The sequence below is a fragment of the Pseudomonas sp. NBRC 111138 genome (genome assembly GCF_001320835.1).
Classification (GTDB): Bacteria; Pseudomonadota; Gammaproteobacteria; order Pseudomonadales; family Pseudomonadaceae; genus Aquipseudomonas; species Aquipseudomonas paracarnis.
This window is the reverse complement of sequence record NZ_BCBO01000097.1, coordinates 56,608-113,654: the sequence shown is the minus strand read 5'-3', so window position 1 is coordinate 113,654 and position 57,047 is coordinate 56,608. Positions and strand designations below refer to the sequence as shown.

Sequence of the window (57,047 nt, the reverse complement as noted above, 5' to 3'; positions counted from 1 at the left end):
TCGGCAAGGTCGGCGGCAAGCTGATGCCGCCGGGTTTCTACTACAAAACCTTCATGTACCCGCAATCGTTCTGGATGACCTACGAGAAGTACATCCGCAAGGCGGCAGGCCTTGGCCGGTCGCCCACCGAGAACGACCCGGACACCTATGACAACTTCAACCGTCATTGCGACGTGCTGGTGGTGGGCGCAGGCCCTGCCGGCCTCGCCGCGGCATTGGCCGCTGCGCGCAGCGGTGCGCGGGTGATCATCGCCGACGAGCAGGAAGAGTTCGGTGGTTCGCTGCTCGATTCCCGCGAAAGCCTCGACGGCAAGCCGGCCACTGAATGGGTTGCCAGCGTCATTGCCGAATTGAAAGCGCTGCCGGACGTGGTGCTGCTGCCCCGCGCCACCGTCAACGGTTACCACGACCATAACTTTCTGACCATTCACGAGCGTATCACCGACCATCTCGGTGACCGTGCGCCGATTGGCGTGGTGCGTCAGCGTATCCACCGTGTGCGTGCCAAGCGTGTGGTGCTGGCCACCGGTGCGTGCGAGCGTCCGCTGGTGTATGGCAACAACGATGTGCCGGGCAATATGCTCGCGGGTGCGGTGTCTACCTACGTGCGTCGCTACGGCGTGGCACCGGGTAAAAAGCTGCTGCTGTCGACCAACAACGATCATGCCTACCGCGTTGCGCTGGATTGGTTCGATGCGGGCCTCACCGTTGTTGCGGTGGCCGATGCGCGCCACAACCCACGCGGGGCTCTGGTTGAAGAAGCTCGCGCCAAAGGCATTCGCATCCTCACCGGCAGCGCCGTGATCGAGGCCCGTGGCAGTAAGCACGTGACCGGTGCCCGTGTGGCAGCCATCGACGTCAAGGCGCACAAAGTCACCAGCCCCGGCGAGTGGCTGGACTGCGACCTGGTCGCCAGCTCCGGCGGTTACAGCCCGGTGGTGCACCTGGCCTCGCACCTGGGCGGCAAGCCGACCTGGCGTGAAGATATCCTCGGGTTTGTACCGGGCGAAGCACCGCAAAAACGCGTGTGCGTGGGTGGCATCAACGGTGTCTACGGCCTTGGCGATTCCCTCGCCGATGGCTTTGAAGGCGGCGTGCGTGCGGCCAGCGAAGCCGGTTTTGCCCCGGTTGAAGGCACGCTGCCAAAAGCCTTGAGCCGTCTTGAAGAACCCACCCTGGCGCTGTTCCAGGTGCCCCACGAAAAAGCTACCGCACGGGCGCCAAAGCAATTTGTCGACCTGCAAAACGACGTGACCGCCGCCGCCATCGAACTGGCCACCCGCGAAGGTTTCGAGTCGGTGGAGCACGTCAAACGCTACACCGCGCTGGGCTTCGGCACTGACCAAGGCAAGCTGGGTAACGTCAACGGCCTGGCCATCGCCGCCCGTTCGTTGAACGTGACCATCCCGCAGATGGGCACCACCATGTTCCGTCCCAACTACACGCCGGTGACGTTCGGCGCCGTAGCGGGCCGTCACTGTGGGCATATCTTCGAGCCGGTACGCTACACCGCGCTGCAGGCCTGGCACGTGAAGAACGGCGCCGAGTTTGAAGACGTCGGCCAGTGGAAACGCCCGTGGTATTTCCCGCGTAACGGTGAAGACCTGCACGCCGCAGTGAAGCGTGAATGCCTGGCGGTGCGTGACAGCGTCGGCCTGCTGGATGCCTCCACCCTCGGCAAGATCGACATTCAAGGTCCGGATGCCCGTGAGTTCCTCAACCGCATCTACACCAACGCCTGGACCAAGCTCGACGTGGGCAAGGCGCGCTACGGCCTGATGTGCAAGGAAGATGGCATGGTCTTCGACGACGGCGTGACGGCTTGTCTGGCCGATAACCACTTCCTGATGACCACCACCACCGGCGGCGCCGCCCGCGTGCTGCAGTGGCTGGAAATCTACCAGCAGACCGAATGGCCGGACCTCAAGGTGTACTTCACCTCGGTCACCGACCATTGGGCAACCATGACCCTGTCGGGCCCCAACAGCCGCAAGCTGCTCAGTGAAGTCACCGACATCGACCTGGACAAGGACGGCTTCCCGTTCATGACCTGGAAGGAAGGCCTGGTGGGCGGCGTGCCGGCGCGGGTGTTCCGTATCTCGTTTACCGGTGAGCTGTCGTACGAAGTCAACGTGCAGGCCGACTACGCCATGGGTGTGCTGGAAAAGATCGTCGAGGCCGGCAAAAAGTACAACCTGACCCCGTACGGCACCGAGACCATGCACGTACTGCGCGCTGAGAAGGGCTTCATCATCGTCGGGCAAGACACCGACGGCTCGATGACCCCGGACGACCTGAACATGGGCTGGTGCGTTGGCCGTACCAAGCCGTTCTCGTGGATCGGCTGGCGCGGGATGAACCGTGAAGACTGCGTGCGTGAAGAGCGTAAGCAGTTGGTGGGGCTCAAGCCGATCGACCCGAACGTGTGGCTGCCGGAAGGCGCGCAGTTGGTGTTCGATCCGAAGCAGACGATTCCGATGAAGATGGTGGGTCACGTTACCTCAAGTTATGCGCATAACTCCCTGGGCTATTCGTTTGCCATGGGTGTGGTGAAGGGCGGCTTGAAGCGCATCGGTGAGCGGGTGTTCTCGCCGCAAGCGGATGGCAGCGTGATCGAAGCCGAGATTGTGTCTTCGGTGTTCTTTGACCCCAAAGGTGATCGGCAGAACGTCTGACACCTGATCGTTCCCACGCTCTGCGTGGGAATGCATTCCGGGGCGCTCTGCGCCCCAAGGGCGGACGCAGAGCGTCCATGGCGGCATTCCCACGCGGAGCGTGGGAACGATCAACAGAATTCAGAACAGGTGCTTTATGACAGCAGCCAATGTTTACCAACAACGCCCCACCACCGGCGCCAAGGCCGAGTCGTCGCTGCACCATGCCGACCTTGCCAGCCTGGTCGGCAAGGGCCGCAAGAATGCCGGCGTGACCGTGCGTGAAAAGAAACTCCTCGGCCACCTGACTATCCGTGGCGATGGCCACGACGCCGCCTTCGCCGCCGGCGTACACAAGGCCGTCGGTATCGAACTGCCCGGCCCGCTGAGCGTGGTCTTCAAAGGTGAAACCAGCCTTCAGTGGCTCGGCCCGGATGAGTGGCTGTTGATTGTGCCGAGCGGTGAAGAGTTTGCCGCCGAGCAAAACCTGCGCGCCGCCCTGGGCGACCTGCATATCCAGATCGTCAACGTCAGCGGCGGCCAGCAGATTCTTGAACTGAGCGGCCCGAATGTGCGCGATGTGCTGATGAAGTCCACCAGCTACGACGTACACCCCAACAACTTCCCGGTCGGCAAAGCCGTGGGTACGGTGTTCGCCAAGTCGCAACTGGTGATCCGTCATACGGCTGAAGACACCTGGGAACTGCTGATCCGTCGCAGCTTCTCGGATTACTGGTGGTTGTGGTTGCAGGATGCCTCGGCTGAGTTCGGCCTGAGCGTTGTCGCATGATGATCATTCCCACGCTCCGCGTGGGAATGCATACCGGGACGCTCTGCGTCCCAAAAGCGGACGCAGAGCGTCCATGGCGGCATTCCCACGCAAAGCGTGGGAACGATCAGCCTGAGGAGTGACCCATGAGCCGCGCACCCGATACATGGATTTTGACCGCCGACTGCCCCAGCGTGCTCGGCACGGTGGACGCGGTCACCCGCTACCTGTTTGAGCAAGGCTGCTACGTCACCGAGCACCATTCGTTTGATGACCGCCTCTCGGGTCGGTTTTTCATTCGTGTTGAGTTCCGTCAGCCTGACGGCTTTGACGAACAGGCGTTCCGCGATGGCTTGGCCACCCGTGGTGAAGCCTTTGGCATGATCTTCGAACTGACGGCGCCGAACTACCGGCCCAAAGTGGTGATCATGGTCTCCAAGGCCGATCACTGCCTCAACGACCTGCTGTATCGCCAGCGCATCGGCCAGCTGTCGATGGACGTAGTCGCGGTGGTGTCCAACCATCCCGATCTGAAGCCCTTGGCTGATTGGCACCAGATTCCCTACTACCATTTCCCCCTCGACCCCAACGACAAACCGTCCCAGGAGCGCCAGGTGTGGCAAGTGGTGGAAGACACCGGCGCCGAACTGGTGATCCTTGCGCGCTACATGCAAGTGCTGTCACCAGAGCTGTGTCGCAAGCTGGACGGCAAGGCCATCAACATTCACCACTCGTTGCTGCCGGGCTTCAAGGGCGCCAAGCCTTATCACCAGGCGTACAACAAGGGTGTGAAACTGGTGGGCGCCACGGCGCATTACATCAACAACGATCTGGATGAAGGGCCGATCATCGCCCAAGGCGTGGAAGTGGTGGATCACAGCCACTATCCCGAGGATTTGATTGCCAAGGGGCGGGATATCGAAGGGCTCACATTGGCGCGGGCGGTGGGGTATCACATCGAGCGGCGGGTGTTCTTGAACGCCAATCGCACCGTCGTTCTTTAGATCACTATCGCAGGCAAGCCAGCTCCCACATTCCTGGAGGTGTGAACCCGATCCACTGTGGGAGCTGGCTTGCCTGCGATGAGGCCCTTACAAGCAACACAAGAAACAGCATCTGTACCCGAGCACTTAACGCGCTGCCCCAAGGGCAACGCAGTTCCATAAAAACAACAGCGAGGTGAAAGCATGTCTGGTAATCGTGGTGTCGTGTATCTCGGCAACGGTAAGGTCGAAGTACAGAAAATCGACTATCCCAAAATGCAGGACCCCCGTGGCAGGAAGATTGAGCACGGCGTCATCCTGCGCGTGGTCTCCACCAACATCTGCGGCTCCGACCAACACATGGTGCGTGGGCGCACCACGGCCCAGACCGGCCTGGTGCTCGGTCATGAAATCACCGGTGAAGTCATCGAGAAGGGCAGCGACGTCGAGAACCTGAAAATCGGCGACCTGGTGTCCGTGCCGTTCAACGTCGCGTGCGGCCGCTGCCGTTCGTGCAAGGAACAACACACCGGCGTCTGCCTGACCGTCAACCCGGCCCGTGCCGGTGGCGCCTACGGCTACGTGGACATGGGCGACTGGACCGGCGGCCAGGCCGAGTACGTGCTGGTGCCGTATGCCGACTTCAACCTGCTGAAACTGCCGGACCGTGACAAGGCCATGGAGAAAATCCGTGACCTGACCTGCCTCTCCGACATCCTGCCCACTGGCTACCACGGCGCTGTTACTGCCGGCGTCGGCCCAGGCAGCACTGTCTACATCGCGGGTGCCGGCCCGGTGGGTCTGGCGGCTGCCGCCTCCGCTCGCTTGCTGGGTGCAGCAGTGGTGATCATCGGCGACGTCAACTCGATCCGCCTGGCCCACGCCAAGGCCCAGGGTTTTGAAGTGGTCGACCTGTCCACCGACACCCCGCTGCACGAACAAATCGCCGCGTTATTGGGCGAGCCCGAAGTGGACTGCGCCGTTGACTGCGTGGGCTTCGAAGCACGCGGCCACGGCCACGACGGTGTCAAGGCCGAAGCCCCGGCCACCGTGCTCAACTCGCTGATGGGCGTGGTACGTGTGGCAGGCAAGATCGGTATCCCAGGCCTGTATGTGACCGAAGATCCAGGTGCTGTCGATGCCGCCGCAAAAATGGGCAGCCTGAGCATTCGCTTTGGTCTGGGCTGGGCCAAATCCCACAGCTTCCACACCGGGCAGACGCCAGTGATGAAGTACAACCGCCAACTGATGCAGGCGATCATGTGGGACCGTATCAACATCGCTGAGATCGTCGGCGTGCAGGTGATCAGCCTTGATGATGCGCCACGTGGCTATGGCGAGTTCGATGCGGGTGTACCGAAGAAGTTTGTGATTGATCCGCACAAGCTGTTCAGTGCGGCGTAAAGGCAAAGCAAACAAAGGGCGACCCGCGGGTCGCCCTTTGTTTAACAAAGACGCGCATCATTTTCGCGATGAGCTGCCAAGGCTCACCTGCCCGGGTGCAAGACCAAAAACTTCTACGCCCTCGGCGTTGGCATGGCCCACCTCTACGATCCGGCGTTCAATCGGCTGGCCCTCGCCTTTACGGTAAATCACGACCATTTCACTGCCTTCCTGGCTTATCGCTTCGGGCGCCACGATGATGGTCTGTTCATTGTGGTAGGCCGTGATGTTCAGGCGTGCGCTCATACCGGGACGGATACGCTTGGCCTGTCCTGGCGTCAATGCCGCCACGCTCAGTGTGACGGGAAACAGTGCACTGTCACCGGGGTCATCGCTGGGCAAGGCCAGGTTGCCGACCGCTTGCACATGGCCAAGCAGCGGCTCGCCGAGAAATCCATCACCCAGGATTTCAACGCGCTGTCCCGGTTGCAGCTGGTTGATATCCAGCTCGGATGCCGTAGTGACGATCTTCAGTGTTTCGGTATTGGCCAAACCCAGCAGAGCCTGATTCTGACTGACCCTTGAGCCGGTCTGTACGAGAGGCGTTACTCCGGCCCCTTGTGCGGCATTTACAGGAACAATAACGCCGGTGAACGGTGCTACCACGACTTGTTTGGCAATCAACCGTTGCAGCTGTTCGTACCTCACCGTGGCATTGGTCAGCTCCATTTCGGCAATCTGCCGAGCCTGCCCTTTCCCTTCGTCTAATAACGCGTTCAGCTCGTTTTGAGCGCTGCTGCGTTCAAGTCGTTGCAACTTCGTTTGCTGCTCCAGTTCGTCAAGTTCGTTGCGCGCAATAATGCCGCGTTCGAACAGATGGCGGTTTTCTCGTAGCCTGCCTTCCAGGTTGCTCAGTGAGATGTCGGCGGTGCGTAACGCACGACGCGCTCGTGTGACTTGAGTGCCGTTTTCCCAATTGTTCAACTCGTGCACGGTTCGTTGGGCTTTGAGTTGCCCGGACAGGGCTTCGCGTAACTGCAGCTCGATCAGCGTAGGGTCCATGCTCAGAAGCGCTTGGCCTTTCTGTACCCACTGGCCCTGTTCGGCTTCGAGGGACTGGATAACGCCTTCGAATGGTGCGTTGAGCACGATGGTTTGGATAGGCTCGAATTTTCCGACCAGGCCGATATGTAGCGTCATTGGCTTGGTTTGCACGCTCACCCATTGCGGTGCGGGGGGCGGCGCAATCGCAACTTTTTTCACGATCAATGCAGCGCCAATCAACGCTATCAGCATCATCGAACCTATGCGCCAATAGTGCGAGTGACAGGCCTTTTCAGTGTGGGCCTTCAAGTGCAATCTCCCATTTTTCCAAGGTCATGCCGAGGGTTTCGTCCAATTGCGTCTGGGCGTTCAGATACGCGATGAGTGCGTTGATACGTGCATTTTCCGCATCGCGCAGATCGTTTTCGAAACTGATGATTTGAAAATTGCTGGAGCGCCCGACGCTGAGTTTTTCGCGCTCGATGTCCAGCTTGCGCGTGGACAGTTCGTTGGCACGCAGGGCGATTTCATATTGACGCCAGCGGGTGCCAAGTTCGCGCACTACGTTGCTGACGTTGCGTTCCAATTCTTGACGGGCGTCGGCGATTAGCAACTGCTGTTGTTCTACATTGATACGCGCACGTGTCTGCGCTTGGCGGGTGCTGATGTCGCCAATGGGGATTTCCAACTGAAGGCCGGTATAGCTTTCCCAGCGCCGAGCAGAGCCGGTGCCTGGGTGCTCACGCACCTGACTGGCACCCGCCACCAGAGAGAGGTCCCAGCGAGCGGCATCCTTGGCGAGGATCATGTCCAACGCGGCCTGCTGGCCATTGAGCAATGTGGAGAGGTACTGAGGTTGCTGAGCTTGCGCCAGGTGTATGGCTTGTGGCAGATCGACCTCCAGTGGAGTTGCCTGTACGGCCTCGGTGGCCTGAATGTTCGTGGACAAATCCAGTGCCAGCAGGCGCAGCAGGGCGAGGCGTTGAATATCCAGCTGGTTTTGCGCTTCTTCGACACTCAGTTCCTGGACGGCGATGTCAGCTTCGGTCTGCACGATTTCAAATTGAGCCATGCGCCCGGCGTTGATCAGTGCTTTGTTCACCGTCAACAAGGCCCGCGCCCTTTGAAGCGACGCCTGGACGATGCCCAGTTGCTCCTGAGCCCTGATCAGCTCCCGATAGGTTGTGATGATGGTGGAGACCGTTTGAGAAATATTCGCCTTGAGGTTCAGGCGGTTGGCTTGCTCTGACAGTCTTGCGAGCCGCAGGGGGGCGGTGGTGACATCCGGGCCGGATCCGCGCAATAACGGTTGGATTATTTCCAGGTTTATCCCGTCGCTGCGCAGGTGGCCCACCTGCTCGGAATGGTTGAGCTGCTGGGTCCATCCCACGTTCAAGCGCGTGCCGTACTGTCCGAGCAACGTAGCCGTGGGGGTAAGTGCGAGTTGACGAGCTTGGTCTTCGCTGCTTCTGATGTTTGTGTATTCACTCTTGAGCAAGAGTTTTGGCTTGAACGCGTCTTCAGCCACGCGCAGGTCGAATTTTTGGCCCTCCCTTTGCAAGTAAGCGCTGCGTATTTCACGGTTGTTGCGCAGGCCAAGGTAAAGGGCATCCGCCAGACTCATGCCGATAGTCTGCTCGCTTAACAGCGAGGAGGCTTTGGCATTCTGGACACACAAGAAAAACGCTGCGGTCAGCACCAGGTATCTACTCGTCTTCACGCAGCGCTTCCACAGGTTGTAGCCGCGAGGCGGAAAGGGCGGGGTAAAGCCCAAAAAACATACCGACTACTATCGCGCTGCCAATGCCCAACGGCACCGACATTGGCGACAGCGCGAAGCTCCATCCCGATACACGGGCATAAATGAGGGCCAAGCCGACGCCCAGGATGGCTCCGGTAAGTGCTCCCAAGGTGGTCAAGGTCAGTGCTTCGATCATGAACAGGTTGCGGATATCGCGGGGACGAGCGCCCATGGCCATGCGCAAACCGATTTCTCGGCGCCGTTGCGCGATGCTCATCAGCATGACGTTCATCACCCCGACACCACTGGTGATAAGCGAAATGCCAGCGAGGGCGGCTAGCAGATAGGTGAAGGTTCGATTCTGTTGGGACAGGCCGTCGATGATCTGCTGGGGGACCAGAACGTCGATGTCCTGGCCGGGAAATAGCTGTCTTAATCCGTGTTTGAAGTCGGACGCCACGCTACCAATAGGACGCGCGCCCGGAGCACGTGCGAAAACGTGGGTGACTGGCGCCCAAGCTTGTAGTCGGCTGACACCTTGCAGTGGAATAAACATGGAGGTGTTGGGGTCGAACGGAGCAATCGCCGACGCAAACCGTGGATGCAGAACGCCTATGACTTGGAACAGTGCATGTTGCACTCGTAGTGTGTCGCCTATGCGCACCGGCGTGCCAGCGCTGGAGAGTTCATCGGCGAGCTGGCGGCCTATCACTGCATGAGTGGCTTGGTCATCGAATTCGCTCAGAAAACGCCCTTCATGCACTTCCAAGCCCAACGCCTGTTTCAGTGGGGGCGTTGAGCCGATCAGTTGGATAGAAATGTCGCGCCCCTTGAACGTCACTGAGTTGCCCATCAGGGCAACGGGTGCAATGTTCACTAAATCAGGGACTTTATTGCGCAGTTGAGTAATGCCTGCGGGCAGCGGCGAGGTTTGCCTCGTATCTGCGGCATTTGAAACCTGTGCAACTAGTGTATCGACACCCATTCCCTGGAAGATTGCAGCGGCTTCTTCGGCGGCGTTGTGACCGATATTGATGAGGGCGACCACCGAGCAGCTCCCCATGACGACGCCGAGAAGGGTGAGCACTGCGCGTTTGCCCAAGGTCCGCAGGTTTGTTCTGACGTCATGTATCAGGTCGCGAAAAGTTTGGCTCCCGCCGCTCATCAGTTCTGACACGGTTCGTGCTCACGCAGGGTTCGGTCCTGAACGAAGATTTGTCTGTCCAGGCGCGCGGCGATGTCTAAATCATGGGTGACGACAATCAGCGTGACGCGGTGCTCACGATTGATTGCCAGCAACAATTCCAGAATGTCGTTTGCCGTGCGGCTGTCCAGATTGCCAGTGGGCTCGTCCGCGAGAATCAGGGAAGGCTCCCCCACGAGAGCTCGCGCAATTGCGACTCGCTGTCGTTGGCCGCCAGACAGATCGGCGGGGAGGTGATGTGCCCGGTGGCTGAGGCCGACCTGGTCGAGTCTGTGCATGGCACGCTGCAGGGCTACTCGCCGGCCAAGGCCACGGTAGGAGAGAGGCAAGGCGACGTTGTCCAGTGCGCTGAGGCGTGGCATCAGGTTGAAGTTCTGGTAGATGAAACCTAGGTGTCGGTTGCGTAACACGGCCAGTTGATCCGGTGTCGCCTTGGATGTGTCGTGTCCGTAAAACTCATACCGCCCTTCATCAGCCCGGTCCAAGAGGCCGAGTATGTTAAGTAATGTGCTCTTACCTGAGCCCGAAGTGCCGAGCACGGCACAGTGGTCACCTGCGTTTATCTGCAAGTTTATGTTCTCAAGAATTGAGATGGGCTGTTTGGCAAGTTGATAATACTTGCATACGCCCTGCAGCGAGAGGGCGAGCGGGGGGGCAGGGATCACGAGCATTTGAAGTTCAGGATGTTCGATAAAAGAGGCGGGATGGCGACAATGTATTTGACTGTTCGCATGCAAACAAAAAACCGTGTGCGAGTTGTCTTTTCATTGGGCTAGGTGCCTGACGCCGGTGCTTTTGTAAATGCAAGAGCACCAGCGGCGAACAATCAGCGGCTTAGATCGAGATAAAGCATCTAGGGTCGGACCCGGACTTATCAAATATCATCTCAATTTCCGCACTTCGCAAACCGGGGTTATAGTTGGCCATTTTCAAATCATGCCATTGCCTGTCCTGCTTCATGGCATCTGCTGACTTTGTCACGCGGGTTCCATTTCGGCTGACGGTCTTGATATTGACATTGGCTTTGCTTCTGTCGGTGTGCCCGTCGGTTTTCACAATTCGGTACCTGTCTACGCGCACGTAATGTATGGTACTTCCGCTACCGGCAATAACGCCTTGAACGTAGCCGACAAACTTCCCAGTGCTGCATGAATGAGAAAATGCTGATTCAGTGACAGCTTGATTTGAGAAAGAGTTTCCAATCGGAACAGTGATGGTGCCGATAGCGCTCGCTAACCCGCTCGCACTTGCAACGGCCGGAAGGCCGAACAGCGCAATTGCAAGTAGTCCGGGTTTTAAGAAGGATTTAAACATGTCGTTCTCCGAAAAATTCATTGCTGTTTTCGGCACTTCGTGAGGGGCCTGGCCCGTGGCTTGGTTGTTGTTAGAACGGGTTGGCTGCAGTCTGATAGTTTTCTATTGTTAGTTAAGTAGGACTTGTCTGAGGTTTGCTATTTCCAGCAAACCCGCTTCTACAGGTTCTTTGGAAACTGCCAGTTGATGCGCAAGCAAACAAAGGGCGACCTGCGAGTCGCCCTGTGCATCACTTAAGCGCCGTCAACCGCAAATAGGGATCGGCCACCTCACCGTTTTTTATCAAACGTTTTCCACCGTAATCACAGTGCACCTTACCGTCGCGCACGTTGATGGCTTCTGCCTGCAATGCGTATTCCGGGTCCAGAAAATCATCGTTGGTCCCGGCGGTTTGCCCCGTCCATGTTTTGCCTTGGGTTTGGGCTGAATACTGATAGCCCTCGCCATAAGGCGGCGGCAGGTCGGGGTCTGTGTAGGGTTTTGAATGGATGTCGCTGACGGCAGGGCATTGGCCCGTGTCGACGGCTGCGTTGCTGGCTGGCAGGTTGTAGGCGGTGACTAGGGAAAAGAGATTAGGTACCCATCCGATCATCGTTATAACTCCTTGTCCACGAGGTAGTCCTCCCTGCTCTGCGTTGGGAGGCCGATCTGGGTGGGGCGTTACACGGGTTAGGTTCCTTGGAAGCTGCTACAGCAGGTTACGGGGCATGCAACGGGTCGGCCGGTGAGTCTGCAAATGAGACCATCTCTGGGAGCAGGCTCGCCCGCGAAGGCGATGTGTCAGTCACTGCATTATCGCTTTCGCAGGCAAGCCAGTTCCCACATTTGATCTTTGTTGCTTTGAACATTGCGTTCGCTTAACGGATCGGCATCAGGGCAAGCCCACTCCTACATTTAAACCGAGTGTCAGCCGGTGATTAGCGCGTGGCCAGGGCGCCTTGGTAGACGGTCGGCCCTGTCGGTTGCTTGCTCACCGAGCCACCCTTGGTTTCCGAACTCACCATCAGCTCCACCGGCTTGCTGATGCTTTCTTGCTGGCGCGGATTCAGGCCGATGATGCCTTTGCCATCCTCCGGCAGCAGGCCAAGGGATACCGGTGTGCCGTCTTTGGGAATCGCCCAGAGTTCAAGGCTTTGGTCCGGTGCTGGCGCCGTGGAGGCAATCGGCTGCACTTCCAGGTAATCCTTGTGGGCCATGATTTGTGCGGCTGGCTGCTGGGTCGTGGTCACCAATGTCGCCGCGGATTTGACGCTGTCCTGGGTGTAGAGCGCGCCGCCGATACCGGCAACCACCACCACGCAGGCGCCGATGAACAGGCGAGGGCGGCTCCAGAACGCAGGCTTGTGCTCAATCACTGGGGGTTGGATCGCAGTCATAAGTCTCTTCTCGACAAATTTTGTAGTCAGTTCATGGACCCGCTTATCCCCGATGGGTTCCTCAGGGGCTCCGGAACAACCGACGGGATACCCAGTCCAACGCCTGCGTTTACCCCTATACCCAGAGGTTGTTTCGATGAAGATTTCACGCGGTTTTGCCCTGTCCTGCCTGTTGACCGTGGCCGCCGGCCCGGTGTTCGCCGCAGGTTTCAGCCTTGGCGATGCAGCCAATGCCATTTCCGGCATGCAGGGTGGCAACAACAAGGCTGCCGCCGCCGCGCCCACCTCGGAGACGGCCGACCTGCTGACGGCCTTGACCTCGCAACTGAACATCACCCCCGAGCAAGCAGTGGGCGGCACGGGCGCCATGCTGGGTCTGGCCAAGAACAAACTGAGCGGCAATGACTTCTCGCAGCTGAGTAACAGTGTGCCGGGCCTCGACAAGCTGTCGGGTGATAACGCATTGGGCAGCCTCGGGGCCTTGAGCGGGATGCTCGGCCAAACCGGTGGCAGCAAGACCAGCGGCCTGGACGGCCTGTTGGGCAACGTGAAAAGCACCAATGACTTGAACACCGCCTTCAGCGCATTGGGCATGGACAGCGGCATGGTCGGCCAGTTTGCCCCGGTGATCCTGAAATACCTGGGCGGCGAGGGGGCCAGCAGTTCCGTGCTGGGCAAATTGGCTCAGGCCTGGGGTACCGGCAGCTAAGGCTCTTGGCGCAGTTGTTCGATGCGCGCATCCTTTTCCATCCAGAGCTGGTTGACCCAGTTCTGGACGGTCTGGCGAAACGCCGGATCGTTCTCGTAATCCCCTTGCCACAACGCCGGGTCCAGCTCGCGGGTGCGGATATCCACGATCACCTTCGGCACTGCGCCGCTGATCAAGTCCCAGAACCCCGGAATCTTTTGCTGCGGATACACCACGGTCACGTCGAGGATCGCGTCCAGTTGTTCGCCCATCGCCGCCAGCACAAATGCCACGCCGCCCGCCTTGGGCTTGAGCAATCGGGTAAACGGTGACGCCTGCTGCTTGCGCTTGGCCTCGTTGAACCGCGTGCCCTCCAGGTAATTGACCACCGTGACCGGCTGGCGCTTGAACAGCTCGCAGGCCTCTTTGGTGATCTTCAAATCCTGCCCCGCCAGCTCCGGGTGCTTGGCCAGGAACGCCTTGGTGTAGCGTTTCATGAAGGGGTAATCCAGCGCCCACCAGGCCAGGCCGAGGAAGGGCACCCAGATCAGTTCTTTTTTCAGGAAGAACTTGAAGAACGGCGTGCGCCGGTTCAATGCCTGGATCAGCGCGGGAATATCGACCCAGGATTGGTGGTTGCTGATCACCAGGTAAGAGGTATCGCCGCGCAGGTCTTCGCCACCGCGAATATCCCATTGGGTGGGGATGCACGCGGCGAAGATCAGCTTGTCGATCTCGGCCCAGGTCTCGGCGATCCACATCACCGCCCAGGACGCATAGTCACGCGAGCGGCCCGGCGCCATCAGCTTGAGCAAGGCGAAGACCATCAAGGGGCCGATCAGGATCAGCGTGTTGACTAACAGCAGCAGTGTAACCAGACAGCCGGTGAGCAGGCGGCGCATAAGCAACTCTTGGAATTCTGTGGGCGGGCCATGATAAGCAAGGTGAGTCTAGAGGCCAAATCGCAAATTGCCCGACGAATGTTTCACACTGTGCGCGATATGCTCGGTCATCCAACTAAGTGCTGTGTTTGCGGTCTAGACTCCGCCCACTTCTTTCGAGGAAATCCTGCCGTGAAATTGCTCCTTGCCGCGTTCGCCCTGGTTGCTGTGCCTGTCATGGCCGCCGAACCGACCCTCTACGGTCGCTACGAATACATCCAGTTGCCGGAGATCGGCCAGACGTTCAAGGCCAAGATGGACACCGGCGCGCTGACCGCCTCGCTGTCGGCGCGCGACATCGAAACCTTTCAGCGCGACGGCGATGACTGGGTGCGCTTCCGCCTCGGCGGTGAAGACGCGGGTAACAAGGTCTATGAGCACAAGGTGTCGCGCATCAGCAAGATCAAGAGCCGCGCCGACGAAGATGATGACAAGGACGAAGCCAGTGTGGCCAAGCGCCCGGTGATCGATCTGGAGATGTGCCTGGGCGACGTCAAGCGCACCGTCGAGGTCAACCTCACCGACCGCAGCAGCTTCAACTACCCGCTGCTGATCGGCGCCAAGGCCTTGCGTGAATTTGGCGCTGCGGTAAACCCGGCACGTCGCTACACTGCCGACAAACCGGACTGCTGATTGAACCCATGCCGCACATCCTGATTGTCGAAGACGAAGCGGCAATAGCCGACACGCTGATCTTTGCCCTGCAAGGCGAGGGCTTCACCACCACCTGGCTGACGCTCGGCCAGGCGGCGCTGGAACATCAGCGCCTGACCCCGGCCGACCTGGTCATCCTCGACATCGGCCTGCCGGACATCACCGGCTTTGAAACCTGCAAGCAATTGCGCCGCTTCAGCGAAGTGCCGGTGATGTTCCTCAGTGCCCGGGATGCGGAGATCGACCGGGTGGTAGGGCTGGAGATCGGTGCCGACGATTATGTGGTCAAGCCTTTCAGCCCGCGGGAAGTGGCGGCGAGGGTCAGGGCGATTCTCAAGCGGGTCGGCCCGTGTGTGGCGCCAACCCTGTTCCAAGTGGATCTGGAACGCATGCAGATTCTTTATCGCGGCCAACCCTTGAGCCTCACGCGGCATGAGTTCCGCCTGCTGCAAAGTCTGCTGGACCAACCCGAGCGCGTGTTCAGCCGCGAGCAACTGCTGGACGCGGTGGGCGTAACCGTTGATGCCGGTTACGAGCGCAATATCGACAGCCATATCAAGAGTGTGCGCAGCAAACTCAGGAGTGTGGCGGCGGATGCCGAGCCGATCCAGACCCATCGTGGCCTCGGCTATAGCTACAGCCCGAGCCACAGCTGATGCGTCTTGGGCTGCGGATTTTCCTGGTGTATGCGCTGTTTATCGGCCTGACCGGCTACTTCGTGCTCAACACCGTGATGAAGGAAATCCGCCCCGGCGTGCGCCAGTCCACCGAAGAAACATTGGTGGACACCGCCAACCTGCTGGCTGAAATCCTGCGTGCAGACGTTAAAAACGGCACCCTCGGCCAGAGCCATTGGCCAAAGCTGCTCAAGGCCTATGGCAACCGTCAGCCGGGTGCGGTGATCTGGGGGCTTCCGAAAAACCAGGTCAACCATCGCATCTATGTGACCGACGCTACAGGCAGGGTATTGCTCGATTCCAGCGGTGAAGCAGTCGGCCAGGACTATTCGAAATGGAACGACGTGTACCTGACCCTGCGCGGCGAATACGGTGCGCGCTCCACCCGCAGCGATGCAGACGACCCCACCTCATCGGTGATGCACGTGGGGGCGCCGATTCGCGATAACGGCCAGATCATCGGCGTGGTCACGGTGGCCAAGCCCAACAGCTCGTTGCAACCCTACGTGGATCGCACCGAGCGGCGCCTGCTGTGGTACGGCGCCGGGCTGGTCACCCTGGGGCTGCTGCTGGGCGCGCTATTGTCGTGGTGGCTGACGGCGGCCCTCAGGCGCCTTACCGCCTATGCCGAAGCCGTGAGCGAGGGCCGCCGCGCGGAGTTGCCGCATTATCGCGGCGGCGAGCTCAAGCAGTTATCCACCGCCGTGGAACACATGCGCACGCAGCTGGAAGGCAAGGCTTACGTAGAGCGCTACGTGCATACGCTGACCCATGAACTGAAGAGCCCGTTGGCGGCGATTCGCGGTGCAGCAGAGCTGTTGCAGGGTGACATGAGCCGCGAGCAGCAGCAGCGGTTTGTCGGCAATATCGACAGCGAAAGTGCGCGCCTGCAACAGTTGATCGAACGCCTGTTGAACCTAGCCCAAGTTGAGCAACGCCAGGGGCTGGAAGAGCAGTCGAGCATTCCTTTGGCAACGCTGGTTGAAGATGTGCTGAAGGCTCAATGTGCACGAATCGAAGGCGCCGGCTTGCAGGTGGAGCAGGCCATTGCTGGCGATGTGAAGGTGTTTGGTGAGCCCTTCCTGTTGCGCCAGGCCCTGGGCAACCTGCTCGACAATGCTCTGGACTTCACCCCACCCGGCGGCACGCTGCGGTTTAGCGCCCAGGTGCAGCATCACGATGTGCAGGTCAGCCTGTTTAACCAGGCCAAGGCGATTCCCGATTACGCCTTGCCGCGCCTGAGCGAGCGGTTCTACTCGCTGCCACGTCCGGCCAGCGGGCGCAAAAGTACGGGCCTGGGGCTCAACTTTGTCGAGGAGGTGATGAAGCTGCACGGCGGCTCGTTGCAGATCGGCAACGTACCGGGCGGCGTGCAAGCGGTGCTGCATCTCCACACAGTCTCCACATTGCCCACATAAATCTCCCATACCCACTGGGCAGACTCTCCCCATCAAAACAGGGAGAGACCCATGAACCGCAACCTGCTTTTCAAATTGGGCGCGATTGCGCTGCTGATCCTGCTGTTGCTGATTCCATTGTTGATGATCAACGGCATCATCAGCGACCGTCAGCAACTGCGCGACGGCGTACTGATGGACATTGCCCGCAGCTCAAGCTTTGCCCAGCGCCTCACCGGGCCGGTGATGGTGGTGCCGTATCGCAAGACCGTGCGCGAGTGGAAGCTCAATGAAAAGCTCAACAAGCGCTACGAAGAAACCCGTGAAGAACGCGGCCGTCTGTATTTCCTGCCGGACCGTTTTGAGCTCGACGGCAAGGTGCAAACCGAACTGCGCTCACGGGGCATCTATCAGGCGCGGTTGTTCCACGCCGACAACCGTATCAGCGGGCGTTTCGACTTGCCTGCGCAGTTGGGGATCACCGAAGACTTCGCCGACTACCGCTTTGAACCAGCGTTTTTGGCGGTGGGCATCAGTGATATTCGGGGTATTGAAAACGCGCTGAAACTGGAGCTGGGTGACCAGCGGCTGGAGTTCTCGCCAGGCTCCCAAGTCGACTGGCTGGGCGAGGGCGTGCATGTGACGCTGCCGGCGCAGGACGGCAAGAAACCTTCCGTGCTGGAGTTCGCCTTCGACCTGCGCCTGCAAGGCACCGAGCAACTGCAAGTAGTGCCGGTGGGCAAGACCAGCCAGGTAACACTGGCGTCCAACTGGCCGCACCCGAGCTTTGTCGGCAACTTCCTGCCGGCTCAACGTGAGGTGACCGACCAGGGCTTCAGCGCCAATTGGCAGACGACATTCTTCTCCACCAACCTCGAACAAGCCCTGCAGAACTGCCTGGACGGGCAAGGCTGTGAAGACTTCAGCAACCGCAGCTTTGGGGTGAACTTCATCGACCCGGTAGACCAGTACCTCAAGAGCGATCGGGCGATCAAATATGCGCTGTTGTTTATCGCCCTGACCTTTGCCGGCTTCTTTCTCTTCGAGGTGCTCAAGAGTCTGGCGGTGCACCCTATCCAGTACGCCCTGGTGGGCGTGGCGCTGGCGTTCTTCTACCTGCTGCTGTTGTCGTTGTCCGAGCATCTGGGCTTTGCCCTGGCCTACCTGATATCTGCCAGCGCCTGTGTGGTGTTGATCGGCTTCTACGTATGCCATGTGCTGCGTAGCGTCGCCCACGGCCTGGGGTTTTCGGCCGGGCTGGCGGCGTTGTATGGCTTGCTGTACGGCTTGCTCAGTGCCGAGGATTACGCGCTGTTGATGGGCTCGTTGTTGCTGTTTGGCCTGCTGGGCACGGTGATGGTGCTGACGCGCAAGCTGGATTGGTACGGGGTGGGTAAACGCAAGGTGGAGCAAGGGCAATGATCGGATTGCGCGAAGATCAGCAGATGAAAGCGAGGATGGTCGACTTCCTCACCAACGCCACCTTTCACTGTAGGAGCGAGCTTGTTGTGGCGAGCAAGCTTGCTTGCGCTGGGGTGCGAAGCGCCCCTGATAAAGCCGGCTCCAGCTGCGCTGTCGAGCGGGAGCAAGCTCCCTCGCCACAACAAGCTCGCTCCTACAGGGGGCTGGTCAAACCGGGGGTTGGGTCTGGTGCATCGAAGACCGCTGGCTGACTTCGGCGTACCAGGCGGCGAGCTTGGGGTTATCTATGCGCCATTGCAGATCCGGGTGGCGAAAGTCTATGTAGCCCAGGGCACAGGCCACGCTGATGGCGGCGATGTCGAAGTGGCTGGCCAGTTCGGCAATGGCGTCCCGCTCCAGTTCGGCGAGGGCGCGGCGGATCTTGTTGCGCTGTTCGTCCAACCATTGGTCCCAGTGTTTCTCCACCGGACGCATGGCGGTCTCGTAACGTACCAGCACGGCGGCATCCATGATGCCGTCAGCCATCGAGGCCAGGGTCAGGCGCCGCCAGCGGGCCGAGCCGGCGCGGGGGATCAGCGGGTTGCCGACATGCTGGTGGTCGAGGTAATCGAGAATCACCCGGCTGTCGTGCAATACCGAACCGTCGGCCAGGCGCAGGGCCGGGATCTTGCCCACGGGGTTGCCTTGCAGCACTTCGGCATCCGGGTTGACCGGCGTGGGCAGGCACGCGTGCAGGGCCACACGATCCTGCTGGCCGGTCTCGATCAGCAGCACGCGCACTTTACGCACGAAGGGCGAAGCGGGGTTGTGGAACAAGGTCATGCTGGGGGCGGACATGGGCATTCCTCTGTAGGAGCGAGCTTGCTCGCGAATAACGCCAACGATAACGCAGCTCGCCTGGTTTAACGCGGTGCTCTCAGGTTTTTCGCGAGCAAGCTCGCTCCTACAGTAGTTTGTAGACGGCAATGGCCGCGGGTATGCCCAGCCCGATCCAACTCAACGAATCCCACCACCCATCGCCCAGCAACGCCGCAAACAACCCGGCGGCACTGAGCAGGCCAATCCCCAGCGGTATGGCAAAGACCTTCCAGACATTCGACTGCCGCGGCTTCATACCTTGGCCGCCTTGCGCCGTACGATCCATAAGTAAATGCCGCTCACCAGCACGATGATGGTCAGCACATCCAGCACCGCCCACAAAATCTTCATCGGCATGCCGCCGTAATCACCGAAATGCAGGGGTTGGGACATGCCCATGGCATCCATGTACCACGGCCGTTCGGCGATGGCGGTGACGGCCAGGGTGCTGGCGTCGATCAGCACCGGTGTCAGCAAATGGGAGGTCAGGTGGGTGCTGCCCTTCATGAACACGGCGTAGTGATGTTCGCTGGAAAAACGCGTGCCGGGGAAGGCGATAAAGTCCGGTTCCATACCGGGCGCGGCCTTGGCCGCAATGCTCAACAGCTCCGTGGCGGGCGCGCGTTGGGTCAGCGGCGGGGCGTTCTTGTAGGGTTCGATCATGGCGCTGAGGCTGTCCTCGCGCCACGCCGCGATGATCAAGTCGGCGCAGGCGCTGATCACGCCGGTTACCCCCACTACCAGCGCCCAGGTCAAAGTGACCACGCCGATCAGGTTGTGCAGGTCGAGCCAGCGCAAACGGGTGGACTTGTCCTGGCGCACGGTGGCGAACTTCAAGCGACGCATGAATGGCAGGTACAACACCGTGCCCGAGATAATCGCCAGCACAAACAGAAGGCCCATGAACGCCAGCAATAACTTGCCCGGCAGTCCGGCAAACATATCCACATGCAGGCGCAGCAGGAACAGAGTGAAGCCCCCATTGGCAGACGGCATTTCGACGGTTTCGCCAGTGCGGGCATCGAGCATGAAGGTGTGCGACGAGTTCGGCTCAGTACTGGCTGTGGCCGCCATGATCGCGATCACGCCGTTATTGTCGTCTTCGTCCCAGGCAAGGTACTGCATGGCCTCGCCGGGGCGATGGGCCTGGGCTTTGGCCACAAGCTGCTCAAGGTTGAGCCGGGGCGTATCGGCAGGCATCTGCGCCAGTTCGGGCTCATTGCCCAGCAGGTGGTCGATCTCGTGGTGAAACACCAACGGCAGGCCGGTGAGGGCGAGCAGCAGCAGGAATACGGTGCAGATCAGGCTGGTCCAGGTGTGGATGAAGGACCAGCGGCGGATGGTTTTGCTTTTCATTGTCTAGCCTTCAGATGCACCAAAGCCGCCTTGTTGGGCGGCCTGGTGGTTAGCTCAGCTGATTACCACTGGTAGGTGGCGCTGGCGACGACGCTGCGTTGGTCGCCGAAGTAGCAATAGGAGCCATCACAGGTGGAAATGTAGTCTTTGTTGAACAGGTTGGTCGCGTTCACTTTCACCGACGCGCCCTTGAGGCTGTTGTCCAGGCGGCCGAGGTCGTAATGCACGGAGCCGTCGAACACGGTGTAGGCGTTGGCCTTGCCGGCCCAGGTATTGGCTTGGTCGCCATAGGTATTGCCGGTGTAGCGTGCGCCGAAGCCGATACCGAAACCGTCGAGGGCACCGGTGTGCCAGGTGTAGTCGGTCCACAAGGACGCTTGTTGGTTAGGCATCAGTTGCAGGCGGTTGCCTTTGTACTGACCTTTTTGCACCTCAGACTTGGCCAGGGTGTAGGCCGCGATGACCTTGAGGTTTTCGGTCACATCAGACACGGCTTCCAGCTCCAGTCCCTTGACCTTTACTTCTCCGGTCTGGTCGGTCACGGAGGCACCACCGGACTGGAAGCTGGTGACTTGCACGTTCTTCTGGGTCAGGTCGTAGACCGCTGCACTCAGCAGGGTGTTGGAGCCGGGTGGCTGGTATTTGATCCCCAACTCCCACTGCTTGCCTTCCGTCGGCTTGAACGACTGGAGGGGGTCGACGCTGGCGTTGCTCGCAGGCTGGAACGACTCGGCGTACGAAAGGTAGGGGACGAAGCCCGAGTCGAACACATAGCTCAGCGCCGCATTGCCACTGAAATTCTTGCTGCGGTCGGTATTGGTCGCGTCGTTCTTGTTGAAGTAGGTGGTGCCCTGGTGCACCCAGTCTTCACGACCACCAAGAGTCAGGCGCCAGTTGTCCAGGGCCATCTGGTCCTGCACGTAAAGGCCGGTCTGCACGGTTTTCTGGTTGTAATCGTAGAACGCGGTGGAGCGCGCCGGGCGCACGATCGGCTGGCCATAGACCGGGTTAAAGATGTTCGTGGTGCCACCGTCGCCGAAAATCGCCAGGTACGAGGTGTCGGTGCGTTGATGATCCAGGCCCAGCAGCACGGTGTGGGAGATGTCGCCAGTGGCGAAGTCAGCCTGGAAGTTGTTGTCCACCGCGAACTGGCTGATGTCCTCGTCCACATTGGTCGAAGAGCGGCTGATGTCGCCATTGGCATCGGCGGGGGAGAAGGCAAACGAGCCTACCGTCAGTTGCTGGAACGCCAATTCGGATTTGGTGTAGCGCAGGTTCTGCTTGAATTGCCAGGTATCGTTGAAGCGGTGCTCGAACGCGTAGCCCAATGCGTAGTAGGTGCGGTCGTAGAAGTCGTAGTCCGGGTCGCCGAGGTTCTTGTGGTGGGAAACCTCGCCTAGCGGTGATTTGATTTTGGTGCCCTGGATCGGCAGGAACTGGCTGGTGGTGCCGGTATCGTCACGGGTGAACTGTGACAGCAAGGTCAGCTTGGTATCGGTGTCGATATTCCAGGTCAAGCTCGGTGCGATGTTGTACCGCTTGTTGTCGATGTGATCGACCTGGGTACCGGCATCGCGTACCACGCCGCCAACGCTGTAGAGAAACTGGCCCTCATCATCGATCTTGCCAGTGCTTTCGAAATTGATCTGGCGGTAGTTGTCACTGCCGTATTGCATCTGGATGGCGTGGCTCGATTCAGCGCTGGGGCGGCGGCTGACCATATCCAGCAGGCCGCCCGGAGGGGTCTGGCCATAGACTGACGAGGCCGGACCGCGCAGCAGGGCGAGGCGGTCGAGGTTCCAGGTTTCGGCTTTCGGGTTGGCGTACACGCCACGGGGCAGTGGCAGGCCATCAAGGAATTGCGTCGGCTCGAAGCCGCGTACGCGCATCCAGTCGTAACGGGTGTCGCTGCCGTAGCTGGCAGACACGATACCGGGCATGTATTTGACCGCATCGTCGAGGTTCTGCACGTTACGGTCCTGCATTTGCTCGCGGGTGGCTACCGAGATCGAGCGTGGTGCCTCGACCAGCGCGGTATCGGTTTTGGTGCCGGCGGCGGTACGCTTTGCTACATATCCCTCCACCGGCCCCCAAGCGCTTTCATAGCTGCCTTGGCCGGTGATGTTGGTGGTCGGCAAGGCAACGACGCCCTCCGGAACCGGCATCAGGGTGTAAGTGCCCACACTGCTCTGCTCCAACTGCAAGCCAGTACCGCGCAGCGCCTCACGCAACGCGCCCTGCGCATCGAACTGGCCTTGGACCGGCGCCGAGGTCTTGCCGGCGGCGAGTGCAGGGTTGAGGGTCAGCGCCAGGCCGGCCTGGCTGGCGATCTGGTTCAGGGTGGTGGCCAGGGGCGCAGCCGGCAGGTTATAGGCGCGCACGCTGGAGGCTTGTTCGGCGGCGATCAGCGGGGTGCTGGCGAGCGGGGCGCTGAGGGCGATCGCCATGGCTAACAGGCTGGGGCGCAACAAGGTGTCTAGCGTGCGGGACATACGGGCGGCTCCTGAATGGAAATATTTCTCAATTGCCTAGGTGCCGAGCGAGAATCGAAAAGTGATAGGGCCGGGTGAAAATATTTTTTGCGGTGTGCTGTGATCGTTCCCAAGCTCCGCGTGGGAACGCCTCGTGTGACGCTCTGCGTCACGGCCTGGGACGCAGAACGTCCGGGCTGCATTACCACGCGGAGCGTGGGAACGATCAAGCCTAAGGCTTACCCTTGACGGTCACCCACCACGGCGTGTGCTGCTCGATCTGCACCGGCAAAGTCGGCAACAGCGCATTCAATGCCAACGTGGTGTCGCGCAGCGGGAAACTGCCGGTGATGCGCAGGTCGGCCACGTTCTTATCCACCCCCAGGTAGCCGGTGCGATAGCGCGCCAATTCCTCGATCACATCCCCCAGCCGAGCGTTGTCCACTACCAGCATGCCGCGGGTCCAGGCATCGGTGGCGGGGGTGACGGCCAACAGTGGCCCGAGCCCGTCGCCGCGCATCAGCACTTGCTGGCCCGCCTTGAACACTTGTTCCTGGTGCAGCGCCTCGGGCTGGGCGGCCACGGCAGACTGCAACACACTCAGGCGCGTAGCGTCGTCTTCGCGCTTGACGATAAACCGGGTACCCAGCGCCCGCAGGCTGCCGTCGCGGGTTTGCACGTAGAAAGGGCGCGAATCGTCGTGGCCGGTTTCGACGAGAATTTCGCCTGCCTGCAACACGATCAAGCGGCGTGTTTCGTCGAAGCGCACATCAATGGCGCTGTGGGTGTTGAGGTTGATCCGCGTGCCGTCCGCCAGCTTCAGCGTGCGCTGTTCACCGGTGGCGGTGCGCTGGTCGGCCAGCCAATAGTGAATAGGTACGTAACGCTCACCGGCAAACAGCGCCAGGCCGCACACCAGCACGATACTGGCCAGGCCCCGGCCCAGCTTGCGCACGCGCTGGCGAATGCCGTGGCGCGACTGCAGCAGCGCCGCCCGAGCCGGGCCCGAGGCCACACTGAAACGCTGGTCGAGCATGCCCAACTGGCGCCAGGCGCGAGCGTGTTCCTCATCGCTGGCCAGCCACTTGCTGAACTCTTCCTGTTCCACCGCGCTGCCGTCGCCCGAGTCGAGGGACAGTTGCCAGGCAATCGCGGCATCCAGCACGCGCGACGACACCGGTTTGGAGCCGATGGCAGTCACGACGGCTCGCCATACAGTGCGACGTAGCACTGGCGAATGCCCTGGGCCAGATATTGGCGCACGCGGGGCACCGACACGCCAAGGCGCTGGGCGATTTCGGCATGGCCCAGGCCGTCGAGGCGGTTATAGAGGAACGCGGCGCGGGCCTTGCTCGACAACTTGCCGAGCAGGCGGTCGATGGCCTTGAGGTCTTCGAGGATCAGTTGCTGGGCTTCCGGCGAAGGCTGTTCGTTTTCCGGGATCAGCATCAATTCGGTGAGGTAGGCCTGTTCCAGGGCCGCACGACGGAAATAGTCGAACAGCAAACCCTTGGCGATGGCCACCAGGAACGCCCGCGGTTCGCGGGGCTCGCGCAACTCATCACGGCCCAGCAGGCGCATGAAGGTGTCCTGGCTCAGGTCTTCGGCACGGCTTGGGCACGCCACATTACGTCGCAGCCACGCCAACAGCCAGCCACGGTGGTCGCGATACAACGCACCAACAAGCTCACTGCGTGGGGTATGGACCGACGACAAGGCATCACCGAATAAGGTTTAAACTAACGAGAATTATTCGCGATTGTGTCAGAGGCGTAGGGTGGGCGCAATTGGCGTCTGTCGGGTGATCGTTCCCGCGCTCTGCGTAGGAATGCATCCCGCGATGCTCCGCGTCGGGCGCGAAGCGTTAAAGGGAAGGGGACTGCTTGCGTCGTTTCCATTGGGCCAAACGCTCATACAGCGCCTGGGGCGTATCGATCTGTTGCTGCCGCGCCCGGCTGAACAGGATCAACATCAGCTCCGCCGTCGCCAGTGCATCGGCGCTGGCATGGTGGCGTTCGCCGGCCTGTAGCCTGAAGTGGTTGAGCCAGTCGTCCAGCCCGGCTTCGCGGATATGCGCCTCTGGGCATAACAGCGGGGCCAGGTCTGCTACATCCATGAACGGATGGGCCAGGCGATAACCCAGGCTGTCCTTGAGCGCCCGGCACAGCATGTGTTGATCAAACGGCGCATGGAAGGCCAGCAGCGGACTATCGCCCACGAACGCCATGAAATCCAGCAACGCCTCGGTCGGGTCGCTGCCAGCGGCGATTGCACTGGGCCCCAGCCCGTGGATCAGCACACTGGGGCTGAGCTTGGTGTCGGTGCGCTGCAGGGTGCGTTCGAACAGTTGGGAGAAATCCACCGCACCGTCTTCGATGACCACGGCGCCGATGGACAGCACCTGGTCGCGGTGAAGGTTCAGGCCGCTGGTTTCCAGGTCCACCACTACCCAGCGCTGGCTGCGCAATGGGCCGTTGCCCAGTTCGGCGGGCTTGGGTAAATGCTCCAGGCGCTGCTGTTGCGCAGCGTTGAGCCCGGGCTTTTTCGCGCGCAGCCAGCCAAACAAACTCATAGCTGATACCGCAAGCTCAGGCTGCTTTGCAGGCGTTGGGCCTGGCGCAGGGACTCACGCAGGATGCGCCGGTCCAGGTGGTTGAGGCTGTCGGGGTCGACGCGGTTGGAATAGGGCAGGTTCTCGCGGGTCTGCAATTGGTGCTGCTGCATGCGGGTCTGCTGGATAAAGTGGTAGGCCTCTTCATAGGCGGCGCCATCCAGGGGTTCGATCACGGCCTTGTCCACCAACTGGCGCAGGCGTTCCAGGGTGTTGTTGGCGTGGATGCCATTGGCCAGGGCTAACAGGCGCGCGCCATCTACAAAAGGTGTAAGGCCCTGCACCTTGAGGTCGAGGGTGGCCTTTTCGCCATGTTTGCGGGTCAGCACGAACTCGCGGAAACGCCCCACCGGCGGGCGTCGCAGTAGTGCATTTTCGGCTAGCATCCGTTGGAACAAGCGGTTATCCGCCACCTGATCGAGAATGCCCTGACGCAGTTGCTCGCACCCGCGCTCGTCGCCCCATACCACGCGCAAGTCAAAATAGATGCTTGAGCCCAGCAGGTTTTCCGGCGTCGCTTCACGAATGAACGCGCCGAAGCGCCGCGCCCACTCCACGCGGGACAAGCACAGCTCGGGGTTGCCGGCCATGATATTGCCCTTGCACAGGCTGAAGCCGCACAGCGCCAGGCTTTGGTTGATGTGCTGCGCCAGCGGTAGCAAGCGCTCACGCCTTTCGGCGGCTTCGACGGCGTCCTTGGCCTCGAACAGGATGCCGTTGTCCTGGTCGGTGTACAGCGTTTGTTCGCGGCGGCCTTCGCTGCCAAAACACAGCCAACTGAAGGGCACGCCGGGGTCGCCTTTTTCCGCGAGGGTCAGCTCGATCACCCGGCACACGGTGTGGTCGTTGAGCAGCGTAATGATGTGGGTGATCTGGGTGGATGAGGCGCCATGGGCGAGCATGCGCTCCACCAACTGGCCGATTTCACCGCGAATCGCCACCAGGTTTTCCACCCGGGGCGCGTTGCGGATGGTGCGGGCCAGGTGCACCAGGTCCACACGCTGCAAGGAAAACAAGTCACGCTCGGAGACCACGCCACACAGGCGCTGGTCTTGCACCAGGCACACATGGGCGATATGTCGCTCGGTCATGGCGATGGCTGCGTCGAAAGCGCTGTGCTCCGGGCTCAAGTAAAACGGCGCCTGGGTCATGTGCCCGGCAATGCTCTGGCTGAAGTCGCTGGCGCCATCGGCGACCACCTGGCGCAGATCGCGCAGGGTGAAGATGCCCAGGGGTGCCTTGTGTTCGTTGACGATCACAATGCTGCCGACCTGCTGTTCGTGCATCAAGGTCACCGCTTCGCGCAACGGTGTGTGCGGGCTGCAGGTGACCGGGTGGCGCATGGCCAATTCACCCAGGCGGGTATTCAAGGAGTATTGGGTGCCGAGGGTTTCCACGGCTTTTTGCTGTACCTGCTGGTTGACCTGGTCGAGCAGGCTGCTGACCCCGCGCAAGGCGAAATCACGAAACGGGCTGGACAGCGCGAACAGTTTGATAAAGGCCGGTTTGTTCAATTGCAGGCAGAAGGTGTCTTCAGCGGCTTTGTGTTCTGTACGGGTCGCGCGCTCACCCAGCAGGGCGGCAAGGGGGAAGCATTCGCCGGTGGCGATTTCAAAGGTGGTGTCCGCCGAGTCTGGGCGCTCACCCACGACCCGGCCCTGCTTGACGATATAAAAGTGCTCGACCGGGCCGCCCGACGGTTTGAGGATGCTGTCGCCGAGGCCGTAGAAACGCAGTTGGCACTGTTCCACCAGGAAAGCCAGGTGCGCCTGTTCCATCTGGTTGAACGGCGGGAAGCGTTGCAGGAATTGCAGGGTGCCGTGGATGTTCTGCAACACAGCGGTTTTACCCGCCTGTGCGAATGCATCAGCTTTACTCATAACAGTGACCGCAGTGTTTTTGTCGTTATCGTGCTGCATGGTCGACTCCTGCGCAGTGGGTGCCCATTGGACGTAAGTCTAGGTCGAGGAGTACCGCGCAAAACTAGGGAAAAACCTTACATGACAATCGTCCAAAACCCGTAGAAAGCCCACTAGGCAAACTTTCCGACGAAGTGCACATTGTTCGCCCTTCCGCAGATGTCTGACGAGTGTGCTGGGAGATTGATGAGAACTGCTGAGAAACGTATGTCCGACCACGATATTTTGAGTGATGCCGAGCGCGAGGCGCTGAGCGCCGTGATGCTGGAGCCCGATTTACCCCCCCAACGCGTTTTGATCGTGGACGACGACAAGGACGCGCGTGAATTGCTGGCGGAAATCCTTGGGCTCGATGGTATTCGCTGCATGACTGCCGAAAGTGGCGAGGCTGCGTGGGATTTGTTGAAGACGAGCAGTTCCATCGGTTTGCTGATCACCGACCTGCGCATGGCGCCCAGCAATGGCCTGGAATTGATCCGCCAGGTGCGTGAGTCCACCCGTGCGGCGTTGCCGATCATCATCATGTCTGGAGACGCGGAAGCGCCGGATGTGATTGATGCGATGCATTTGAGCGTGGTGGATTTCTTGCTCAAGCCGATTGATAGCGTGAAGTTGGCGAAGTTGGTGAAGCGGGAGTTGGGGATGGTTTCCTGATTCTTGTGGTGAGTGTGATGGCCTCTTCGCGAGCAAGCCCGGCTCCCACATTTGAAATGCATTCCCCTGTGGGAGCTGGCTTGCCTGCGATTCAGGCAACGCGGTCTAACTGACACTGATAAAAAAGCCCTGATCTTTCGATCAGGGCTTTTTCCATTACAGGCCGTTCTTGGCCTTGAACTCCCGACGCCTGCGGTGCAACACCGGCTCGGTATAGCCATTAGGCTGCTTGGTCCCTTCAATCACCAACTCCACCGCTGCCTGGAACGCGATGTTGCTGTCGAAGTCCGGAGCCAGTGGGCGGTACAACGCATCCCCGGCATTCTGGCGGTCTACCACGGGCGCCATGCGCTTGAGGCTTTCCATCACCTGGTCTTCGTTGACAATGCCGTGGCGCAGCCAGTTGGCGATGTGCTGGCTGGAAATACGCAGGGTGGCGCGGTCTTCCATCAGGCCGACATCGTTGATGTCCGGCACCTTGGAGCAGCCCACACCCTGGTCGATCCAACGCACCACATAGCCGAGGATGCCCTGGGCGTTATTGTCCAGTTCGTTGCGGATTTCTTCCTCGGACCAATCGGTGTTGCTGGCCAGAGGAATGGTGAGGATATCGTCCACCGAAGCGCGCTCGCGCTTGGCCAGCTCGGCCTGGCGGGCGAACACATCAACCTTGTGGTAGTGCAACGCATGCAGGGCTGCGGCGGTCGGCGACGGTACCCAGGCGGTGTTGGCACCGGCCAACGGGTGGGCGATTTTCTGCTCGAGCATCGCCGCCATCAGGTCGGGCATGGCCCACATGCCTTTACCGATCTGTGCACGACCTTGCAGGCCGGTGCTCAGGCCGATATCGACGTTCCAGTTCTCATAGGCGCCGATCCACTTTTCTGCCTTCATGGCCGCCTTGCGCACCATCGCGCCGGCTTCCATGGAGGTGTGGATTTCATCGCCAGTGCGGTCGAGGAAACCGGTGTTGATAAACACCACGCGCTCACTGGCCGCCTTGATGCAGGCCTTGAGGTTGACCGTGGTGCGGCGCTCCTCGTCCATGATCCCGACCTTGAGGGTGTTGCGCGCCAGGTTCAGCACCTCTTCGATGCGACCGAACAGTTCGTTGGTGAACGCGGCTTCTTCCGGGCCGTGCATCTTCGGTTTCACGATGTATACGGAACCGGTGCGGCTGTTCTTGCGGGTGTTGTTGCCGTTGAGGCTGTGGATCGCCGCCAGGCTGGTGATCAGGCCGTCGAGGATGCCTTCGGGTACTTCGTTGCCGTCTTTATCGAGGATCGCGTCGATGGTCATCAAGTGGCCAACGTTGCGCACGAACAACAGCGAACGGCCGTGCAGGGTCACGTCGCTGCCATCCACGCCGGTGTAGACGCGGTCAGGGTTCATGGTGCGGGTGAAGGTCTGGCCGCCCTTGGCCACTTCTTCGGCCAGGTCGCCCTTCATCAGGCCGAGCCAGTTGCGGTAGATCACCACTTTGTCATCGGCGTCGACGGCGGCGACGGAGTCTTCGCAGTCCATGATGGTGGTCAGCGCGGCTTCCATCAGCACGTCTTTGACGCCTGCGGCGTCGGTTTGGCCGACTGGGGTGCTGGCGTCGATCTGGATTTCGAAGTGCAGGCCATTGTGCTTGAGCAGGATCGCAATCGGCTCGGCCGCAGGGCCCTGGAAACCGATCAACTGGGCATCGTCACGCAGGCCGCTGTTGCTGCCGCCTTTGAGGCTGACGATCAGCTTGCCATCGACGATTTTGTAGCCGGTGGAATCGACATGGCTGCCGGCGCTGAGCGGTGCGGCCTCGTCGAGGAAAGCGCGGGCGAAGGCAATGACCTTGTCGCCACGCACTTTGTTATAGCCCTTGCCTTTCTCGGCGCCGTTGGCTTCGCTGATGGCGTCGGTGCCATAGAGCGCGTCGTACAGCGAGCCCCAGCGCGCATTCGAGGCATTGAGGGCGAAGCGGGCGTTCATCACCGGCACGACCAGCTGTGGGCCGGCCATGCGTGCGATCTCATCATCGACGTTTTGGGTCGAGGCCTCAAAGTCTGCGGCTTCTGGCAACAGGTAGCCGATGTCTTGCAGGAAGGCTTTGTAGGCCACCGGGTCATGGGCCTGGCCGGCGTGGGTCTGGTGCCAGGTATCGATCCGCGCCTGGAAGTCGTCGCGTTTGGCGAGTAGGGCTTTGTTCTTCGGGGCCAGGTCATGGATGACCTTGTTGGCACCGGCCCAGAACTGGTCGGCAGTGATGCCGGTACCGGGAATGGCTTCGTTGTTCACGAAGTCGAACAGGACTTTGGCGACCTGCAGGCCACCGACTTGAACGTGTTCAGTCATTGCTTGCCTCACTCTGCGGAGCTTATGCGCTTTTTCAGATTTTCATTATGTAGTGCACGGTTGGGCATACTACATGATGACTTGCGGTTGTGAAAATTAGACTAAATACGTCGTTTAGCGACCCACTTTGGTCGTACGGTCACAGCGGAGAACAGGATGTTCTCAAAAAACTATTGGATTGTTCCAGATAAATATCAAAATGGTACACGATTTGTCTGTGAGAGCTGGCTTGCCTGGGATGGACGTTAACGATCACGCGTACCTTCTGGATATACGCGGCATGTCTATAATCGAGGATCAACCAACCGAGGGACTGCGCCATGGACCATCTTGTACTCACTATTATCGCCGCCGACAAACCCGGCCTGGTTGAACGCATCGCGCAGAACATTGCCAGTCATGGTGGTAACTGGCTGGAAAGCCGCATGGCGCACATGGCCGGGCAGTTTGCCGGGATCCTGCGGGTGAGCGTGCCGAGCGAGCAGCGACAGGCATTGGTGGGGGCATTGGAGGATTTATCCACCCATGGCATTCGCGTGTTGGTGGGTGAGGGCAGCAGCGGGCAGGCATCGGCGTCCAAGCCGATCCTGATGACCCTGGTGGGCAATGACCGCTCGGGCATCGTGCGTGAGATCACCGCGCTGCTGAGCCAGCAGGGCGTCAACCTGGAACGCCTGAGCACCGATGTGCGCCCGGCGCCCATGAGCGGTGATCCGCTGTTCAATGCCGAGGCGTTGTTGCAAGTGCCGGCCACGCTGTCGCTGGAAACCCTGCAAGAGGTTTTGGAAACCTTGGCCGATGATTTGATGGTGGAGTTGCGTCAGGAGGAATAACGATCCACAAGGTTATGCAGGGAAATCTTGCATGGGCCTGTGGATAACCTGTAGAGACCCGACGCCAGGCCACGCCCGCCGGCCTTCTGCGCAAGTTGAGCAAAAAACGAGCAGTTTCAAGGGCTTGTGCACAAATGGCGGGGATCAGGTTGTGGATAACCTTTGGGTGGAACGCTGCAAGCCACGAAAGCCGTGGCTTGCAGAGGTTTGTACGTTATTTGATCAGCGTTTGCGCACGGTCAGCCAGGCATCCAGGCTGTACACCACCAACCCGGCCCAGATGAAGGCGAAGGCGATCAGGGTGCTCGGCGCCAGGTGTTCACCGAACAACAGCACGGCTTCGAGCAACACTAGCGTCGGCGCCACATACTGCAAAAAGCCCAGGGCGGTGTAGGGCAAGTGCCGTGCAGCGGCGTTGAAGCACACCAGGGGAATCAGCGTCACAGGGCCTGCGGCCACCAGCCACCAGGCTTCGGAGGTGCTCCAGAACGCCAGTTGCGCGCTGTGGGCGGTCGGGTTGAACAGCAACCAGGCGACGGCAATGGGTACCAGCATCCAGGTTTCCACCACCAGGCCTGGCAGCGCTTTGACCGGCGCCTGCTTGCGGATCAAACCGTAGAAGCCGAACGTCAGCGCCAGCGCCAGCGACACCCACGGCAGGCTACCGACTTGCCACACCTGCTGCGCCACACCTACCGCTGCCAACCCCACCGCCACCCATTGCAAACGGCGCAGTCGCTCGCCGAGGATCAGCATGCCCAGCAGCACATTCACCAGCGGATTGATGTAGTAACCCAGGCTCGCTTCGAGCATGCGCCCGGTGTTCACCGACCACACATAGGTCAGCCAGTTAGCGGCGATCAACGAACCGCTGAGGGCCAGGATCGCCAGGCGCTTGGGGTTGTCGCGCAGTTCGCGAAACCAGCCGGGATGTTTCCACACCATCAGCAACAGCCCACCGAACAGTGCCGACCACAATACGCGGTGCACAATGATCTCGGCGGCGGGCACGCTGGCGATGGCTTTGAAGTAGAGCGGGAATAGACCCCAGATGACATAGGCGCTCAGGCCCAGGATGTACCCCTTGCGGGGGTTGGCGGCTTGCATTGCAGAATCCTTGCTCAGGCAGCTAACAAAGCGCAATTGTAAGGATATTTGTCAAACAACGCTCGTTCCCACGCTCTGCGTGGTAACGCCGCCTTGGACGCTCTGCGTCTGCTCTTAAATCGTGACGCGGAGCGTCACAGGATGCGCGCCCACGCAGAGCGTGGGCGCGATGATGGAACGCGTTCAGAAGAGTTTTAGCGGTTCTTCATTGAGCGCCGACAGTTGTTCACGCAACGCCAGCACCTGGTCGCCCCAATACCGCTCGCTGCCAAACCACGGAAAGCTATGGGGAAACGCCGGGTCGTCCCAGCGTCGTGCGAGCCAGGCACTGTAGTGCATCAGGCGCAGGGCGCGCAGCGGCTCGATCAGCGCCAGTTCGCGCGGGTCGAAGTCGTGGAATTCCTGATAGCCGTCCATCAGTTCCGAGAGCTGGCCGAGGCATTCCTGGCGGTCGCCAGCCAGCATCATCCACAGGTCTTGCACCGCCGGGCCCATGCGGCAGTCATCCAGGTCGACGATATGGAACATCTCGTCGCGGCACATCATGTTGCCGGGATGGCAGTCACCGTGCATGCGGATGTTCTTGTGCGGCGTGGCCTTGTAAACCTCTTCCACACGCTTGAGCAGGTCGCGGGCCACGGACTCGTAGGCCGGCAACAGGCTTTTGGGAATGAAGTTGCCTTCAAGCAAGGTGGTGAGGGAGTCGTGACCGAAATTCTTCACCCCCAGGGCTTCGCGGTGTTCGAACGGGCGGGTGGAGCCCACCGCGTGCAAACGCCCCAGCAGTTGCCCGAGCCGGTAAAGCTGATCGAGGTTGCCCGGCTCCGGCGCACGGCCGCCACGGCGCGGAAACAGGGTGAAGCGGAAACCTGCGTGTTCGAACAGGCTCTCGCCGTTGTGGATCAATGGGGCGACCACCGGTACATCGCACTCGGCCAGTTCGAAGGTGAAGCGGTGTTCTTCCAGGATCGCCTCGTTGGTCCAGCGCTGGGGGCGATAGAACTTGGCGATCAGCGGTTCGGCGTCTTCGATGCCCACTTGGTACACGCGGTTTTCGTAGCTGTTGAGCGCCAGAACCCGCGCGTCGCTGAGGAAACCGATGCTTTCGACGGCGTCGAGCACCAGGTCTGGGGTGAGTGTTTCAAACGGGTGGGCCATGCGAACTCCTGCGCGCAGCAGGGCGCCGCGTCCGGCCGGGTATGGTAACAGCATAGATAGGCGGTGGCTGTGCGGACGCCTTCGCAGGCAAGCCAGCTCCCACACTGGCATGTATTTACACATCGAGATGTGGGAGCTGGCTTGCCTGCGATAGCGGTCTATCAGGCGCCTACGATCCCGCCATCATCCCGCCGAATCGCCATCACCGACGACCGCGGTTTGCCATTGGGCAGGTGTTCCGGCCAGGTCGAGCCACCGGTTTCCCCTGGGTGCTGAATGCCCACGAACAATGTTTTCTGGTCCGGCGAAAAGCTGATCCCCGTCACTTCACACGCCACCGGCCCCACCATGAAGCGACGGATTTCTCCAGTGCTCGGGTCGGCGCACAGCATCTGGTTATTGCCCATGCCCGCAAAGTCGCCGGCGTTGCTGTAGTCGCCATCGGTCAGGATCCACAGGCGCCCGGCTTTGTCGAAGCCCAGGCCGTCGGGGCTGTTGAACATGTTTTGCGGGTTGATGTTGGACGAGCCGCCCTTGGGGTTGCCGGCATGCACGCCGGGGTTGCCGGCCACCACGAACAGGTCCCAGGTGAAGTCCGTGGCACCGTGGTTATCGGCGTCGGCTTTCCAGCGCAGGATCTGGCCGTAGACGTTCTTCTCCCGTGGGTTGGGGCCGCCTACCGGCTGGCCCTCTTCGCCGCGCTTGGCGTTGTTGGTCAGGGTGCAATAGACCTGGCCGTCGGTGGGGCTGACCACGATCCATTCCGGGCGGTCCATGCGTGTGGCTTTCACCACGCTGGCGGCCAGGCGCGCATGAATCAGCACCTCGGCCTGGTTGGCGAAACCGCTGCTGGCGTCGATGCCGTTTTTGCCATGGGTGAGTTCAACCCACTGGCCTTTGCCCTTGGGGTGGTCGGCATCACCGTCGCCCGCGTCGAAGATCGCCACGTACAAGGTGCCGTGGTCGAGCAGGTCTTTGTTGGCCTTAGGGTTGTTGTGGTTGATCTGATCGCGGCTGATGAACTTGTAGATGAATTCACCGCGTTCATCGTCGCCCATGTACACCACGGCGCGACCGTCACGGGTTTCGGCGAGGGCCGCGTTTTCGTGTTTGAAGCGCCCCAGGGCCGTGCGTTTGACTGGGGTGGATTGCGGATCGAACGGGTCGATTTCCACCACCCAACCATGGCGATTGAGTTCGTTGGGGTTCTTGGCCATGTCAAAGCGCGGGTCGTGCTGATGCCAGTTGATGTCTTTGCTGGCGGCCACCACGCCGTAGCGCTTCTGCCCTGCGTCGAAGGTTTGCTGCGGGTTGCTGCTGCCGAAGCAGTCGGTGAAGTTTTCTTCGCAGGTCAGGTAGGTGCCCCACGGCGTCTTGCCGTTGGCGCAGTTCTGGAACGTGCCGAGGACTTTTTTGCCGCTCTTGTCGGCGCCGGTTTTCAGCCAGTCATGGCCGGCGGCAGGGCCACTCAAACGAATCGGTGAATTGCCGTGGATGCGCCGGTTGTAGCGCGAATCCTGGACGAACTGCCAGGTGTCGCCCTTGCGGCGCACTTCGATCACCGACACGCCTTCGCTGGCCAGGGCCTTGCGCACGTCTTCGGTAGATTGTGGCGCGCCGCCGTGGGCGTAGAGGTAGCGATAGTTGGTGTATTCGTTGTTGATCGCCATCAGCGCGCGGTTGTCGTCGCCGGGGAATGGAAACAGGCTCATGCCGTCGTTGTTGTCGCCGAACTGTTGTTCCTGAGCCTTGGCGGTGCCATGGCCGGACGGGTCGAAAGCCGGGGCGTTGTTGTGCAGGGGCTGGCCCCAACTGATCAACACCGAAGCACTGTAGCCCGGTGGCAGGGTGATGGTGTCGCTGGTGGCGGCGGCGATGCTGGTGAACCCCAGCAACGGGCTGGCGGTAGCGGCATTCACGGCCAGGGCGCTGCGGCTCAGCAGGTTGCCGCCGAGAAACATCGCGGCGCCGCACAGGGCGCCTGCGCCGATAAAGCGACGGCGGGTCAGGCCCACCATCTGTTCAAGGTCGGTGGCATGGTTTTCTTCTAATAGGCTCATCACAGGCTCCTTAAGGTTTTTGCAGACACCTTAAGCAGCGCTTGTGACCGAATTGTTGCAGCTTGAAGACGCGCGCCCGTTACACCGGGGTGCCAAGCAATACATGGCTGGGTGCAAACTGCACGCGGATTGGCTGGCCCTGCGCTGCATTAATGGCCTTGAGTGCGACGGGCGGCGCCAGCGCGCACAACACTTGGCCGTTGGCTAGCGCAATACGCACCTCGCTGGGGCCGTCTTCGGCGGCGAGAATGGTCTCGATCCTGCCTTCCAGGCAATTGTGTCCAAGTGTTTCAGCTTGTTCGTCCGCCAGTAATTCAAGCCACCCGGCCTTGATCAGGGCCACTACTTCCACACCGGTCTGCAGTTCCAGGCGCAGGGTGCTGTCGTGGGTGATCTGTGCGTCGAGGTGCAGGCCGCCGGCCAATTGCAGGCGGATCATGTCGTTGTGGCCATGGCTCTCTATGGCGCTGACCTGGCCGTGCAATTGGTTGCGCGCGCTGGTGCGCAGCATCAAGCGGCCCAGCAGGTTGAAGTCGCTGGCCGCTTCGTCCGAGCCAAGGATCTCGGCCTGAAGCAGTTGCAGGCGCTGATAGAGGCGCAGCACCCGTTCCCCTTCCTGAGTCAGTTTGGCGCCGCCACCGCCCTTGCCACCGACGCTGCGTTGCACCAGCGGTTTTTGCGCCAGGTTGTTCAGTTCATCAATGGCGTCCCAGGCGGCCTTGTAACTCAACCCGGCACTCTTGGCCGCACGGGTGATGGAGCCCTGCTCGGCGATATGTCCCAGCAAGGCAATACGCTGGGGGCGGCGGATGATGTGTTGGCTGAGAGGGCTGGGCACAGACATGGCAGATACGCTTGGGTGAGATGCGCCGACGTTGCCGCGCTGGCGCAGGGGAGTCAAGTCAGCTGCCGGGTTTGGGCGTACGGGCCAGGCAATACACATCCACCTGGCGCGCGCCGGCGTTTATCAACAAGCGCGCCAGGCTGTGGGCCGTGGCGCCGGTGGTGAGGACGTCGTCTACCAGCGCCAGATGTTGCCCGGCAACCTGGATGCCGGGGGCCAGTGCGAAGGCGTTGAGCAGGTTGCGTTTGCGGGTCTTGGCATCGAGGTCTTGCTGCGCCACGGTTTCATGGGGGCGTAAGAGCGCGTGGTCATCAAAGGGAATGTCGAGGGCGTGATTGAGCCAGCGGGCCAGCATCAACGCTTGATTAAAGCCGCGTTCGCGCAGGCGTTTGCGCGCCATGGGCACCGGTAGCAGGCAGTCGGGGCGCTCCAGTTCGGCGTTATCGAAGCGATGCTGCAAGTGCTGCCCCAGCAGACGCGCCATCAAGTGCCCCAGCGGCCAACGCGCCTGATGCTTGAAGCGGCTGATCAGGGTGTCCACGGGAAAACTGTAGGTCCATGGCGCGACCACCTGGTGAAAGGCCGGTGGCTGTTTTTGGCACTGGCCGCAGAGCAGTCCGTCCATGGGTAAGGGCAGTGCGCAGCGTTCGCACTGTTCCATCAGCCATGGCAATTCTGTTTCGCAGGCGCTGCACAGGGGCTCGTCTGATTCGATGCACTCATCGCAGATCAAACAGGTCTGTATGCTTTTTAACCAGATGTAAACTTGGTGTTTGTGCTCAGGTTGACAGTGCATGAATCTTCCTTAAATATGCCGAGCATCCGTGTCGTGCCTGTGGGTATTGCCTTTCCCGCAGCGCTTGCCAAAGCATAATCAAGGAATCGCCCATGAGCGCCAGCACCTCTGCCACCCTGCGTCACGATTGGTCTTTAGCTGAAGTCAAAGCCCTGTTCGTGCAGCCCTTCAACGACCTGTTGTTCCAGGCGCAGACCGTGCACCGCGCGCATTTCGACGCCAACCGCGTGCAAGTGTCGACGCTGCTGTCGATCAAGACCGGCGCCTGCCCGGAAGATTGCAAATATTGTCCGCAGTCGGGCCACTACAACACTGGCCTGGAAAAAGAGAAGCTGATGGAGGTGCAGAAGGTCCTCGAAGAGGCCGCACGTGCCAAGGCCATCGGCTCGACGCGTTTCTGCATGGGCGCGGCATGGAAACATCCGTCGGCCAAAGACATGCCCTATGTGCTGGAAATGGTCAAAGGCGTGAAGGCCATGGGCCTGGAAACCTGCATGACTCTCGGTCGCCTTGACCAGGACCAGACCGAAGCCCTGGCCCAGGCCGGCCTGGACTACTACAACCACAACCTCGACACCTCGCCGGAGTTCTACGGCTCGATCATCACCACCCGCACCTACAGCGAGCGCCTGCAAACCCTGGCGTACGTGCGTGACTCGGGGATGAAGATCTGTTCGGGCGGCATCCTTGGCATGGGCGAGTCTCTCGACGACCGCGCCAACTTGCTAATCCAGTTGGCCAACCTGCCGGAGCATCCGGAGTCGGTGCCGATCAACATGCTGGTGAAAGTGGCGGGCACGCCGTTGGAAAACGCCGATGACATCGACCCCTTCGATTTCATCCGCATGCTGGCGGTGGCGCGCATCCTGATGCCGCAGTCCCACGTGCGCCTGTCGGCTGGCCGCGAAGCCATGAATGAGCAGATGCAGGCCCTGGCCTTTTTTGCCGGCGCCAACTCGATCTTCTACGGCGACAAACTGCTGACCACCGCCAACCCCCAGGCGGACAAGGATATGCAACTGTTCGCACGCTTGGGCATCCTGCCCGAAGCCCGTGAAGAGCATGCCGATGAAGTGCATCAGGCGGCGATCGAGCAGGCGTTGGTGGAGCAAAAGAGCAGCGAGCAGTTCTACAACGCTGTGGTGTAACCACCTTTGGAATGCATTCCAGTGTGGGAGCTGGCTTGCCTGCGATGGCGGCGGCACTTTCAGTATTGAAGTGTCAGAAGGACCGCTATCGCAGGCAAGCCAGCTCCCCCATCGGATTGAGTTGAACCTGTTAAATCGAGGCCAGCATGTCTTTCGATCTCGCCGCGCGCCTCGCTGCCCGCCGTGCCGACCATCTTTACCGCCAGCGCCCCTTGCTGCAGAGCCCCCAAGGCCCGCACGTGGTGGTGGACGGGCAACCGTTGTTGGCCTTCTGCAATAACGATTACCTCGGCCTGGCCAATCACCCGCAAGTGATCGAAGCCTGGCGCGCCGGTGCGTCCCGCTGGGGCGTGGGCGGTGGCGCTTCGCACTTGGTGGTGGGCCACGCCACACCGCACCATGAGCTGGAAGAAGCCCTGGCTGATTTGACCGGTCGCCCGCGTGCCTTGCTGTTCACCACTGGCTACATGGCCAACCTCGGCGCGGTCACGGCGCTGGTGGGGCAGGGCGATACGGTACTGGAAGACCGGCTTAACCACGCGTCCTTGCTGGATGCCGGTTTGCTGTCCGGTGCGCGTTTCAACCGCTATCTGCATAACGACGCGGGCAGCCTGGCCAAGCGCCTGGAGAAAGCCACCGGCAATACCTTGGTGGTCACCGACGGTGTGTTCAGCATGGACGGCGACCTCGCCGACCTGCCCGCGCTGGCCCGTGAAATCAAGGCCAAAGGTGCCTGGCTAATGGTGGATGACGCCCATGGCTTCGGCCCGCTGGGCGCCAACGGCGGCGGCATCGTCGAGCATTTCGGCTTGAGCCAGGAGGACGTGCCCGTGCTGGTTGGCACCTTGGGCAAAGCGTTCGGCACCGCCGGGGCCTTCGTGGCCGGCAGTGAGGACTTGATCGAGAGCCTGATCCAATTCGCACGCCCGTATATCTACACCACCAGCCAACCACCGGCACTGGCCTGCGCCACCCTCAAAAGCCTGGAACTGCTGCGCAGCGAACATTGGCGACGCGAGCACCTCAACGCGTTGATCCGCCAGTTCCGTCGCGGCGCCGAGCAGATAGGCCTGGCGTTGATGGACAGCTTTACGCCGATCCAACCGATCCTGATTGGCGACAGCGCCCGGGCACTGCGCCTCTCGCAGATGCTGCGCGAGCGCGGCCTGATGGTGACTGCCATTCGCCCACCGACCGTGCCCGCCGGCAGTGCCCGTCTACGGGTGACATTGACGGCGGCCCACAGCGAAGCGCAGGTGCAGCTATTGTTAGACGAGTTGCAAGCGTGTTTTCGCTTGTTAGACGCCTCGGAGCCCGGCTATGCGTAATCGACTGATCCTGCTACCGGGCTGGGGCCTGGGTGTGTCACCGCTGGAACCGTTGGCCGCTGCGTTGCACGGCCTGAACGAGCACTTGCAGGTACAGATCGAACCCTTGCCGGCGCTGCAGGCCAGCGAACTCGGTGAATGGCTCGATGAGCTCGATGCGACGCTGCCGGACAATGCCTGGCTCGGGGGCTGGTCGCTGGGCGGCATGCTCGCGTCCGAGTTGGCGGCACGCCGTGGCGAGCGGTGCTGTGGCTTGCTGACTCTGGCGAGCAACCCGTGTTTCGTCGCCCATGACGGCTGGCCCCATGGGATGCCTACGGAAACCTTCGACGCATTTCTGGCCGGCTGCCATGCCGATTCCCAGGTCACGCTCAAGCGCTTTGGGCTGTTGTGCGCCAAGGGTGCCGAAGACCCGCGCGGCTTGTCGCGGTTGTTGGTCAGCGGTGCGCCGAATACCTCCCCCAGCGTCTTGATGCCCGGCCTGGAGTTGCTGGCCCAACTGGACACGCGGGCGGCCTTGCAGGCGTTTCGTGGGCCGCAGTTGCACCTGTTTGCCGGCCTGGATGGGCTGGTGCCTGCCGAAGCCGCCAGTGACCTGCTGGCCTTGCTCCCCGATGTAGAAATCGGCCTGATTGAACAGGCCGGTCACGCGTTTCTTCTGGAAGACCCTCACGGAGTTGCCGGGGCCATCCAGGCTTTTTTGCATGAGTGTGTCGATGACTGACCTATCCCATCCGCCCTTGCCAGGGGGCTTGCCGGACAAGCGCCAGGTCGCGGCCTCGTTCTCCCGTGCGGCGGCCAGTTACGACAGCGTGGCCGAGTTGCAGCGTGTGGTCGGCCATGAACTGCTCAGCCGTTTGCCTCACGGCCTGGCGCCACAGCGTTGGCTGGACATGGGCTGCGGCACGGGCTACTTCAGCCGCGTACTGGGCGAGCGTTTGCCCGGCAGCCAAGGTGTGGCATTGGATATTGCCGAGGGCATGCTCAACCACGCGCGTCCACTGGGTGGCGCTGCGCACTTTATAGCCGGCGATGCAGAACGCTTGCCGCTTGCAGCTGACAGCTTCGAGCTGTTCTTCTCCAGCCTCGCGGTACAGTGGTGTGCCCATTTTGATGCGGTGCTCAGCGAAGCCCGGCGCGTGCTGCGACCAGGTGGTGTGCTGGCCTTTGCCAGCCTGTGCGTAGGCACCCTGGATGAGTTGCGCGAGAGTTGGCGGGCGGCGGATGGCCTGGTCCACGTCAATAGCTTCCGCACCTTCGAGGCTTATCAGCAACGGTGTGCGGCCAGTGGTTTGCGCGTGATCAGCCTGGAGCGAAAGCCCCACGTATTGCATTACCCGGATGTGCGCAGCCTGACCCATGAACTCAAGGCACTGGGCGCCCATAACCTCAACCCAGGCCGCCCGGGAGGATTGACGGGCCGTGCGCGGATTGTCGCGCTGGTAGAGGCCTACGAGCAGTTCCGCCAGGCCCAGGGCCTGCCCGCCACGTACCAGGTGGTGTATGCCGTACTGGAGAAACCGTTATGAGCGCCGCTTACTTCATCACCGGTACAGACACCGATGTTGGCAAGACCACCATCGCCGCCGGCCTGTTGCATGCGGCCAGGCTTTCCGGCAAAAGCACGGCCGCCGGAAAGCCGGTGGCGTCGGGCTGCCAACTGACGGCCGAGGGCCTGCGCAATGCCGATGCGTTGGCGTTGCTGGCCGAGTGTTCCATACCGCTCAGTTATACCGAGGTCAACCCGGTGGCCTTCGAGCCAGCTATCGCGCCGCATCTGGCAGCGCGCGAGGCGGGCGTCGGGCTCACGGTGCAATCGCTGCTCAAGCCGATGCAGCAGATCCTGGCACGGGGCGCGGACTTCACCTTGATCGAAGGGGCAGGCGGTTGGCGCGTGCCCTTGGCCGACCAGGCCAACCTGTCGGACCTGGCCATGGCGCTCAAACTGCCGGTGATCCTGGTGGTAGGCGTGCGCCTTGGGTGCATCAGCCACGCGTTGCTCACCGCCGAAGCCATCGCACGGGATGGCTTGCCGCTGGCGGGCTGGGTGGCAAATATCATCGACCCCAAGACCTCTCGTCTGGAAGAAAACCTCGCCACCCTGGCTGAGCGCCTGCCCGCGCCTTGCCTGGGGCGAGTGCCGAAACTCAAGCACGCCGGGGCTGGCGCGGTGGCCGAGTACTTGGAACTGGACCTGCTTGACTGATTTTGGCTATCGCTAAGGCAATATGCCATTAGTGTTTTTGACGGGCCTTTTGCCAGGATCTCTGGTTCAATCGGGCTTCACGATTCTCTAAAGGCAGGCTTACGCCATGGAAATCTCTGGAAGCAGCGCGTTTTATTCGGGCCTGAGCAGCATTCAGACCGGGCAGAACCGTGTCGACCAGGCGGCCGGCAAGATTGCCAGCGCCGCGACCACCCAGCCATCGGCCGCGCAAAGCGACCGTCTGCAAGCCAATGACCGCGCCCAAGCGTCCAATTCGGCAAGCAACATGGTGGAAATGGCCCAGGGCAAGTTTCAAATCGAGCTGGGGGCGAAAGTCGCCAAGGCTTCGGACGAAATGCTCGGTACGTTGATCGATACCTACGCTTAACTTCTCTATCGCACGCCCGCTTCTCTCTGTGGGAGCTGGCTTGCCTGCGATAGCATCAACGCGTACTGCCTGATACACCATGGCGCCTGCATCGCAGGCAAGCCAGCTCCCACAGTCGTACTGCGACATTCTGCTCTTCCTTAAATCCATGAGGCATCCTGCCAGGCCTCGCCGTGCCTGGCTGACCTGCGTCAAGACAAACGGCATCTGGCCGACGCTTGACAACCCTGGGTCGTAAACGTATGTTTCAAACACCTGTTTGACCGCCATAAAAAATCCATGCGGTTGTTCATCCCAGCTACATCAGCAGAGGTTTATCGCTATGCCTGACTACAAGGCCCCCTTGCGTGATATTCGCTTCGTTCGTGACGAACTGCTCGGTTATGAAGCGCACTATCAGAGCCTGCCGGCTTGCCAGGACGCTACCCCGGACATGGTCGACGCCATCCTCGAAGAAGGCGCCAAGTTCTGTGAGCAAGTACTGGCACCGTTGAACCGCGTGGGCGACATCGAAGGGTGTACCTGGAGTGAGTCAGGCGTTAAAACCCCTGCGGGCTTCAAAGAAGCCTACAAACAATTCGTCGAAGGCGGCTGGCCAAGCCTGGCCCACGACGTGGAGCACGGTGGCCAAGGCCTGCCGGAATCCCTGGGCCTGGCCGTGAGCGAAATGGTCGGCGAAGCCAACTGGTCGTGGGGCATGTACCCTGGCCTGTCCCATGGCGCGATGAACACTATTTCCGAACACGGCACCCCCGAGCAGCAAGAGGCTTACCTGACCAAACTGGTGTCGGGCGAATGGACCGGCACCATGTGCCTGACCGAGCCACACTGCGGCACCGACCTGGGCATGCTGCGCACCAAGGCCGAGCCTCAGGCTGACGGCTCCTACAAAGTCTCCGGTACCAAGATCTTCATCTCGGCCGGCGAGCACGACATGGCCGACAACATCGTCCACATCGTACTGGCCCGCCTGCCGGATGCACCGGCCGGCACCAAAGGCATCTCGCTGTTTATCGTGCCCAAGTTCCTGCCTAACGCTGATGGCTCGGTGGGTGAGCGCAACGCGGTCACCTGTGGTTCCCTGGAACACAAAATGGGTATCCACGGCAACGCCACCTGCGTGATGAACTTTGACGCGGCCACCGGTTTCCTGATCGGCCCGGCGAACAAAGGCCTGAACTGCATGTTCACCTTCATGAACACCGCTCGCCTGGGCACCGCGCTGCAAGGCCTGGCTCACGCCGAGATCGGTTTCCAGGGCGGCTTGAAATATGCGCGTGATCGCCTGCAAATGCGCTCGTTGACCGGCCCGAAAGCGCCGGACAAAGCCGCTGACCCGATCATCGTGCACCCTGACGTACGCCGCATGTTGCTGACCATGAAAGCCTTCGCCGAAGGTAACCGTGCGATGGTGTACTTCACCGCCAAGCAAGTGGACATCGTCAAGTACGGCACCGACGACGAAGCCAAGAAACAGGCAGATGCCCTACTGGCCTTCATGACCCCGATCGCCAAGGCATTCATGACCGAAGTCGGTTTTGAATCGGCCAACCACGGCGTGCAGATCTACGGTGGCCACGGCTTTATCGCTGAGTGGGGCATGGAGCAGAACGTTCGCGACAGCCGCATTTCTATGCTGTACGAAGGCACCACCGGCATCCAGGCGCTGGACCTGCTCGGCCGTAAAGTGCTGATGACCCAAGGCGAAGCGCTCAAGGGCTTCACCAAGATCGTGCACAAGTTCTGCCAGGCCAACGAAGGTAACGACGCGGTTAAAGAGTTCGTTGCACCGCTGGCGGCACTGAACAAAGAGTGGGGCGAGTTGACCATGAAGGTCGGCATGGCCGCGATGAAAGACCGTGAAGAAGTCGGTGCTGCCTCGGTGGACTACCTGATGTACTCCGGCTACGCCTGCCTGGCTTACTTCTGGGCCGACATGGCACGCCTGGCCGCCGAGAAACTGGCCGCCGGCACCAGCGAAGAGGCGTTCTACACCGCCAAGTTGCAGACTGCGCGCTTCTACTTCCAGCGCATCCTGCCGCGTACCCGCACCCACGTGGCAACCATGCTGTCGGGCGCCAACAACCTGATGGACATGAAAGAAGAAGATTTCGGCCTGGCTTACTAAGCCTTACCAGGTTCTTCTAGAAACCGCCGCCTCCCTCGGGATGCGGCGGTTTTTTTGCATTTGTGTGGGAGCGCGTCTAAAAAACCGCAGTCCTGCACTCAGGGATTATGATGAGCTGCCGTTACAGTGATGGCAATGTGATACATGCTCGGTCGGTTGTGCTTAACTGATCGCTTGGCGGCACAGTGCCATTATTCGTTAGCGGGTCGGAGCTTTACCCTTGTCACGCGTGTCCGCTGTACGTTTCAGCCATTTTCTCCCTTCGCTGCTGCTGTTGCTGGCCGGGCTCTCGGCTGCGTACGTCAAGGACCTCAGCGTCTTCTTCACCTCGCTGTTCAACGTGCTGCCCACCCTGGTGCTGTTGCTCGGCGGCGCCTATTGCGCGGTGTATCGACGCCAGCGTGAGCTGTTCCTGATGGTCACGGTGTACGTCGCCTATTTCCTGCTGGATACCCAGACCGACTTCTACCGGGACAATGGCCGCGTGCGTGAAGACGCTGCCGTGGTGTTCCACCTGTGCTGCCTGCTGTTGCCCTTGCTGTTCAGCATTTATGCGCTGTGGCAGGAAAAGACCCATCTGTTCCGCGACTTCGTCGCCCGCTGTGCGGTGCTGCTGGCGGTGGGCAGTGTGGCGCTGGCCCTGGAGCAGAGTTTTCCCCAGGCCTTGCTGGGCTGGTTGGCGGAGATCCGTTGGCCGATGCTGCATGGCGCCTGGATGAGCCTGATCCAACTTTCCTACCCGATGTTCCTGATCGGCTTTCTCACCCTGGCCGCCCAATACTGGTACCAGCCGCGGCCGCTGCACGCGGCACAACTGGTGGGGTTGCTGGGCATGTTCTGGATGTTGCCGCAAACCTTCATCCTGCCGTTCACCCTCAACATCATGTGCAGCCAGGTGATGCTGATGATCGCTGCGGGGGTGGCGCACGAGGCGTATCAAATGGCGTTTCGTGATGAGCTCACCGGCTTGCCGGGGCGACGTGCCCTCAACGAGCGTATGCAGCGGCTAGGTCGCAACTATGTGCTGGCGATGAGCGACGTCGATCACTTCAAACGTTTCAATGACACCCACGGCCACGATGTGGGCGACCAGGTGCTGCGCCTGGTGGCGAGCAAGCTGTCCAAGGTCAATGGCGGCGGGCGGGCCTATCGTTACGGCGGTGAAGAGTTTGCCGTGGTGTTTGCCGGCAAGACCCTGGATGAGTGCATGCCGCACCTGGAGGAGATCCGCGAGATCATCGCCAGCTACGACATCAAGTTGCGCAACCCGGACCGCCCCCAGGACGATCATCAAGGCCGCCAGCGCCGTGCCGGCAGCGGCGCGTCCAGCGTGTCGGTGACGGTAAGCATCGGTGTGGCCGAGCGCCAGGCCGAACAACGCAGCCCCGACGAGGTGCTCAAATCCGCCGACCAGGCGCTTTACACCGCCAAGGGTGCGGGGCGTAATTGTGTGGTCGCCGCCGGGCAAACCCGCCGTGGCGCGGTGCGCATGGAGAGCGCTGCCGGTTGAGTAATGGCGGTGTATTCAGCAGCGCTACAGTGATTGTCCACGGCCACGGCCGGCAGTAGGTTAACCCTATCTGCTGCCGGAGACATTGCCATGCCTGAGTACAAAGCTCCCTTGCGCGACATGCGCTTTCTGATCGACACCGTATTCGATTTCCACGGCCACTACGCTGACCTGGGCGCCACGGATGCCAGCCCGGACATGGTCAGTGCGATCCTCGAAGAAGGCGCCAGGTTCTGCGAAAACGTACTCGCGCCGCTCAATCGCAGCGGCGATGAAGAGGGCTGCCATTTCGATAATGGCGTGGTGACCACTCCCAAAGGCTTCAAGCAAGCCTTTGCCCAGTATGTGGAAGGCGGCTGGCACGGCGTGGCGGCAGACCCGGCCTACGGTGGCCAGGGCCTGCCCCATTCCCTCGGCCTGGTGTTAAGCGAGATGATCGGCTCCAGCAACACCTCCTGGGGCATGTACCCGGGCCTGACCCACGGTGCGATGTCGGCCATCCACGCCCACGGCACCGACGAACAGAAAGCCACTTACCTGAGCAAGCTCACCGCTGGCGAATGGACCGGCACCATGTGCCTGACCGAAGCCCACTGCGGCACCGATCTGGGCTTGATCAAGACCCGCGCCGTGCCGCAGGCGGACGGCAGTTACGCGGTCACCGGCAGCAAGATCTTCATCTCGGCCGGCGAGCACGACATGAGCGCCAATATCATCCACCTGGTGCTGGCCAAGCTGCCGGACGCGCCGGCGGGTACCAAGGGCATCTCGTTGTTTATCGTGCCCAAGTTCCATGCCGACTCCGGCGAGCGCAATGCGGTGCACTGCGGCTCCATCGAACACAAGATGGGCATCAAGGCCTCGGCCACCTGCGTGTTGAACTTCGATGGCGCCAAAGGCTATTTGATTGGCGAGGCGAACAAGGGCCTGAACTGCATGTTCACCATGATGAACCACGCCCGCCTGGGCACGGGAATGCAGGGCCTGTGCAACGGTGAAGCGAGCTTCCAGGGCGCGATCAAGTACGCCAACGACCGCTTGCAGATGCGCTCGCTGACCGGTGCCAAGGCGCCGGAGAAAGCCGCTGACCCGATCATCGTGCACGCCGATGTACGCCGCATGCTGCTGACCATGAAGGCTTTCAACGAGGGCAACCGCGCGTTGACCTATTTCACCGCGCAACTGCTCGATACCGCGCACCTTGGCAGCGACGCTGGCCAACGCCAGGAAGCCGAGGACCTGTTGGCCTTCCTCACGCCGATCTGTAAAGCCTTCATGACCGAAACCGGCCTGGAGGTGACCAACCACGGCATGCAGGTATTCGGTGGTCATGGCTATATTCGCGAGTGGGGCATGGAGCAACTGGCCCGTGACGCACGGATTGCGCCGATCTATGAAGGCACCAACGGCATCCAGGCCCTGGACCTGCTCGGGCGCAAGGTGCTGGGCAGCCAGGGCAAGTTGCTGCGTGGGTTTACCAAAATTGTGCATAAGTTCTGCGCGGCCAATGCCGAGCATGCGCAACTCAAGGCCCATGTGGCGCAACTCAATGAACTGAACCAGCAATGGGGCGAACTGACCTTGAAGGTCGGCACGGCGGCGATGAAAAACCCTGATGAAGTGGGCGCGGCGGCCATGGATTACCTGATGTACAGCGGTTACATCATCCTCGCCTACCTGTGGTTGCGCATGGCGATCGCGGCGCACGGCCAGGACGACCAAGAGTTTGCCCAGGCGAAGCTTGCGACCTGCGACTTTTATTTCAAGCGCTTGTTGCCGCGTACGGCCATGCACCGTGCTGCGGTAGAGGCAGGGAGCGAATGCCTGATGAGTCTCCCAGCTGACGCTTTCTCCCTGTAGGAGCGAGCTTGCTCGCGAAGAACGTCAACGATAACGCGTGCTTGCTGAATGAACGCGGCGCCTGTGAGTTTTTCGCGAGCAAGCTCGCTCCTACAGGAAAGCTTCCTTGTGTGACTGGTAAATACTTAATGGTCACGAACGGACCCTATGTGTCTGAAAAGTTGTTCGGGTACACTCGACGTCTGTAAAACCGATCCTATCGAATTACTTTTCACGTTCTCACGAGGTTTGCCATGGCTGATTACAAAGCGCCGTTGCGTGATATGCGCTTCGTCCTCAACGAAGTGTTTGAGGTCGCTGATACTTGGGCCCAGTTACCGGCATTGGCAGACAGCGTTGACGCCGAAACCGTCGAAGCGATCCTGGAAGAGGCCGGCAAAGTCACCGCCAAATCCATTGCCCCGCTCAGCCGCGGCGGCGATGAGCAAGGCTGCCACTGGGCGGACGGCGCCGTGACGACTCCCGACGGTTTTCCCCAGGCCTACAGCACCTACGCCGAAGGCGGCTGGGTAGGCGTGGGCGGCGACCCGACCTACGGCGGCATGGGCATGCCCAAGGCGGTGTCGGCGCAGGTTGAAGAGATGATCAACTCGTCGAGCCTGGCTTTCGGCCTGTACCCGATGTTGACCTCCGGTGCCTGTGTATCGATCAACACCCACGCCGGTGAAGAACTCAAGGCCACCTACCTGCCGAAGATGTATTCGGGTGAGTGGGCCGGTTCCATGTGCCTGACGGAAGCCCATGCCGGTACAGACCTGGGGATGATCCGCACCAAGGCCGAGCCTCAGGCGGACGGCTCCTACAAGGTCAGCGGCACCAAGATCTTCATCACCGGTGGCGAGCACGACCTCACCGAAAACATCATCCACCTGGTGCTGGCCAAACTGCCGGACGCACCGGCCGGGCCCAAGGGCATCTCGCTGTTCCTGGTGCCGAAGTTCCTGGTAAATGCCGATGGCAGCCTGGGCGCGCGTAACCCGGTGAACTGCGGCTCCATTGAACACAAGATGGGCATCCAGGCCTCCGCCACCTGTGTGATGAACTTCGACGAAGCCGTGGGTTACCTGGTCGGTGAGCCCAACCGTGGCTTGGCTGCGATGTTCACCATGATGAACTATGAGCGCCTGGGCGTCGGTATCCAGGGCTTGGCTTCTGGCGAGCGGTCCTATCAGAACGCGATTGAATATGCCCGTGACCGTCTGCAGAGCCGTTCCCCGCTAGGCGCACAGGCCAAGGACAAGCCGGCAGACCCGATCATCGTGCATCCGGATGTCCGTCGTATGTTGCTGACCATGAAGGCGGCGAACGAAGGCGGCCGGGCGTTTTCCACCTACGTGGCGACGCAGTTGGACATCGCCAAGTTCAGCGACGATGCGCAGGCGCGCGAGCGTGCCGATAACCTGGTGGCGTTGTTGACGCCAGTTGCCAAGGCGTTCCTCACCGACCTGGGCCTGGAAACCACCGTACTCGGCCAGCAGGTGTTTGGTGGTCACGGTTACATCCGCGAGTGGGGCCAGGAGCAATTGGTGCGTGACGTGCGCATCACCCAGATCTACGAAGGTACCAACGGCATTCAGGCCCTGGATCTGATGGGGCGCAAGATCGTCGGCAGCGGCGGTGCGTTCTATACCTTGTTCGCCGATGAGATCCGCCAGTTCATCGCCGCATCGGGCCCTGAGTTGGCCGAGTTCACCAAGCCGCTGGGTGTGGCAGTAGGTAACCTGGATGAGCTGACGGCCTGGGTGCTGGACCGCGCCAAGAGCAATCCTAATGAAATCGGCGCAGCCTCGGTGGAATACCTGCATGCGTTCGGCTACATGGCCTATGCCTATATGTGGGCGCGCATGGCCAAGGCGGCGTTAGGCAAGGAGGGCGAAGAGGATTTCTACGCCAGCAAACTGGGGACTGCGCGTTTCTACTTTGCCCGCCTGTTGCCGCGTATCCACTCGTTGAGTGCATCGGTAAAAGCCGGTAGCGAATCACTGTTCCTGATGGATGAAGCCCTGTTTTAAGGGGGAAGAGGGCGTGTAAGCATTCTCTTACATGACGTGCTGCTAATCGTCCTCTATCGCCACATTGGATCCACGGCTAATCTACTTCACATGGACGTCGCGCAGGAAGCGCAAAGCAACAACACGGACACGTAGGATTCTGCCAGGACGGCGGAGTGAAATGGATGTCAGGGAAACAGTCTGCAAAGCCCCGCTTCGGCGGGGTTTTCTTTTGCCCGCGAAAAAGTCAGGCGGTTGCCGGCGGGGCATTCATCACGTCTTCCAGCAGGGTACGCAGCAACGCCACCGTCGCCTGCTGGCGTTGCACATCGCGGCATACCAATCCTACTTTCAGCGGTACCCTGGGCTCGCTCAAGGGTTTCCACAGCAGTGCCTTGCTGTTGTGTTCGTCCTGGGAGCGCCCAGGCAGCACCGTCGCCAAGCGAGTGTGAGGCAGGCTGTCGAGAATGCCCACCATGGTATTGAGCTCCGCCTGCACTTGCGGGCGCCGCCCGAGGTTGGACAGTTGGCCTTGCCAGATCTGCCGAACCTGAAACTCTTCCCCCAGCAGCAACATCGGTAATTCGGCGGCTTGTTTGAGCGAGACTTTCTTGAACTCGCGCAACGGATGATTTTCGGGTATCACCACCTTCAGCTCGTCTTCATACAGCAACACGCCGTGCAGGCCCGGCTGACGGGGGGGCAGGTAGCTGATGCCAATATCGAGTGAGCCATTGAGCAACCGCCGCTCAATCTCAAGCCCGGTCAGCTCGTAGATCTGCACCACCAGATGGGGCTGGGCCTTGCGCACGCGCTCAAGCATCTGCGGCACCAGGCTGGTGTGCACGGTTTGCAGCACGCCGATGGCCAGGGTGCGCATGGCCTGGCCCTTGAAGTTGCGCAGTGCCTCCACGGCTTGCTGCATCCCATCAATGAGCGGCAACGCGTGGTTGTATAAAGTGTGCGCCGCCAGCGTTGGCAGCAGACGCTTGCTGCTACGTTCGAACAGACTTACATCAAGGTTCTGTTCCAGTTGGCGAACCTGTTGCGACAGCGCTGGCTGGGAGATCGACAGACGCTCCGCGGCACGGCCTACATGGCCTTCCTCATACACCGCGACGAAATAACGCAGTTGCTTGAAATCCATAAGGTTTGCTTATCGAAAAAGCTGGAAAATCGAAATGGCCGCTGGCCCCCGAGGCGCCTAGTCTAGCGCCTATTCGCAGGGCTTACAGGGCCGGATCGGACAATGAACAGCGTTTTTGTTGATAGCGTTTACATAGGCAAGGCAAAAAATCTGAAGGCCTTATTGGCAGGCGGCATCGACCAAGGTCAGGTTGCCAACGGAGGTGAAGTGTGAACTTGTTCCGTCGCTTCGCGCCGAGTCTGGATGACCTGCTTGTGCATGCCCCGCGTGCAGAGGTTTCCAGCCAGTGCCTGATGCCCACTGTGGCGCGCCCGCCCCAGGTGTTTGTGCAGGGGCAGGGCTCCTGGCTTTCGGACGCTGACGACCGCGCCTATCTGGATTTCAGTCAAGGCGGCGGCGCCAACAGCCTGGGCCACAGTCCTCAGGCCGTGCGCGACGCCATTGCCGAACAGATGCACACCGTGCTCAACCCTGGCCTGGGTTTGCACAACCGCGCGCAACTGGATCTTGTCGATCGTCTGTGCCACCACACCTGCAGCGACCAGGCCTATTTGCTCAACAGCGGTGCCGAAGCCTGTGAAGCGGCCATCAAGTTGGCACGCAAGTGGGGCCAACTGCATCGCGGTGGCGCTTACCACATCATCACCGTAAACAATGGCTGTCATGGGCGGAGCCTGGGGGCGATGTCGGCGTCGGCTGTGGCCTGCGAAAACCGATTCGAACCGCAGTTGCCAGGTTTCAGCCAAGTGCCGTTTAACGATCTGCCGGCCCTGCATGCAGCGGTCGATGCGCAGACCGTCGCCATCATGCTGGAGCCGATACAAAGCGGCGGCGGTGTCCTCCCTGCGACAGAACATTACCTCAAGGGCGTCGAACGCCTGTGTCGTGAGCTGGGGATCCTGCTGATCTTCGACGAAGTGCAAACCGGTATCGGCCGCTGCGGCAGCTTGCTCGCCGAGCAGCAATACGGCGTGCGCGCCGACATCATTGCCCTGGGCAAAGGCCTGGGCGGCGGCGTGCCCCTGGCGGCGTTGCTGGCGCGTGGCACTGCCTGTTGCTTCGAACCGGGCGAGCTGGACGGTACACATCATGGCAATGCACTGATGGCATCTGCGGGTATCGCAGTACTCGACGCTCTATTGGAGAACGGCTTTCTCGAGCACCTACGTGAATCGGGCTTGTACCTGGCAGAAGGCCTTGCCCGCCTGGCCTACCGTTACGGCCATGGCCCCTTGCGCGGCAACGGGCTGCTTTGGGGCCTGACACTGTCGGACGATTGCGCCGCTGCAGTGGTCAAGGCCGCGCTGCACGAAGGCTTGATTCTCACTGCCGCGCAACCTGACTGCCTGCGCTTTACCCCTGCGCTGAACATCAGCAAAACCCATATCGACGAAATGCTTCTTCGGCTTGCCCGCGCCTTTTCTCGGGTGCGTACCGCTCAAGTGCAATGCCGCAAGGGCATCGCGGTGTGACCCCAGTTTCCTGAACCGTCTCGCGGCATACGCGGCGCCTCCAGCCTGATTCTTTTGGTTGGGGGCGTTTTTTTGTCTGCGTAATTTCTGGTGTGAAAACGTTGATTGAGCCTCCCTGGGAACAGTGGTTTCTTAGCGGACGTCGGCAAGGACCGCCGATGGGGCACAGCGTGCTCGACTTTTAATCTATACCACTGGGTGGTATGTTTTTGTGAAGGGACCTCCATGAAGCTCAGGTTGTTTAAAACACGGCGATTTGCCGAGGCGGCCAACAAAGCCTGGATCTGCGATTCGGAGTTGAGGGAGGCGTTTGGCGAAATGCTGAGGGGGCAGGCAGATAATCTGGGCGGTGGTGTCTGGAAAAAACGCCTCAACCAAAATCGACATCGTTCAATCATATTGGCCAAGGGTAGGCACTATTGGGTTTATCAGTTGCTGTTCGCGAAGAAGGATCAAGGCAACATTACGCAGAGCGAACTTGTTTGGTTTCGATCACTGGCCAAAACTTATGAAAGGTTAAACGAAGCACAGATTCAGCAAATGCTGGATCTCAAGGAGTTTGTGGAGATACATCATGACCAAGAAGTATAAAAGCGAGGCGTTTGAGTCCATTCACCAGTCAGCCAAGGCACTTCATGCTGTCGGCGCCATCAGCAAAACCACTCTGCGAGAATATGATGAGGCGTGCTTATCCATGCCAGATCAAATCCCTGCCGAACAGATCAAGCAACTACGTGAAAGCAGCCATGTCAGCCAACCTGTGTTCGCCCGCTACCTGAACACCAGCGCGTCCACGGTCAAAAAATGGGAGTCGGGAGAGAAGCGGCCCAGTGGCATGGCGCTCAAGTTATTGAGTATCGTGCAAAAACATGGCCTGCAGATTCTGGCCTGAGATGGCCCAATGCCAGAATCCACTGAACCCTCACGAACCGCCAAGGTCGATTAGCTACACGGCTCACACGAGCCGATTTTCTGGAGCTGACCCATGGACATCATTCGTATCATCATCGCCATTCTGCTGCCGCCATTGGGTGTGTTCCTGCAAGTAGGTTTCGGCGGTGCATTCTGGCTGAATATCCTGCTGACCCTGTGCGGTTACTTCCCTGGCATCATCCACGCGGTGTACATCATCGCCAAGCGTTGAGGCCCTCAGCCTTTTGCAATGAGCCTTGAGTTGCGCTCATTGCGAAAGGCAAGTTGCTCGATGGTCTGGGTGGCATGTTCGGCCTCTTCCCGCGCTTGCAGGATGATGCCGTGCTGCTCGGATTTGCTGCATACAGGGTCGGCATTGCTGGCGTCACCAGTGAGCATGAATGCCTGGCAACGGCAGCCGCCGAAGTCCTTTTCTTTTTCGTCGCATGAACGGCATGGCTCAGGCATCCAGTCGTAGCCACGAAAGCGATTGAAGCCAAACGAGTCGTACCAGATGTGCTGCATGCTGTGGTCGCGCACATTGGGAAACTGCACGGGCATTTGCCTCGCGCCGTGACAGGGCAGTGCGGTGCCGTCGGGTGTGACTGTCAGGAAGATGCTGCCCCAGCCATTCATGCAGGCTTTGGGGCGCTCCTCGTAATAATCCGGTGTCACGAAGATCAGCTTGCAGGGGTGGCCTTCGGCTTCCAGTTTGGCGCGGTATTCATTGGTGATGCGTTCGGCGCGCACCAACTGCTCGCGGGTGGGCAGCAAGCCCACGCGGTTGAGCTGTGCCCAGCCGTAGAACTGGCAGGTGGCGAGTTCGACGAAATCCGCTTCCAGCGCAATGCACAGCTCGATGATGCGGTCGATCTTGTCGATATTGTGGCGATGGGTGACGAAGTTCAGCACCATCGGGTAGCCGTGGGCTTTCACCGCTCGGGCCATTTCCAGTTTTTGCGCGAAGGCTTTTTTGGAGCCGGCCAGCAGGTTGTTCACCTGTTCGTCACTGGCCTGGAAGCTGATCTGGATATGGTCCAGGCCGGCTTTCTTGAAGTCGCTGATTTTTTGTTCGGTGAGGCCGATGCCAGAGGTGATCAGGTTGGTGTAGAAACCCAGCTTGCGAGCCTCGCCGATCAGCTCGGCCAAGTCCTGGCGCACCAGCGGCTCGCCGCCGGAAAAACCCAACTGCGCAGCACCCATTTCACGGGCTTCGCGAAATACCTTGATCCATTGTTCGGTGCTCAGCTCTTTGCCCTGCTCGGCGAAATCCAGCGGGTTGGAGCAATACGGGCACTGCAGCGGGCAGCGATAGGTCAGCTCGGCCAGCAGCCACAGAGGCAGGCCTATGGCTGGCTTTTCAGGCAAGGGTGATCCAGTGCTCAGCACGGGCGACCTCCATGAATTGCTCGATGTCGTCACTCAGCTCTGGCACACCGGGGAACTGCTTATCCAGCTCGGCAATGATTGCCGCAACGTCGCGCTCGCCGTCGATCAGGCCACCGATCAATGCGGCGCTATCGTTGAGCTTGATCATGCCTTCGGGGTAGAGCAATACGTGGCCTTTCTGAGCAGGCTCGTACTGGTAGCGATAGCCCTGGCGCCAGGTCGGTTTTTTGCTGCGATCAAAGCTCATAGGGTGATCCCTTTATGCCATACCCGCTGTTCGGTCACGCTGTGATACGGCGGGCGTTTGAGTTCGTAGGCCATGCTCATGGCGTCCAGCATGCTCCAGAGGATGTCCAGTTTGAACTGGAGAATTTCCAGCATGCGCTCCTGCCCCTCGCGGGTGGTGTAGTGCTGCAGGGTGATCGCCAAGCCGTGTTCCACATCGCGACGGGCTTGGCCCAGGCGTGTGCGGAAGTATTCGTAACCGGCCGGGTCGATCCACGGGTAATGCTGGGGCCAACTGTCGAGGCGCGACTGGTGGATTTGCGGCGCGAACAGCTCGGTCAGCGAGCTGCTGGCGGCTTCCTGCCAGCTGGCGCGGCGGGCGAAGTTGACATAGGCGTCCACGGCGAAGCGTACGCCGGGCAGCACCAACTCCTGGGAGCGCAGTTGATCGGGGTCCAGGCCCACGGCCTGGCCCAGGCGCAGCCAGGCTTCGATACCGCCGTCTTCACCGGGCGCGCCGTCATGGTCGAGCAGGCGCTGGATCCATTCGCGACGGATTTCACGGTCTGGGCAGTTGGCCAGGATCGCCGCGTCTTTCAGCGGGATATTCACTTGATAGTAGAAGCGATTGGCGACCCAGCCCTGGATCTGCTCACGGCTGGCGCGGCCTTCGTACATCGCCACATGGTAGGGGTGATGGATATGGTAGAAGGCGCCCTTGGCGCGCAGGGCGGCTTCGAACTCAGCCTTGCTCAACGGTGTGTCGGTCATTTCGATCGCTCCTACAATTCAATGCTCATGCCGTCGTAAGCCACTTCGACATTGCGCCGCACCAGCTCCGCTCGCTCGGGGGAGTCTTCATCGAGGATCGGGTTGGTGTTGTTGATGTGGATAAGCACTTTGCGCTGTTTGGGCAGTTGCTCGAGCACTTCAAGCATGCCGCCGGGGCCGTTCTGTGCCAGGTGGCCCATCTCACGCCCGGTGCGGGTGCCGACGCCACGGCGCTGCATTTCATCGTCGTCCCACATCGTGCCGTCCACCAGCAGGCAGTCACTGCCGGCCATGATGTCCAGCAGCGGTGCGTCGACCTTGCCCAGGCCCGGGGCGTAGAACAATTTGCCGCCGGTGCGCAGGTCTTCGACGATCAGGCCAATGTTGTCACCGGGGTGCGGGTCGAAACGGTGCGGCGAATAGGGCGGTGCGGCGCTGCGCAACGGCAGCGGGGTGAAGCGCAGGTTGGGGCAGGCCGGGATGGTGAAGCTGGCGTCCAACTCGATGCGGTTCCAGGCCAGGCCACCGTTCCAGTGGGTCAGCATGGTGAACAACGGGAAACCGGTGCTCAGGTCTTCGTGGACCATGTCGGTGCACCACACCTGGTGCGGGCAGCCTTCGCGCAGGCTCAGCAGGCCAGTGGTATGGTCGATCTGGCTGTCCATCAGGATGATTGCGCTGATGCCGGTATCGCGCAGGGCGCGGCCCGGTTGCATGGGCGCAAAGCCCTGGAGTTGTGCGCGGATATCCGGCGAGGCATTGCAGAGCACCCAATTCACGCCATTGTCGGAGATCGCGATGGATGACTGGGTACGCGCCTGGGCCCGCAGGCTGCCATCGCGAAAACCTGCGCAGTTCACGCAGTTGCAGTTCCACTGCGGGAAGCCACCGCCGGCGGCGGAACCTAGAATCTGGACAAACATGATCGCTCCATCAAGCACAGCTCAAAACAAAAACGCCCCGGGCGAACCGAGGCGTTGTGTCACTCAGCCAATTAACGGCTGGCGAAGTACATGGTGACTTCGAAACCAATACGCAGATCAGTGTAAGCAGGTTTGGACCAGGTCATATTCTTACTCCTATCAAGGGATGGGACGTTCACTACCAAGTAATACATATAGTCCACCTCCCATTGGAGATGTTCAGATATTGCTGCGCAATGTTACGCAATTTTATTCAAGTTAGCGCTGTCTCGGTGGAGAAAGCCTGTTGCAGGGTTGGCAACGATCACGGCGCTGCTTGCCAGTCGTCGCTGATGCGCGGCCCGTTGGCCACGCATTGCCAGCCGCCTGCGGCGTTATTGAGTTGTTGCGCGGCGCGCTGC

Annotated in this window: 54 protein-coding genes (2 of these 54 only partly in view); 25 read left to right on the top strand and 29 right to left on the bottom strand. The window is 60.6% G+C overall.

Annotation, left to right across the window (positions count from 1 at the left end; genetic code table 11):
- The 4 genes from APH41_RS19180 to fdhA all read left to right on the top strand — a co-directional run.
- Positions 1-2,675, top strand: the 3' portion of a protein-coding gene (locus APH41_RS19180) for a sarcosine oxidase subunit alpha (RefSeq protein ID WP_054920770.1). It extends 343 nt beyond the left edge of the window; 2,675 of the gene's 3,018 nt are visible here — the last part of the coding sequence; its start codon lies off the left edge, out of view; the stop codon is at positions 2,673-2,675.
- A 136-nt stretch (positions 2,676-2,811) separates the two neighbouring features.
- Positions 2,812-3,444 carry a sarcosine oxidase subunit gamma gene (locus APH41_RS19175; protein ID WP_014720232.1) on the top strand — a complete coding sequence of 211 codons (633 nt, stop codon included), beginning with the start codon at positions 2,812-2,814 and terminating at the stop codon, positions 3,442-3,444.
- A 125-nt stretch (positions 3,445-3,569) separates the two neighbouring features.
- Positions 3,570-4,427 (top strand): formyltetrahydrofolate deformylase, encoded by an 858-nt coding sequence (purU, locus tag APH41_RS19170; RefSeq protein WP_005792124.1) that lies wholly within the window; start codon positions 3,570-3,572, stop codon positions 4,425-4,427.
- A gap of 183 nt (positions 4,428-4,610) precedes the next feature.
- A complete protein-coding gene (gene fdhA, locus APH41_RS19165) occupies positions 4,611-5,810 on the top strand; it encodes a formaldehyde dehydrogenase, glutathione-independent (RefSeq protein ID WP_014720230.1) in 1,200 nt (399 codons plus the stop codon).
- Positions 5,811-5,867: 57 nt separating this feature from the next.
- Here fdhA and APH41_RS19160 read toward each other — a convergent pair whose 3' ends face one another.
- The 7 genes from APH41_RS19160 to APH41_RS19130 all read right to left on the bottom strand — a co-directional run bounded on the left by APH41_RS19160 (position 5,868) and on the right by APH41_RS19130 (position 12,468).
- Positions 5,868-7,142, bottom strand: coding sequence for an efflux RND transporter periplasmic adaptor subunit (locus APH41_RS19160; protein ID WP_371262630.1), 1,275 nt, complete (start codon positions 7,140-7,142; stop codon positions 5,868-5,870).
- The gene (locus tag APH41_RS19155) at positions 7,126-8,535 is read right to left on the bottom strand and encodes a TolC family protein (protein WP_232458739.1); all 1,410 of its coding nucleotides are present in this window, start codon (positions 8,533-8,535) and stop codon (positions 7,126-7,128) included. Before APH41_RS19155 ends, APH41_RS19160 begins: the two co-directional genes overlap by 17 nt.
- 4 nt (positions 8,536-8,539) lie before the next feature.
- Positions 8,540-9,751, bottom strand: a complete 1,212-nt coding sequence (locus APH41_RS19150; protein ID WP_371262629.1) for an ABC transporter permease — start codon at positions 9,749-9,751, stop codon at positions 8,540-8,542.
- On the bottom strand, positions 9,739-10,449 hold the full coding sequence (locus APH41_RS19145; protein ID WP_054920764.1) for an ABC transporter ATP-binding protein: 711 nt from the start codon (positions 10,447-10,449) through the stop codon (positions 9,739-9,741). The genes APH41_RS19150 and APH41_RS19145 overlap by 13 nt, the downstream gene beginning before the upstream one ends.
- Positions 10,450-10,612: 163 nt before the next feature.
- Complete coding sequence (locus tag APH41_RS19140; protein ID WP_054896760.1) at positions 10,613-11,092, bottom strand: hypothetical protein; 480 nt, start codon at positions 11,090-11,092, stop codon at positions 10,613-10,615.
- Between the two features lie 229 nt (positions 11,093-11,321).
- Complete coding sequence (locus APH41_RS19135) at positions 11,322-11,684, bottom strand: hypothetical protein (protein ID WP_054920761.1); 363 nt, start codon at positions 11,682-11,684, stop codon at positions 11,322-11,324.
- Positions 11,685-12,009: 325 nt separating this feature from the next.
- Positions 12,010-12,468 carry an anti-sigma factor domain-containing protein gene (locus tag APH41_RS19130; protein WP_034128870.1) on the bottom strand — a complete coding sequence of 153 codons (459 nt, stop codon included), beginning with the start codon at positions 12,466-12,468 and terminating at the stop codon, positions 12,010-12,012.
- 136 nt (positions 12,469-12,604) lie between these two features.
- Between APH41_RS19130 and APH41_RS19125 the strand changes: the two genes are divergently transcribed.
- On the top strand, positions 12,605-13,177 hold the full coding sequence (locus tag APH41_RS19125) for a DUF2780 domain-containing protein (RefSeq protein WP_054920759.1): 573 nt from the start codon (positions 12,605-12,607) through the stop codon (positions 13,175-13,177).
- Here the strand turns inward: APH41_RS19125 and APH41_RS19120 are convergent.
- A complete protein-coding gene (locus APH41_RS19120) occupies positions 13,174-14,058 on the bottom strand; it encodes an acyltransferase (protein WP_054896763.1) in 885 nt (294 codons plus the stop codon). The genes APH41_RS19125 and APH41_RS19120 overlap by 4 nt on opposite strands.
- Before the next feature lie 171 nt (positions 14,059-14,229).
- Between APH41_RS19120 and APH41_RS19115 the strand changes: the two genes are divergently transcribed.
- Genes APH41_RS19115 through creD form a run of 4 tightly spaced genes read left to right on the top strand, consistent with a single transcriptional unit; the run spans position 14,230 to position 18,247 of the window.
- Positions 14,230-14,730 carry an ATP-dependent zinc protease gene (locus APH41_RS19115; protein ID WP_014720226.1) on the top strand — a complete coding sequence of 167 codons (501 nt, stop codon included), beginning with the start codon at positions 14,230-14,232 and terminating at the stop codon, positions 14,728-14,730.
- An 8-nt stretch (positions 14,731-14,738) separates the two neighbouring features.
- Positions 14,739-15,407, top strand: a complete 669-nt coding sequence (gene creB, locus APH41_RS19110; RefSeq protein WP_054920757.1) for a two-component system response regulator CreB — start codon at positions 14,739-14,741, stop codon at positions 15,405-15,407.
- Positions 15,407-16,846: a two-component system sensor histidine kinase CreC gene (gene creC / locus APH41_RS19105; RefSeq protein WP_054920754.1), complete on the top strand. Its 1,440-nt coding sequence runs from the start codon at positions 15,407-15,409 to the stop codon at positions 16,844-16,846. The genes creB and creC overlap by 1 nt, the downstream gene beginning before the upstream one ends.
- Positions 16,847-16,897: 51 nt before the next feature.
- Complete coding sequence (gene creD / locus APH41_RS19100) at positions 16,898-18,247, top strand: cell envelope integrity protein CreD (protein WP_054920752.1); 1,350 nt, start codon at positions 16,898-16,900, stop codon at positions 18,245-18,247.
- Positions 18,248-18,454: 207 nt separating this feature from the next.
- On the opposite strand, the gene APH41_RS19095 is transcribed toward creD, so the two are convergent.
- The 8 genes from APH41_RS19095 to APH41_RS19065 form a co-directional block, all read right to left on the bottom strand.
- Positions 18,455-19,084, bottom strand: coding sequence for a glutathione S-transferase (locus APH41_RS19095; RefSeq protein WP_054920749.1), 630 nt, complete (start codon positions 19,082-19,084; stop codon positions 18,455-18,457).
- Between the two features lie 106 nt (positions 19,085-19,190).
- Entirely contained in the window at positions 19,191-19,361 is a 171-nt protein-coding gene (locus tag APH41_RS29090; protein WP_175550951.1) for a hypothetical protein, read from the bottom strand.
- Positions 19,358-20,461, bottom strand: coding sequence for a PepSY domain-containing protein (locus APH41_RS19090; protein WP_054920747.1), 1,104 nt, complete (start codon positions 20,459-20,461; stop codon positions 19,358-19,360). Before APH41_RS19090 ends, APH41_RS29090 begins: the two co-directional genes overlap by 4 nt.
- A 62-nt stretch (positions 20,462-20,523) precedes the next feature.
- Positions 20,524-22,953 (bottom strand): TonB-dependent siderophore receptor, encoded by a 2,430-nt coding sequence (locus tag APH41_RS19085; RefSeq protein ID WP_054920744.1) that lies wholly within the window; start codon positions 22,951-22,953, stop codon positions 20,524-20,526.
- Positions 22,954-23,164: 211 nt separating this feature from the next.
- Positions 23,165-24,133, bottom strand: coding sequence for a FecR domain-containing protein (locus APH41_RS19080; protein WP_054920742.1), 969 nt, complete (start codon positions 24,131-24,133; stop codon positions 23,165-23,167).
- Positions 24,130-24,648 carry an RNA polymerase sigma factor gene (locus APH41_RS19075; RefSeq protein ID WP_054920740.1) on the bottom strand — a complete coding sequence of 173 codons (519 nt, stop codon included), beginning with the start codon at positions 24,646-24,648 and terminating at the stop codon, positions 24,130-24,132. The genes APH41_RS19080 and APH41_RS19075 overlap by 4 nt, the downstream gene beginning before the upstream one ends.
- Before the next feature lie 148 nt (positions 24,649-24,796).
- Positions 24,797-25,504, bottom strand: coding sequence for a PolC-type DNA polymerase III (locus APH41_RS19070; protein ID WP_054920737.1), 708 nt, complete (start codon positions 25,502-25,504; stop codon positions 24,797-24,799).
- Complete coding sequence (locus tag APH41_RS19065; RefSeq protein WP_054920778.1) at positions 25,501-27,423, bottom strand: putative nucleotidyltransferase substrate binding domain-containing protein; 1,923 nt, start codon at positions 27,421-27,423, stop codon at positions 25,501-25,503. The genes APH41_RS19070 and APH41_RS19065 overlap by 4 nt, the downstream gene beginning before the upstream one ends.
- A gap of 246 nt (positions 27,424-27,669) precedes the next feature.
- Here APH41_RS19065 and APH41_RS19060 point away from each other — a divergent pair, with 246 nt between their 5' ends.
- Complete coding sequence (locus APH41_RS19060; protein ID WP_054920736.1) at positions 27,670-28,116, top strand: response regulator; 447 nt, start codon at positions 27,670-27,672, stop codon at positions 28,114-28,116.
- A 156-nt stretch (positions 28,117-28,272) separates the two neighbouring features.
- Here the strand turns inward: APH41_RS19060 and APH41_RS19055 are convergent, their stop codons facing one another.
- Positions 28,273-30,450: a malate synthase G gene (locus APH41_RS19055; protein ID WP_054920733.1), complete on the bottom strand. Its 2,178-nt coding sequence runs from the start codon at positions 30,448-30,450 to the stop codon at positions 28,273-28,275.
- Positions 30,451-30,770: 320 nt separating this feature from the next.
- Between APH41_RS19055 and APH41_RS19050 the strand changes: the two genes are divergently transcribed.
- Positions 30,771-31,283 (top strand): glycine cleavage system protein R, encoded by a 513-nt coding sequence (locus APH41_RS19050; RefSeq protein WP_054920731.1) that lies wholly within the window; start codon positions 30,771-30,773, stop codon positions 31,281-31,283.
- A 222-nt stretch (positions 31,284-31,505) separates the two neighbouring features.
- Here APH41_RS19050 and rarD read toward each other — a convergent pair whose 3' ends face one another.
- From rarD to APH41_RS19025, 5 genes are all read right to left on the bottom strand, one after another.
- Positions 31,506-32,390 carry an EamA family transporter RarD gene (gene rarD, locus APH41_RS19045; protein ID WP_034128856.1) on the bottom strand — a complete coding sequence of 295 codons (885 nt, stop codon included), beginning with the start codon at positions 32,388-32,390 and terminating at the stop codon, positions 31,506-31,508.
- Positions 32,391-32,573: 183 nt separating this feature from the next.
- The gene (locus APH41_RS19040; RefSeq protein ID WP_034128855.1) at positions 32,574-33,548 is read right to left on the bottom strand and encodes a serine/threonine protein kinase; all 975 of its coding nucleotides are present in this window, start codon (positions 33,546-33,548) and stop codon (positions 32,574-32,576) included.
- 161 nt (positions 33,549-33,709) lie between these two features.
- Positions 33,710-35,608: a PhoX family phosphatase gene (locus tag APH41_RS19035; protein ID WP_054920728.1), complete on the bottom strand. Its 1,899-nt coding sequence runs from the start codon at positions 35,606-35,608 to the stop codon at positions 33,710-33,712.
- Between the two features lie 79 nt (positions 35,609-35,687).
- Positions 35,688-36,452 (bottom strand): TOBE domain-containing protein, encoded by a 765-nt coding sequence (locus tag APH41_RS19030; RefSeq protein ID WP_054920725.1) that lies wholly within the window; start codon positions 36,450-36,452, stop codon positions 35,688-35,690.
- Positions 36,453-36,510: 58 nt separating this feature from the next.
- Positions 36,511-37,248 carry a ComF family protein gene (locus APH41_RS19025; protein ID WP_054920722.1) on the bottom strand — a complete coding sequence of 246 codons (738 nt, stop codon included), beginning with the start codon at positions 37,246-37,248 and terminating at the stop codon, positions 36,511-36,513.
- Positions 37,249-37,340: 92 nt separating this feature from the next.
- Between APH41_RS19025 and bioB the strand changes: the two genes are divergently transcribed.
- The 10 genes from bioB to APH41_RS18975 all read left to right on the top strand — a co-directional run bounded on the left by bioB (position 37,341) and on the right by APH41_RS18975 (position 49,828).
- On the top strand, positions 37,341-38,396 hold the full coding sequence (gene bioB, locus APH41_RS19020) for a biotin synthase BioB (protein ID WP_014720209.1): 1,056 nt from the start codon (positions 37,341-37,343) through the stop codon (positions 38,394-38,396).
- A 146-nt stretch (positions 38,397-38,542) separates the two neighbouring features.
- On the top strand, positions 38,543-39,724 hold the full coding sequence (gene bioF, locus APH41_RS19015) for an 8-amino-7-oxononanoate synthase (RefSeq protein ID WP_054920719.1): 1,182 nt from the start codon (positions 38,543-38,545) through the stop codon (positions 39,722-39,724).
- Positions 39,717-40,448: an alpha/beta fold hydrolase gene (locus APH41_RS19010; protein ID WP_054896778.1), complete on the top strand. Its 732-nt coding sequence runs from the start codon at positions 39,717-39,719 to the stop codon at positions 40,446-40,448. The genes bioF and APH41_RS19010 overlap by 8 nt, the downstream gene beginning before the upstream one ends.
- On the top strand, positions 40,441-41,253 hold the full coding sequence (gene bioC, locus APH41_RS19005; protein ID WP_054920717.1) for a malonyl-ACP O-methyltransferase BioC: 813 nt from the start codon (positions 40,441-40,443) through the stop codon (positions 41,251-41,253). The genes APH41_RS19010 and bioC overlap by 8 nt, the downstream gene beginning before the upstream one ends.
- The gene (bioD, locus tag APH41_RS19000; RefSeq protein WP_054920713.1) at positions 41,250-41,930 is read left to right on the top strand and encodes a dethiobiotin synthase; all 681 of its coding nucleotides are present in this window, start codon (positions 41,250-41,252) and stop codon (positions 41,928-41,930) included. The genes bioC and bioD overlap by 4 nt, the downstream gene beginning before the upstream one ends.
- Positions 41,931-42,036: 106 nt before the next feature.
- Positions 42,037-42,318, top strand: coding sequence for a hypothetical protein (locus tag APH41_RS18995; protein ID WP_054896780.1), 282 nt, complete (start codon positions 42,037-42,039; stop codon positions 42,316-42,318).
- Between the two features lie 322 nt (positions 42,319-42,640).
- Positions 42,641-44,446 (top strand): phenylacyl-CoA dehydrogenase, encoded by a 1,806-nt coding sequence (locus APH41_RS18990; RefSeq protein ID WP_034128845.1) that lies wholly within the window; start codon positions 42,641-42,643, stop codon positions 44,444-44,446.
- 220 nt (positions 44,447-44,666) lie between these two features.
- Positions 44,667-45,956 (top strand): diguanylate cyclase, encoded by a 1,290-nt coding sequence (locus APH41_RS18985; protein ID WP_014720203.1) that lies wholly within the window; start codon positions 44,667-44,669, stop codon positions 45,954-45,956.
- Positions 45,957-46,046: 90 nt separating this feature from the next.
- Positions 46,047-47,816, top strand: a complete 1,770-nt coding sequence (locus tag APH41_RS18980; protein WP_054896782.1) for an acyl-CoA dehydrogenase C-terminal domain-containing protein — start codon at positions 46,047-46,049, stop codon at positions 47,814-47,816.
- Between the two features lie 233 nt (positions 47,817-48,049).
- On the top strand, positions 48,050-49,828 hold the full coding sequence (locus APH41_RS18975) for an acyl-CoA dehydrogenase C-terminal domain-containing protein (protein ID WP_054920711.1): 1,779 nt from the start codon (positions 48,050-48,052) through the stop codon (positions 49,826-49,828).
- 226 nt (positions 49,829-50,054) lie between these two features.
- On the opposite strand, the gene APH41_RS18970 is transcribed toward APH41_RS18975, so the two are convergent.
- Positions 50,055-50,954, bottom strand: coding sequence for a LysR family transcriptional regulator (locus APH41_RS18970; protein ID WP_054920708.1), 900 nt, complete (start codon positions 50,952-50,954; stop codon positions 50,055-50,057).
- A gap of 209 nt (positions 50,955-51,163) precedes the next feature.
- On the opposite strand from APH41_RS18970, the gene APH41_RS18965 reads away from it, so the two are divergent.
- The 4 genes from APH41_RS18965 to APH41_RS28355 all read left to right on the top strand — a co-directional run bounded on the left by APH41_RS18965 (position 51,164) and on the right by APH41_RS28355 (position 53,570).
- Positions 51,164-52,426, top strand: a complete 1,263-nt coding sequence (locus APH41_RS18965; protein WP_054920706.1) for an aspartate aminotransferase family protein — start codon at positions 51,164-51,166, stop codon at positions 52,424-52,426.
- A gap of 225 nt (positions 52,427-52,651) precedes the next feature.
- Positions 52,652-53,017: a type II toxin-antitoxin system RelE/ParE family toxin gene (locus APH41_RS18960; protein ID WP_014720198.1), complete on the top strand. Its 366-nt coding sequence runs from the start codon at positions 52,652-52,654 to the stop codon at positions 53,015-53,017.
- The gene (locus APH41_RS18955) at positions 53,001-53,318 is read left to right on the top strand and encodes a DNA-binding transcriptional regulator (protein WP_014720197.1); all 318 of its coding nucleotides are present in this window, start codon (positions 53,001-53,003) and stop codon (positions 53,316-53,318) included. Before APH41_RS18960 ends, APH41_RS18955 begins: the two co-directional genes overlap by 17 nt.
- A 93-nt stretch (positions 53,319-53,411) precedes the next feature.
- Entirely contained in the window at positions 53,412-53,570 is a 159-nt protein-coding gene (locus tag APH41_RS28355) for a YqaE/Pmp3 family membrane protein (RefSeq protein ID WP_003194776.1), read from the top strand.
- A gap of 5 nt (positions 53,571-53,575) precedes the next feature.
- Here the strand turns inward: APH41_RS28355 and pqqE are convergent, their stop codons facing one another.
- The 6 genes from pqqE to pqqF form a co-directional block, all read right to left on the bottom strand.
- On the bottom strand, positions 53,576-54,706 hold the full coding sequence (gene pqqE / locus APH41_RS18950) for a pyrroloquinoline quinone biosynthesis protein PqqE (RefSeq protein ID WP_052200001.1): 1,131 nt from the start codon (positions 54,704-54,706) through the stop codon (positions 53,576-53,578).
- Positions 54,699-54,974 carry a pyrroloquinoline quinone biosynthesis peptide chaperone PqqD gene (gene pqqD / locus APH41_RS18945; protein ID WP_034128838.1) on the bottom strand — a complete coding sequence of 92 codons (276 nt, stop codon included), beginning with the start codon at positions 54,972-54,974 and terminating at the stop codon, positions 54,699-54,701. Before pqqD ends, pqqE begins: the two co-directional genes overlap by 8 nt.
- Positions 54,971-55,723 carry a pyrroloquinoline-quinone synthase PqqC gene (pqqC, locus tag APH41_RS18940; RefSeq protein WP_003194770.1) on the bottom strand — a complete coding sequence of 251 codons (753 nt, stop codon included), beginning with the start codon at positions 55,721-55,723 and terminating at the stop codon, positions 54,971-54,973. Before pqqC ends, pqqD begins: the two co-directional genes overlap by 4 nt.
- An 11-nt stretch (positions 55,724-55,734) precedes the next feature.
- Positions 55,735-56,646, bottom strand: coding sequence for a pyrroloquinoline quinone biosynthesis protein PqqB (gene pqqB / locus APH41_RS18935; RefSeq protein ID WP_034128837.1), 912 nt, complete (start codon positions 56,644-56,646; stop codon positions 55,735-55,737).
- 71 nt (positions 56,647-56,717) lie between these two features.
- Positions 56,718-56,792, bottom strand: coding sequence for a pyrroloquinoline quinone precursor peptide PqqA (gene pqqA / locus APH41_RS28350; protein ID WP_003194766.1), 75 nt, complete (start codon positions 56,790-56,792; stop codon positions 56,718-56,720).
- A gap of 158 nt (positions 56,793-56,950) precedes the next feature.
- Positions 56,951-57,047: the 3' end of a pyrroloquinoline quinone biosynthesis protein PqqF gene (pqqF, locus tag APH41_RS18930; RefSeq protein WP_082430470.1), read on the bottom strand. 2,279 nt of this gene lie beyond the right edge of the window; only the last 97 of its 2,376 coding nucleotides appear in the window; its start codon lies off the right edge, out of view; its stop codon occupies positions 56,951-56,953.

Excerpts from the sequence above, each read along its gene's own strand:
- APH41_RS19175 (WP_014720232.1), top strand. The coding sequence starts at position 2,812 with ATGACAGCAGCCAATGTTTACCAACAACGCCCCACCACCGGCGCCAAG.
- purU (WP_005792124.1), top strand. The coding sequence starts at position 3,570 with ATGAGCCGCGCACCCGATACATGGATTTTGACCGCCGACTGCCCCAGC.
- fdhA (WP_014720230.1), top strand. The coding sequence starts at position 4,611 with ATGTCTGGTAATCGTGGTGTCGTGTATCTCGGCAACGGTAAGGTCGAA.
- APH41_RS19145 (WP_054920764.1), bottom strand. The coding sequence starts at position 10,449 with ATGCTCGTGATCCCTGCCCCCCCGCTCGCCCTCTCGCTGCAGGGCGTA.
- APH41_RS19140 (WP_054896760.1), bottom strand. The coding sequence starts at position 11,092 with ATGTTTAAATCCTTCTTAAAACCCGGACTACTTGCAATTGCGCTGTTC.
- APH41_RS19135 (WP_054920761.1), bottom strand. The coding sequence starts at position 11,684 with ATGATCGGATGGGTACCTAATCTCTTTTCCCTAGTCACCGCCTACAAC.
- APH41_RS19130 (WP_034128870.1), bottom strand. The coding sequence starts at position 12,468 with ATGACTGCGATCCAACCCCCAGTGATTGAGCACAAGCCTGCGTTCTGG.
- APH41_RS19125 (WP_054920759.1), top strand. The coding sequence starts at position 12,605 with ATGAAGATTTCACGCGGTTTTGCCCTGTCCTGCCTGTTGACCGTGGCC.
- APH41_RS19120 (WP_054896763.1), bottom strand. The coding sequence starts at position 14,058 with ATGCGCCGCCTGCTCACCGGCTGTCTGGTTACACTGCTGCTGTTAGTC.
- creB (WP_054920757.1), top strand. The coding sequence starts at position 14,739 with ATGCCGCACATCCTGATTGTCGAAGACGAAGCGGCAATAGCCGACACG.
- creC (WP_054920754.1), top strand. The coding sequence starts at position 15,407 with ATGCGTCTTGGGCTGCGGATTTTCCTGGTGTATGCGCTGTTTATCGGC.
- creD (WP_054920752.1), top strand. The coding sequence starts at position 16,898 with ATGAACCGCAACCTGCTTTTCAAATTGGGCGCGATTGCGCTGCTGATC.
- APH41_RS19095 (WP_054920749.1), bottom strand. The coding sequence starts at position 19,084 with ATGTCCGCCCCCAGCATGACCTTGTTCCACAACCCCGCTTCGCCCTTC.
- APH41_RS29090 (WP_175550951.1), bottom strand. The coding sequence starts at position 19,361 with ATGAAGCCGCGGCAGTCGAATGTCTGGAAGGTCTTTGCCATACCGCTG.
- APH41_RS19090 (WP_054920747.1), bottom strand. The coding sequence starts at position 20,461 with ATGAAAAGCAAAACCATCCGCCGCTGGTCCTTCATCCACACCTGGACC.
- APH41_RS19085 (WP_054920744.1), bottom strand. The coding sequence starts at position 22,953 with ATGTCCCGCACGCTAGACACCTTGTTGCGCCCCAGCCTGTTAGCCATG.
- APH41_RS19070 (WP_054920737.1), bottom strand. The coding sequence starts at position 25,504 with ATGAGTTTGTTTGGCTGGCTGCGCGCGAAAAAGCCCGGGCTCAACGCT.
- APH41_RS19065 (WP_054920778.1), bottom strand. The coding sequence starts at position 27,423 with ATGAGTAAAGCTGATGCATTCGCACAGGCGGGTAAAACCGCTGTGTTG.
- APH41_RS19060 (WP_054920736.1), top strand. The coding sequence starts at position 27,670 with ATGTCCGACCACGATATTTTGAGTGATGCCGAGCGCGAGGCGCTGAGC.
- APH41_RS19055 (WP_054920733.1), bottom strand. The coding sequence starts at position 30,450 with ATGACTGAACACGTTCAAGTCGGTGGCCTGCAGGTCGCCAAAGTCCTG.
- APH41_RS19050 (WP_054920731.1), top strand. The coding sequence starts at position 30,771 with ATGGACCATCTTGTACTCACTATTATCGCCGCCGACAAACCCGGCCTG.
- rarD (WP_034128856.1), bottom strand. The coding sequence starts at position 32,390 with ATGCAAGCCGCCAACCCCCGCAAGGGGTACATCCTGGGCCTGAGCGCC.
- APH41_RS19040 (WP_034128855.1), bottom strand. The coding sequence starts at position 33,548 with ATGGCCCACCCGTTTGAAACACTCACCCCAGACCTGGTGCTCGACGCC.
- APH41_RS19035 (WP_054920728.1), bottom strand. The coding sequence starts at position 35,608 with ATGAGCCTATTAGAAGAAAACCATGCCACCGACCTTGAACAGATGGTG.
- APH41_RS19030 (WP_054920725.1), bottom strand. The coding sequence starts at position 36,452 with ATGTCTGTGCCCAGCCCTCTCAGCCAACACATCATCCGCCGCCCCCAG.
- APH41_RS19025 (WP_054920722.1), bottom strand. The coding sequence starts at position 37,248 with ATGCACTGTCAACCTGAGCACAAACACCAAGTTTACATCTGGTTAAAA.
- bioB (WP_014720209.1), top strand. The coding sequence starts at position 37,341 with ATGAGCGCCAGCACCTCTGCCACCCTGCGTCACGATTGGTCTTTAGCT.
- bioF (WP_054920719.1), top strand. The coding sequence starts at position 38,543 with ATGTCTTTCGATCTCGCCGCGCGCCTCGCTGCCCGCCGTGCCGACCAT.
- APH41_RS19010 (WP_054896778.1), top strand. The coding sequence starts at position 39,717 with ATGCGTAATCGACTGATCCTGCTACCGGGCTGGGGCCTGGGTGTGTCA.
- bioC (WP_054920717.1), top strand. The coding sequence starts at position 40,441 with ATGACTGACCTATCCCATCCGCCCTTGCCAGGGGGCTTGCCGGACAAG.
- bioD (WP_054920713.1), top strand. The coding sequence starts at position 41,250 with ATGAGCGCCGCTTACTTCATCACCGGTACAGACACCGATGTTGGCAAG.
- APH41_RS18995 (WP_054896780.1), top strand. The coding sequence starts at position 42,037 with ATGGAAATCTCTGGAAGCAGCGCGTTTTATTCGGGCCTGAGCAGCATT.
- APH41_RS18990 (WP_034128845.1), top strand. The coding sequence starts at position 42,641 with ATGCCTGACTACAAGGCCCCCTTGCGTGATATTCGCTTCGTTCGTGAC.
- APH41_RS18980 (WP_054896782.1), top strand. The coding sequence starts at position 46,047 with ATGCCTGAGTACAAAGCTCCCTTGCGCGACATGCGCTTTCTGATCGAC.
- APH41_RS18975 (WP_054920711.1), top strand. The coding sequence starts at position 48,050 with ATGGCTGATTACAAAGCGCCGTTGCGTGATATGCGCTTCGTCCTCAAC.
- APH41_RS18970 (WP_054920708.1), bottom strand. The coding sequence starts at position 50,954 with ATGGATTTCAAGCAACTGCGTTATTTCGTCGCGGTGTATGAGGAAGGC.
- APH41_RS18960 (WP_014720198.1), top strand. The coding sequence starts at position 52,652 with ATGAAGCTCAGGTTGTTTAAAACACGGCGATTTGCCGAGGCGGCCAAC.
- APH41_RS18955 (WP_014720197.1), top strand. The coding sequence starts at position 53,001 with ATGACCAAGAAGTATAAAAGCGAGGCGTTTGAGTCCATTCACCAGTCA.
- APH41_RS28355 (WP_003194776.1), top strand. The coding sequence starts at position 53,412 with ATGGACATCATTCGTATCATCATCGCCATTCTGCTGCCGCCATTGGGT.
- pqqD (WP_034128838.1), bottom strand. The coding sequence starts at position 54,974 with ATGAGCTTTGATCGCAGCAAAAAACCGACCTGGCGCCAGGGCTATCGC.
- pqqC (WP_003194770.1), bottom strand. The coding sequence starts at position 55,723 with ATGACCGACACACCGTTGAGCAAGGCTGAGTTCGAAGCCGCCCTGCGC.
- pqqB (WP_034128837.1), bottom strand. The coding sequence starts at position 56,646 with ATGTTTGTCCAGATTCTAGGTTCCGCCGCCGGCGGTGGCTTCCCGCAG.